At 42.0% G+C, this 46390-nt stretch carries 36 protein-coding genes; 15 read left to right on the top strand and 21 right to left on the bottom strand.

Annotation, left to right across the window (positions count from 1 at the left end):
- Positions 1–203: 203 nt before the first annotated feature.
- Genes MMU05_RS21615 through MMU05_RS21605 form a run of 3 tightly spaced genes read right to left on the bottom strand, consistent with a single transcriptional unit; the run spans position 204 to position 5573 of the window.
- Positions 204–1082, bottom strand: coding sequence for a YicC/YloC family endoribonuclease (locus tag MMU05_RS21615; protein WP_241143739.1), 879 nt, complete (start codon positions 1080–1082; stop codon positions 204–206).
- 14 nt (positions 1083–1096) lie between these two features.
- Entirely contained in the window at positions 1097–4480 is a 3384-nt protein-coding gene (locus tag MMU05_RS21610) for a biopolymer transporter Tol (protein WP_241143738.1), read from the bottom strand.
- 31 nt (positions 4481–4511) lie between these two features.
- Positions 4512–5573, bottom strand: coding sequence for an NAD(P)/FAD-dependent oxidoreductase (locus MMU05_RS21605; protein ID WP_241143737.1), 1062 nt, complete (start codon positions 5571–5573; stop codon positions 4512–4514).
- A gap of 55 nt (positions 5574–5628) precedes the next feature.
- On the opposite strand from MMU05_RS21605, the gene MMU05_RS21600 reads away from it, so the two are divergent.
- The 5 genes from MMU05_RS21600 to MMU05_RS21580 are packed head-to-tail and all read left to right on the top strand — an operon-like array spanning position 5629 to position 12716.
- Positions 5629–6282: an MBL fold metallo-hydrolase gene (locus MMU05_RS21600; RefSeq protein WP_241143736.1), complete on the top strand. Its 654-nt coding sequence runs from the start codon at positions 5629–5631 to the stop codon at positions 6280–6282.
- Complete coding sequence (pssA, locus tag MMU05_RS21595; protein ID WP_241143735.1) at positions 6283–6975, top strand: CDP-diacylglycerol--serine O-phosphatidyltransferase; 693 nt, start codon at positions 6283–6285, stop codon at positions 6973–6975.
- Between the two features lie 31 nt (positions 6976–7006).
- Positions 7007–10240 (top strand): type IX secretion system sortase PorU, encoded by a 3234-nt coding sequence (gene porU / locus MMU05_RS21590; RefSeq protein ID WP_241143734.1) that lies wholly within the window; start codon positions 7007–7009, stop codon positions 10238–10240.
- The gene (porV, locus tag MMU05_RS21585) at positions 10237–11454 is read left to right on the top strand and encodes a type IX secretion system outer membrane channel protein PorV (protein ID WP_241143733.1); all 1218 of its coding nucleotides are present in this window, start codon (positions 10237–10239) and stop codon (positions 11452–11454) included. The genes porU and porV overlap by 4 nt, the downstream gene beginning before the upstream one ends.
- On the top strand, positions 11454–12716 hold the full coding sequence (locus MMU05_RS21580) for a M16 family metallopeptidase (protein WP_262917726.1): 1263 nt from the start codon (positions 11454–11456) through the stop codon (positions 12714–12716). The genes porV and MMU05_RS21580 overlap by 1 nt, the downstream gene beginning before the upstream one ends.
- Here MMU05_RS21580 and MMU05_RS21575 read toward each other — a convergent pair.
- Both MMU05_RS21575 and MMU05_RS21570 read right to left on the bottom strand, forming a co-directional pair.
- On the bottom strand, positions 12703–13668 hold the full coding sequence (locus MMU05_RS21575) for a glycosyltransferase (RefSeq protein ID WP_241143732.1): 966 nt from the start codon (positions 13666–13668) through the stop codon (positions 12703–12705). The genes MMU05_RS21580 and MMU05_RS21575 overlap by 14 nt on opposite strands.
- A 92-nt stretch (positions 13669–13760) precedes the next feature.
- Positions 13761–14201 carry a sugar 3,4-ketoisomerase gene (locus MMU05_RS21570; protein ID WP_241143731.1) on the bottom strand — a complete coding sequence of 147 codons (441 nt, stop codon included), beginning with the start codon at positions 14199–14201 and terminating at the stop codon, positions 13761–13763.
- Between the two features lie 311 nt (positions 14202–14512).
- Here MMU05_RS21570 and MMU05_RS21565 point away from each other — a divergent pair, with 311 nt between their 5' ends.
- Positions 14513–15118 carry an IMPACT family protein gene (locus tag MMU05_RS21565; protein WP_241143730.1) on the top strand — a complete coding sequence of 202 codons (606 nt, stop codon included), beginning with the start codon at positions 14513–14515 and terminating at the stop codon, positions 15116–15118.
- Here MMU05_RS21565 and MMU05_RS21560 read toward each other — a convergent pair.
- Genes MMU05_RS21560 through MMU05_RS21550 form a run of 3 tightly spaced genes read right to left on the bottom strand, consistent with a single transcriptional unit; the run spans position 15102 to position 18366 of the window.
- Entirely contained in the window at positions 15102–15710 is a 609-nt protein-coding gene (locus MMU05_RS21560; protein ID WP_241143729.1) for a 3'-5' exonuclease, read from the bottom strand. The genes MMU05_RS21565 and MMU05_RS21560 overlap by 17 nt on opposite strands.
- Positions 15707–17188, bottom strand: coding sequence for a Na+/H+ antiporter NhaC (gene nhaC, locus MMU05_RS21555; RefSeq protein WP_241143728.1), 1482 nt, complete (start codon positions 17186–17188; stop codon positions 15707–15709). Before nhaC ends, MMU05_RS21560 begins: the two co-directional genes overlap by 4 nt.
- A gap of 50 nt (positions 17189–17238) precedes the next feature.
- A complete protein-coding gene (locus MMU05_RS21550; protein ID WP_241143727.1) occupies positions 17239–18366 on the bottom strand; it encodes an NAD(P)/FAD-dependent oxidoreductase in 1128 nt (375 codons plus the stop codon).
- A gap of 90 nt (positions 18367–18456) precedes the next feature.
- Between MMU05_RS21550 and MMU05_RS21545 the strand changes: the two genes are divergently transcribed.
- The gene (locus tag MMU05_RS21545) at positions 18457–18936 is read left to right on the top strand and encodes an Mpo1 family 2-hydroxy fatty acid dioxygenase (RefSeq protein WP_241143726.1); all 480 of its coding nucleotides are present in this window, start codon (positions 18457–18459) and stop codon (positions 18934–18936) included.
- 158 nt (positions 18937–19094) lie between these two features.
- Positions 19095–21113, top strand: coding sequence for a monovalent cation:proton antiporter family protein (locus MMU05_RS21540; protein WP_241143725.1), 2019 nt, complete (start codon positions 19095–19097; stop codon positions 21111–21113).
- A 91-nt stretch (positions 21114–21204) separates the two neighbouring features.
- On the opposite strand, the gene MMU05_RS21535 is transcribed toward MMU05_RS21540, so the two are convergent.
- Complete coding sequence (locus MMU05_RS21535) at positions 21205–23484, bottom strand: patatin-like phospholipase family protein (protein ID WP_241143724.1); 2280 nt, start codon at positions 23482–23484, stop codon at positions 21205–21207.
- A 118-nt stretch (positions 23485–23602) separates the two neighbouring features.
- On the opposite strand from MMU05_RS21535, the gene MMU05_RS21530 reads away from it, so the two are divergent.
- Positions 23603–24121, top strand: coding sequence for a DUF4494 domain-containing protein (locus MMU05_RS21530; protein WP_241125132.1), 519 nt, complete (start codon positions 23603–23605; stop codon positions 24119–24121).
- Between the two features lie 9 nt (positions 24122–24130).
- Here the strand turns inward: MMU05_RS21530 and MMU05_RS21525 are convergent, their stop codons facing one another.
- A complete protein-coding gene (locus MMU05_RS21525) occupies positions 24131–24730 on the bottom strand; it encodes a hydrolase (protein WP_241143723.1) in 600 nt (199 codons plus the stop codon).
- A gap of 119 nt (positions 24731–24849) precedes the next feature.
- Here MMU05_RS21525 and MMU05_RS21520 point away from each other — a divergent pair, with 119 nt between their 5' ends.
- Positions 24850–25887, top strand: a complete 1038-nt coding sequence (locus MMU05_RS21520; protein WP_241143722.1) for a PAS domain-containing protein — start codon at positions 24850–24852, stop codon at positions 25885–25887.
- 86 nt (positions 25888–25973) lie between these two features.
- Here MMU05_RS21520 and MMU05_RS21515 read toward each other — a convergent pair whose 3' ends face one another.
- From MMU05_RS21515 to MMU05_RS21480, 8 genes are all read right to left on the bottom strand, one after another.
- On the bottom strand, positions 25974–27146 hold the full coding sequence (locus MMU05_RS21515; protein ID WP_241143721.1) for a hypothetical protein: 1173 nt from the start codon (positions 27144–27146) through the stop codon (positions 25974–25976).
- A 118-nt stretch (positions 27147–27264) separates the two neighbouring features.
- Positions 27265–28455, bottom strand: coding sequence for a hypothetical protein (locus MMU05_RS21510; RefSeq protein ID WP_241143720.1), 1191 nt, complete (start codon positions 28453–28455; stop codon positions 27265–27267).
- Between the two features lie 68 nt (positions 28456–28523).
- Positions 28524–29663, bottom strand: a complete 1140-nt coding sequence (locus tag MMU05_RS21505) for a DUF4221 family protein (protein ID WP_241143719.1) — start codon at positions 29661–29663, stop codon at positions 28524–28526.
- A gap of 801 nt (positions 29664–30464) precedes the next feature.
- Positions 30465–32189 (bottom strand): efflux RND transporter periplasmic adaptor subunit, encoded by a 1725-nt coding sequence (locus MMU05_RS21500; RefSeq protein ID WP_241143718.1) that lies wholly within the window; start codon positions 32187–32189, stop codon positions 30465–30467.
- 278 nt (positions 32190–32467) lie between these two features.
- A complete protein-coding gene (locus MMU05_RS21495) occupies positions 32468–33979 on the bottom strand; it encodes a TolC family protein (protein WP_241143717.1) in 1512 nt (503 codons plus the stop codon).
- Positions 33976–34368 (bottom strand): four helix bundle protein, encoded by a 393-nt coding sequence (locus MMU05_RS21490; RefSeq protein WP_241143716.1) that lies wholly within the window; start codon positions 34366–34368, stop codon positions 33976–33978. The genes MMU05_RS21495 and MMU05_RS21490 overlap by 4 nt, the downstream gene beginning before the upstream one ends.
- Positions 34369–34669: 301 nt before the next feature.
- The gene (locus MMU05_RS21485; RefSeq protein WP_241143715.1) at positions 34670–38539 is read right to left on the bottom strand and encodes an efflux RND transporter permease subunit; all 3870 of its coding nucleotides are present in this window, start codon (positions 38537–38539) and stop codon (positions 34670–34672) included.
- A 259-nt stretch (positions 38540–38798) separates the two neighbouring features.
- On the bottom strand, positions 38799–39176 hold the full coding sequence (locus MMU05_RS21480; protein WP_241143714.1) for an HYC_CC_PP family protein: 378 nt from the start codon (positions 39174–39176) through the stop codon (positions 38799–38801).
- 223 nt (positions 39177–39399) lie between these two features.
- Here MMU05_RS21480 and MMU05_RS21475 point away from each other — a divergent pair, with 223 nt between their 5' ends.
- Positions 39400–40593 (top strand): ATP-binding protein, encoded by a 1194-nt coding sequence (locus MMU05_RS21475; RefSeq protein WP_241143713.1) that lies wholly within the window; start codon positions 39400–39402, stop codon positions 40591–40593.
- 139 nt (positions 40594–40732) lie between these two features.
- Here the strand turns inward: MMU05_RS21475 and MMU05_RS21470 are convergent, their stop codons facing one another.
- Positions 40733–41647, bottom strand: a complete 915-nt coding sequence (locus MMU05_RS21470) for a LysR family transcriptional regulator (protein ID WP_241143712.1) — start codon at positions 41645–41647, stop codon at positions 40733–40735.
- A 95-nt stretch (positions 41648–41742) separates the two neighbouring features.
- Between MMU05_RS21470 and MMU05_RS21465 the strand changes: the two genes are divergently transcribed.
- From MMU05_RS21465 to MMU05_RS21455, 3 genes are all read left to right on the top strand, one after another.
- Entirely contained in the window at positions 41743–42231 is a 489-nt protein-coding gene (locus MMU05_RS21465) for a hypothetical protein (protein WP_241143711.1), read from the top strand.
- Positions 42228–43181 carry a sodium-dependent bicarbonate transport family permease gene (locus MMU05_RS21460; RefSeq protein ID WP_241143710.1) on the top strand — a complete coding sequence of 318 codons (954 nt, stop codon included), beginning with the start codon at positions 42228–42230 and terminating at the stop codon, positions 43179–43181. The genes MMU05_RS21465 and MMU05_RS21460 overlap by 4 nt, the downstream gene beginning before the upstream one ends.
- 81 nt (positions 43182–43262) lie before the next feature.
- Positions 43263–43787, top strand: a complete 525-nt coding sequence (locus MMU05_RS21455; protein ID WP_241143709.1) for a hypothetical protein — start codon at positions 43263–43265, stop codon at positions 43785–43787.
- Between the two features lie 99 nt (positions 43788–43886).
- Here MMU05_RS21455 and MMU05_RS21450 read toward each other — a convergent pair whose 3' ends face one another.
- Positions 43887–44759, bottom strand: coding sequence for an SDR family oxidoreductase (locus tag MMU05_RS21450; RefSeq protein WP_241143708.1), 873 nt, complete (start codon positions 44757–44759; stop codon positions 43887–43889).
- Between the two features lie 127 nt (positions 44760–44886).
- Between MMU05_RS21450 and MMU05_RS21445 the strand changes: the two genes are divergently transcribed.
- Positions 44887–45705, top strand: coding sequence for a hypothetical protein (locus tag MMU05_RS21445; RefSeq protein ID WP_241143707.1), 819 nt, complete (start codon positions 44887–44889; stop codon positions 45703–45705).
- A 100-nt stretch (positions 45706–45805) separates the two neighbouring features.
- Here the strand turns inward: MMU05_RS21445 and MMU05_RS21440 are convergent.
- The coding region (locus MMU05_RS21440; RefSeq protein WP_241143706.1) for an adenosylhomocysteinase at positions 45806–46390 on the bottom strand (585 nt) is incomplete at its 5' end.

Raw genomic sequence — 46390 nt, 5'->3', positions numbered from 1 at the left:
CGCTTTGTCTGATACTAACCAATTTAAATAGAAAAGAAGAAATATTAACCGATTTGCTAGGAATTTAACATAGAAACTTGATAACGCGAAGCAAACAACAATTACAACCACTAGAACCACTACAACAATTAAAACTTTCCCTCCCCGACAACCTGACAACGCGAAGCAGACAGCGGATTAACAATTGCTAAAAAGAAAACGCTTCACAATATATTCAGACTTTGCTCTTTAATTTTTTCTAATTCATCCTTCATCACCACCACACTTCTTTGGATCATGGCATCGTTGGCTTTGGATCCGATGGTATTGATTTCCCGCCCGATTTCCTGACTGATAAAGCCCAATTTTTTTCCTTGGCTGTCTCCTGCTGTGAGATTTTTTTCAAAATAATCCAAATGGGATTCCAACCTGACGATTTCTTCGGTGATATCTATTTTTTCAAAATAGTAGATCAGTTCCTGCTCGAGCCGGTTTTGGTCAAAACTGTTTTCCTCCACCCAATCCCTGAAATTCCCCTTAATTCTTTCCCTGATCCTGGTTTTCCTTTCAGGGTCTTGGGTTTTGATCGTTTCCAAACCCTCCCTGATGACACCCAGATTCTCCAAAAACTTACCTTCCAAGGTATTGCCTTCATCTTTTCTGAATGCATCGCAATGCCTCAGCGCCTTTTCAATGGTCTTTTTAACAATTTCCCATTCATCTGTATCCGTCTTCTTTTCTACGTTGGAGTTGAGCACCTGTGGCGACTGTAGCGCCAACTTAAACAAATCCAAGGTATCGGTCTGGACCTTATGGGCAAGACTTTGATAGGTCTTGTAATAGGACAAAAACAAATCCTCATTGACCGCAACGGGCATTTCTTCAAAGGATTTATAGGAAAAATCAAGGTTCAGGTTCACTTTTCCTCTTTCCAGGACTGCGCTTACCAAATTTCTGATTTCATGGTCTTTATCAGAAAATTGCTTTGGTGACCGGATCGATAAATCTAAAAATTTGGAATTCAGTGTTTTTACCTCTACGCTGACAATATAATTGTCATCTTCAAAATCGGCCAAGCCATAGCCTGTCATGGACTTTATCATAATTTTGCTTGTGATTAGAAATTGTAGCCCAAGGTAACGTAAAATTTCAACTCATCGGTTTGGTAATTACGGATCGGTCTGGCCACGTCAAATTTGAAATAATAATTCAGCAGGACTGTTCTCAAGCCTGCACCGTAGCTTTGAAGCCAAGGATTGTTGAAGTTGTTGAGTGTGATTACAAAAGGCGAACCCGGCGTGGTGATGATCTCTGTGTTCTGGTCATTGACCCTCTCCCAAGGCGCCGCATCATTCCATGCCGATCCTACATCATAGAAGGCTACCATCTGAAAATTCTTGACAAAATTAGAGGTGATATTTCCCCTGGACAGGTAAGAAAACAATGGAATCCTAAGCTCTGTGGTAAAGGTGATCACATTGCGTCCCCTGATTTCATCAAACAGATAACCCCTCAGGTCAACAAAGTCCGCAAAAAGGATATTGGAATTTTCGACTCCCTGTGGATTTCTGACCGGAGAGTCAGAAGGTCGGTTGCTTGGTGGCTGGTAAAACTCATTGAACAGCCAATTGTCCATCCCTCCTACCAAATAATTTTGCGGATTTTTCCCGAAAAAGGAACCACCGAATAGCCTTGTCGCTAAAATCAGGTTTTTATGGATGACCTGATAATTTCTGAAATCCAAGTAAAAATTCGAGAAGGACCTAGAGGCATTGTTCAAGCCTTGATAATGGATAACACCCATTTTAGCCTTAGCACCTTTTTGGGTATATAATCCCAATTGTTGGGTTTTGTCAAATACAAATTCAAACCTTCCCCCCGCATATGTCACATCAAACCTGTTTTGATCCGGATCCTGACCTCGGACGATGGAGTCAGGATTGAGGTTGAAATATTGGGTTTTTGCCACCAATGGCGCAATACTTACTCTGGAATGCACATTGAAAGGATAAGAGAATCCCAATTCTATTTTGTTCAGAACATACTTTTGGAATGTAATATCGCCTTCTTCGATCTGGATAGTTTTTCTATCATACCGCAGTGCAAGGTCGACTCGTTGCTTGAGGTATTCGTATTCGAAGAAAACGTCACTTCCTGATCTAAAGTCCAGCGGAAACATCAATCCGCCTTTGAAGTTGTGGTTATCCAGAATGTCGGTCATCCGGCCGGACAGTGCCAATCCAAAACCCCTCAATGGATCCACTACCCAATCTGTACTCAGGTTAGAGGTGATAAATTGAGGTGTCATCCTTGAAGGGCCTGTGATTCTCTTTTGAAGACTTTGCCTTCTGAAATTTTCAAGCATATTTACCCTGCTACCGGATTGCCCTGTTTGGCCTGATTGGGCAACCGCTGCTGCAGGTCTTGGCACGGTATCAAAAGCGTAATTTTCGGTATCGATCCCCCCTTTTTTCTCAAATCTTAGCCTGTCTGTATTGATGCTTCCTGTCAGGCTTTTTGGCGCAGGGACAGAATCTTTGGCTGCTTGCTGCTGCGTTTGAGCATTTGCCGGAGGCGGGTTCAGCATCAGGTCCTCCAACCTGATATTCAAAACAGAATCTCTTTTTACGGTAGGTTGCTCAGCCCTACGGGTGAGTTCTACGGGTTGCTTTTTAGCTCCCCCATCGATTTCAGTTCTTCTGGAGGATATCCTTTCTGAAAGCGTTTTGGCTTGGGAAAGCTGGATTCGCGGCGTACTTGGGGTAAATTGGTCAATGTTGGAATAGCTTTCCACCACAAGCCTGCTTTGGTTTCCATCCCTGTAAGAATAAGCGATTTTGTTTATTCTGGATGAGTAATCAAATGCCTCAAGACTTTTGTTGAAGGCAGTCATCTGACTCGAAATGGTATTGGAGACAGTCAGACGCATCAGATTCATAATCCCGCTCTGATCACTTAAGAAAAGGATGTTGTTGCTGTTCAGAATCCTTGGCCTGGTGTTTTTGTTATTGAGATTGGTGAGTTTGGTCACTTTCAGGGAGTCCCAAAGGTCGACCTGGAACAGGTTGAAGTAATCAGGAAGTAGTTTTACATTAGGGGTCCTCGTCAGAACCGAATCAGGCAGAGCCGTAAAATTGGAACCGTAGATGATCGTAGAATCATTCAAAAATACCGGTGAAATATTATCAAAAACATCATTGGTGATTCTTTTTCCTACTCCACGGACATTGAGCGAATAGACATCGGTTTTACCATTGGCAATGGATGAAAGCACCATACTCTTTCCTGTGGAATTGAAATCCAGACTCAGTACCTGTGTGATATTCCTAAGGAATATTTTATCCTGACTGGACCCATCAATGGCCCTTGATCTCAATGTCGTCGTACCCCTTTTGAAAGTGGCTATGGCCAGGTTCAGGGTATCCTTCCAGGCAATAATCGGCACGGTAAGATTGGCAGGTTGGTCTGCAGAAACTGCCCCGCCTGACAAAATGGTCATTTCCCTGCCATCCAAAAGATTTCGCACCTGTACCTTATATTTTCCTCCACTGTTGATGACGTAGGCAAGGTGCTTGGCATCCGGACTGAACTTGATGTCATTGATAATCCCAAGGTATGATTCCGATGTTTCGGCGATTTCATTGGAAGCATTGATGTCTTTGAAAGTATTGAAAACCTGCTGATTGGTATTGACATAGAATTGTTTCCATTGGTCCTGAAAAACCCTATAATTAACTCCTATCGTATTGGCAATACTGTTTTCTTCATTCCTGTTGATTCTGGACAAGTTGAGGATACTGGAAATATACCGTCTGCCGTATTTTTCTACAATAAAATTCCAGATCGATTGCCCTACAAGTCCGGCTTCCCGGCTTTTAAGTTTATGGAGTTTGGTGCTTTTTTCTTCTTTAAAATAATGCCTTACAAAATCATCCATTTCCATGCTCCAACCATGGGCTAGGTACATGGCCACACCATCAATGTACCAATCAGGAAAGCTGTTGATCAGATTGGATTGGAATGCATCTGCTATCGTTGAACCGTAAAGCATCTCTTCGATGATTACCTTGGAAGTGGTATAGATGAGTTCCCTTTTGAAAGCCTCCCAAGTCCCCGGGTAGGCCACTTCTCCGATTAATTTGCTAAAAAAAGTCTGACCATCAATGGTAAATTCATCTTTGTTTAGGTCGACGTTACTTTGGAGGATTTCTTCAGGAGAGTTGTAAATAAAAATTTTGGGTTTGGTGTAAGCCACATATCCAATCAACTGGGTCAGCCTTTCAAATTCACTCTCAAGGTAATCAATGGCCATTTTGGCATTGTTCATGCCGCCATCGTAATAATATACCTCAAAATTATTAGAACTGTAGTAGTACCACTCAATGTTTTTGTGTTGGATCCGGTTTTTACCGAATTTATCCCCACTAAACTGCGCTAAAGACAGCAATGGGAGCTGCAAAAAGAAGATTGATAAGACTAAGAATACGATCTTATTTTTCATCTAACCTGATTCACTTGGGTTTTAAATATACTTAAAAATTTGAATTATGTTTTTTAATCCGTGCAATGTTTACTTCTTTTTCAGGTTGATGGCCATTTAAAAGCATTTCAACCATCGTATTGCTGTAATAAGGAATCAAAGATACGCCTTTCGCCCCGAAACCATTGAAAATATAAACGCCCGGAAAGTCAGGATGTTCACCTAAAAACGGTTTTCGGTCTTTTGTTGCAGGACGGATGCCAAAACGATGGCTTTGGATGGCAGAAACTTCTTCCGGAACCAGCTTCTCCAGTTTTTCCAACAATTCATTTTTGGCATTTTCGGTGGACCCTTGATCCATGTCATGCCATGTGTAAGTCGACCCCACCCTTTGGTTTCCATTGGGAAGTGTGATTCTGAAGACCCCTCGATTGATGATTTCACCAGGATAGAAACGCTGGATGATATCCAATATTTCCCCCTTCACAGGCGCAAAAGGCAAATTTGAAAAAAAGCGGCTTTTCATCGCCCCAAGACCATTGCAATAAACGATTCCTTTGGCTGAAATGCCTTTATAAGAAACTCCTGACTTTCCGATTTCAAGGCTTTCCTCCTCAAATGTGGCTTCAAGCAAAGCATTCTTTTTGGTCAAATATCCGGAATAGACAGTCAAAAGTGTGTTGATATCCACATACCCGGAATTTTTCAGAAGAATACCGCCAAAGGGGTTGGTGACTTCAGAGTATAACTCTTTGGAGAATATCTTTTCGAAATAAGGTTCAAATCCGGGATCGCCTGTTTTCCCCATCCATTCATTTTGCTCCTCAATATTTAAAAAAGGGCGGTAGATGTTCTTTTTGTAGAGAAATGTCGTGCCAAGAAGCTCCTCAAGTTCGGTATAAAGAGGTTCTATTTCAGGAAAAAGCAGGTCTGCATTCCAGGACTTTACCATTTTTTTGCCGGTGATGGGATTATACAATCCGGCAGCGATGCGGCTGCTTTGGTTGCCCCCGGGAAGGTCTATGACCATCACTTTCTGCCCAAGTGCCAATAATCTATGTGACAATACCGTACCGGCCAATCCCTGACCAACCAGTAAAAAATCAACTTCCATGGTCAAAATTAGTTTCTTTATTCGTTATTTTGAGTTGGTTTAAAAAAGATTTCTGATGCTACAGATCAAAACGTTCACATTCAATCCTTTTTCCGAAAACACCTACGTTCTTTTCGACGAAACCAAAGAGGCAACAATATTTGATCCGGGCTGTTTTGAGAAAAAAGAAAAGGAAACCCTGGCCAACTTCATCCAGGCAGAAGGACTAAGAGTCACCCAATTGGTCAATACGCATTGCCACATTGACCATGTTTTGGGAAATGCCTTCGTAAAGAACACCTACAAAGTGCCCCTGTGGATTCACCGAAATGAAATCCCTGTTCTCAAATCCGTGAAAGTCTATGCGCCCAACTATGGCTTTGCGGGCTATCAGGAAGCAGAACCCGATGCATTTATAGATGAAAAACAAAAACTGACGATCGGAAACCAGACTCTCGATATTCTTTTTGTTCCCGGACATGCACCCGGGCATTTGGTTTTTTACCACCAACCGACAGGAATTTGCATTGCCGGGGATACGCTATTTCAGGGAAGTATCGGGAGGACGGACCTTCCGGGCGGCGACCATCAGACACTTCTCAGTTCGATCAAAAGAGAAATGTTCAACTTGCCGGAGGAAACTACCGTATATCCCGGTCATGGCCCTGCAACAAGCATCGGAGAAGAAAAAGAAAACAACCCTTTTGTAGGCAAGCGCGCCAGATACTAGATGATCAAACAACATATTCCAAACACCCTGACATCCCTAAACCTTGCTGCTGGCATGGCGGGGATTCTTTTTGTGCTTGACGGCCAACTTGAGTATGGTGCGTATATGATATTTCTGGCGGCAGTATTTGATTTTTTGGATGGTTTTGTAGCTAGGATTTTAAATGTAAGCAGTGAAATCGGAAAGCAACTTGACTCCCTCGCAGATATGGTCACCTTCGGTGTATTGCCTGCTTTCATTTTGTTTTCGATGATCGAATACCAAACAGAAAATCAATATTTACCCTATGTGGCCTTTTTGGTAGGGATCTTTTCCGCCCTTCGACTTGCAAAATTCAACATAGATGTCCGCCAATCGGATCGGTTTATCGGAGTTCCCACTCCTGCAAATGCCCTTTTGATCAGCACACTTCCTTTTTTGGCAGAAGAATCCGAATTCTTTGGAGGCCTTTTGTCCAACCCATTTGTATTGGTAGGAATCGGAGTGGTGATGTCATTTTTGCTTGTGGCAGAACTCCCCCTTATCGCCCTGAAATTCAAAGATTTTTCCTTTGGCAAGAATTTGTTCAGGTATTTGGTGCTGGCATTTTCCCTTATCTCTCTCATTATCTTAGGGATAGCAGGTATTCCATTTGCAATTATTGTGTATATTGCGCTCTCATTTATTGAGGCATTAATCACCCGGAATGCTTAGCAGTCGATTTATATTTATTTATAAAGCAGGAATGGTAGTTTTACTGTTCCTTTTTTGCTTTGAATCCATTGCCCAAACCAACCCCGCCTATTACAAATTTCCAATTGTAGAATCCGGAGTCTATAAGGTCACCAACACCTTAATCAAAAGTCTTGGCTTTGAGGATAGCGAAGATGTGGCTGTGTTTGGCTTCCCGGGAATGTTGCCCCAAAAACTCGACGGCCTGCAACTCACTCTCCAGGAAATTCCTTCCAAAACCATTGGAAATGACATTTATTTCTTTGTCAATGGCCCTCATCAGATTCTTGCAACCGGAGAAAATCTGAATTATCAGCACCATATTTATTCGGATACGCTTTATTACCTGATAGGAAAAAAAAACAAAGGCAATAAAATCCTGACTGATGAAATCTCTTCCGGCAACCCGGCGAGCGGTGGAAGATTATTCCATATCCAAGCCAAAAAATGGGAGGATACTAACATCCTAAACTCCGGGAGAGATTGGTATTCCAACCCGCTTTTCGTTGGACAATCCTCCACCTTTTCATTTGACATTCCAACTGGACCGGAAGGTTCACCCATCTTGCAGATCAACTTGATGGCCCAATCGCTGAGTGAAAGTACTTTCAGAATCAACACCAACGGCCAAAACATCGGACAAAGCGTCATTCCACCTATTCCAAATACCACCTACGGGATCAAGGGCCGCGTAAAAACAGAAAAACTTTCCCTAGCCCGGCCCTCCACGTCTGCTGTTGACTTTCGGGTGATCTTTCAGACCGGAGATGTCAACGGGACGGGATATTTGGATTATGCCGTTTTGGCCACACCCTATTCCCTTTCCTCTCTTGGGACAGGTGTATATTATAACTTGGAGGAAGGGAAAACATTTGAGTTTCAACCATCCAAGACCGTATGGAAAATCAACGATGCCTATGACGTATCGGAAGTGGTTGGAAAGGTCTTTTTAGACAAGGGAGAAAAGGTTGCCGTTTTTGAACCAAGCCAAGTTAAATCGGTCACTGATTTCTCCTTGGCCAACACCGGTTTGAGAGTGGACAGCACAGAACCCCAATTACTCATTGTCACCCACAGGTCCTTGCTTTCGCAGGCACAGCGGCTTTCTTCCCACAAAAACCAAAGAGGAATCCAGAGTACCGTGGTCGTATTGGAGGATATCTATGACAGCTTCGGTTATGGAAACCCGGATGTGACAGCCATCCGAAACATGATCGCACACAATTTTCATCATTCCGGGAAATTGAAAAATGTATTATTCTTTGGCAAAGGCACTTACGATTACAAAGCCAAACAGGGAGGAAGGCCAAATTTGGTCCCCACTTACAGTTCACGAAGCAGCCTAAATCCATTGACTACCTACAGTTCCGATGATTTCTTTGGGTTATTGGATTGGGGGCAGGGGCAATGGGAAGAAACCAACGCCGGCGACGAGCAGTTACAAATCGGCGTAGGCAGGATTCCTGCCATTTCTGTACCCGAAGCACGGGAAATGGTGGACAAGATTATTGCCTACGAAAATGGAAATGACAACCGTGGTGAATGGAAAAGAAATCTTGCATTCTTTACCGATGATGCCGATAACAATATCCACCTGAGAGATGCTGAAGTCCATTCCAAATACTTGTCAGAAAATCATCCCGAATACCAGATCAAAAAAATCTACCTTGACCGCTACCAGCAACTCAGGTCAGGAAATGCCCAGAGCTCTCCTGCTGCCAAGTCAGCTTTAAAGTCGACTATAGAAGACGGCGTTTTGATCCTCAATTATATTGGCCATGGCAATGAAACCACCCTGACTGCGGAAAGGGTATTCACTGTTTCAGATATTTATGATTGGCCGGAAAACCCACTTCTTCCTTTGATTGTGACCGCTACCTGTGAATTTGGAAGGCACGATAGTCCTTTCATCCGATCCGGCGCAGAGGAATTTCTTTTTGCAGAAAAAAAAGGAGCAATCGGATTGTTGACTACAGGGCGGCCTGTTTTCAGCAGTGTCAATTTTGCATTGAATACGGCATTCGTGGAATCGGTATTTGAAAAAGACAACGGTGAAACAAGGGATTTGGGAGAAATCTTCAGGCTAACGAAAAACAATAGCCTCAATGGACCCTTCAACAGGAACTTTTCACTTCTCGGTGATCCTTCGCTAAAATTGTCCGTACCTGAGCTGACCACCCAAACTGACCCGATTTGGGATATTGTTTTGGAAGCAGAAACGGATACCTTGAGGGCCATGCAGCAGGTTCAGATCAAGGGGAAAATCATCGATCCGCTGACAGGGGCCATGTTACCGACAAGCAATGGGGTCTTTGACATCCAGATTACAGATAAAGCCCAAACCCTCAAGTCACTTGGCGATGAGAGCGCGCCGGCGGATTTTCTGGAGGAAGTGAACGTGCTCTTCAGAGGTAAAGGTGAAGTCAAAGAAGGGGCTTTTACCGCCAATGTATTTGTTCCAAAAAATATCGATACCAAAGTAGGATTGGGTAACATCAGGCTGTTTGCAAGCCTGAATGAAGGAGGAGATGAAGCCATCGGAGCCATCCAGATCCCGATTGGCGGTACAGCGACCTACACTTCTGCAGACAATCAGGGTCCAAGCATTGGTTTATTTTATGGGCAGGAAAAAACAAATGCAAGTCAATCATTCCCGTTTTCGAACCTTCCCATTTTCATCCAGTTACAGGACCAAAGCGGAATCAACATTTCTTCTCAAGTTGCAGGACAAGACATTGAGTTGGTCATCAATAACCAAGACCCAGTCATTCTCAATCAAAGTTTCAAGGCGACAAACAATGGCTTTGAACAGGGAGAAATAAACACATTATTGGCTGATCTCAAGGAAGGTAAAAACACCGTTACTGTATCTGCATGGGATAATGTGGGAAACCGTTCTGAAGTCACCCAAGAAATCGAAATCAAGGGGTCTTTGGAATTAAAGATCTTAGAGTATGGCACTTACCCAAATCCGGCGACGGAAAGCAGTAAATTTAGAGTGGCCCATAATAGACCAAATGAGACAATCAACCTTGAATTAAAAATTTATTCTATTTACGGCAGTGAAATATTTTCAATACAGCGCCGTTATGTAGAAGCCGATTTTTTACTGGATGGAATCGAATGGAATTTTTTCCGTTCAACAACCAAATATCCCGTAAAAGGAACTTATATTTACACCCTAATGCTCATTTCAGAAAAAGACAATTCATCTGAAACTAAGAGCGGAAAAATCATTATTCAATGAAAATACAGATAAAACCCCTTATCACCCTCTCGATTTTTTCAGGGATAATCCTGTTTGCATTACCAGTATTGGGACAGAATTCAACCATTGTGTCCGGACAGGACCCAAACAGACGGGTAATCACTACTGCAGTTCCATTTTTGAATTTTGCACCTGACAGCAGACATTCCGCTATGGGAGACGCCGGTGTGGCGACTAGCCCTGATGCTTTTTCGGCACATTGGAACGCCGGTAAGTTGGCATTCATCGACACAGAGATGGGTGTATCACTTTCTTACTCTCCTTGGTTGGGCAGATTGGTCAATGACATGTCATTGAGTTACCTGACCTTCTACCGCAAAATCGATGACAAATCCGCATGGGGATTTGACCTGAGGTATTTCAATATGGGTGATATCCAATTGACAGACGGTAGAGGAAATGAATTGGGTGAATTTACCCCTAGAGACATCGCAGTCGGAGGAACTTATTCCAGAAAATTATCAGAAAAACTTGGTTTAGGCTTGTCCGCCAGATTTATCCATTCCAACTTATCCGGCAATATCTCCTCTGCAGGTGGTGCTGAAAGTAGACCCGGTGTCACTATCGGTACTGACGTGGGATTATATTACAATACTGAAGTGCTTACAGGGAATAAATCCGGAGAATTTTCTTGGGGTGTTTCTATCAACAACATCGGGCCAAAAATCACTTATAACAGTGCCGATGATCTGGACTTCATCCCAACCAACTTCCGAATCGGTACTGCCTACCTGATGAATATCAATGACATGAATTCATTGACTTTCACTTTGGATTTCAACAAGCTGATGGTACCATCTCCACCAGTTTTGAAAAGAGATGAAAATGGGGTATTGGTCACTGATGACAATGGAGATTTTATCATTGAAAGAGGAAGGGACCCAAATAGACCTTTGATCAATGGAATGTTTACGTCATTTGTTGATGCGCCTGATGGATTCAGTGAAGAAATGCAGGAAGTCATGATTTCCTTCGGTATGGAATATATTTATAATAATGTATTTGCGTTGAGAACAGGATATTTCTACGAAAACCCGAACAAAGGTGGCAGAAGATATTTTACCATGGGTTTTGGAATTGATTACAACAAACTTGGCTTTGATTTCTCTTATCTAGTTCCTCAGGTACAAAACCATCCCTTGGCAGAAACTTTGAGATTATCGTTAACCTATACCATTGCCGGAAGAGAATAATGCTGGACAGATCCAAAGCACCTGAGTTTAAAATACCCTCATCAATAGAATTTCCCACACCAATACAAAGGACTCTTCCAAACGGAGTCCATTTGTATTTTATACCCACCCCTGAAATCGACGCTGTCAAGCTTGAAATCAGTTCGACGATCAACGAGACCTCCAACAGCAAATTATTGGTTCCTTATTTTGCCCTGGAAATGGTCACGGAAGGAACGCTGACCAAAGATGCCGCAACATTGGATGATTTTTTTGACACCTATGCTTCAGAAGTGGAAACAGAGTCGGGATTTGAAAATCATGGACTTTCCATTCTGACTACCAAGAAACACTTTGACAAAGTTTTGCCTGTCTATAGGGAATTACTTACCGAGGCCATTTTTCCTGAAAAAGAACTTACCAAGCGTAAAAAACAAAAGGCGCTGAGCATCCATATTAACAGAGAAAAAAACAGCCACAGGGCATCGCAATTATTCAGAAAAGCACTTTTTGGTGAAAACCACCCCTTCGGTCAGATTACAGAAGAAAAAGACGTGGATTTGGTTCACCGGGAGGACTTAATTGAATTTTATAAAAAAGACCTTTGGACAAATTCTGAAATATTCCTTACCGGAAATCTGGATGATTCACAACTTGAAAATATCATCCGGGAGATCGGAAATATTCCCGTGGCGTTTTTTCAAAATCCAACCACAGGATTCCCAGACCAAAAACACCAAAGGGTAGCCGAAGTAAAAGAAAAATCAGTCCAAAGCAGTATTAGAATCGGCTGTCACCTGATCCCAAAAAACCATCCCGATTATTTCAAATTGAACCTGATGAACACCATCCTGGGCGGGTACTTTGGAAGCAGGCTGATCAAAAACATCCGGGAAGACAAAGGCCATACCTATGGCATCTACAGCAGTATCGGCGGATTGAAAAATGCGGACTATTGGGTAGTGATGGCGGATGTGATCAAAGAACACGATGAAGCAGTGATCGATGAAGTATATAAGGAAATCGATAAGTTAAAAAACGAACCCGTGTCTACCAACGAACTGGAAGTCGTGAGGAATTACATGATTGGTAAGCTTTTGTCCCAATTCAGTTCCGGGTTTGAACTGATAGGAAGGTTCAAATCCATCCACCAAGCGGGATTGGATTTTGGCTTTTATCAACAAAACCTGGATTATATCCTCCATGCAAAACCCGACGATGTCATGGAAGTGGCCAACAAATACCTTCACCGGGAAAAAATGGTAGAAGTTATCGTGGGTTGATTTTCTTGAAAAGAAGGTATAAACCCGAAATATCCATTTTCATATTTGCCCAGGAATTGTACATAGAAAATTTCAATCCTTTGGCTCCAAGTTCACGTCCCAAAGAGATAAACCCCCGGGCTATTTCGAAGTTAGCCGACAAAAGTGCATGCTTGGTTTCGAAAAGTATCCGCCTGAGCAACGCTTTGTCCTCTTTGGGCCTCCTGTTCATCTTTTTGATCTTTTGGCAGACTTTCAAGGTTGAAGGCAACATCTCGGATTTTTTTGGAAGATATTGACCTGCGGAAAAAGACTTGGAATGGATCCTTTTTTTGATCCCGATATGGTTAGAATATACAAACTGATAATCCCTCGCCAATCTGACCATGATGTCAAAATCCTCATAGGAGAGGCTTTCATCATATCCCCCCGCTTTGGTGAAGATGGACGAATCAAAAACCAATGACACCGATGATACCGGATTTCTTTCTACTATGCTGCTGTAAATATCCCCGATTTTAACTTTCTGGTTGAGATGGCCATCTGCAGTCCTCTTATAGAAGGTTCTTTTTTTACCGTTTGGAAATTCCATCAATACGTCCGAAAAACAGCAGGCAGCGCCTATTGACTGCTGAAGTTTTTCAATAGAGTCGGATATATGGCCCGGCAAAATGACATCATCCCCTGACAGGTCGATGAGATACTTGCCTTTGCTTTTCAAAAAAATCTCGTTGAAAGATTGACAATAGGGCATGGTCTCGTCTCTAAAAAAAGTTGAAAATTTGAATGAAGGTTTGTTGGTCTCTAGCCAATCAAGGATTATTTGCTTGGTTTTGTCCTTACTTCCATTGTCAATGATAAAAACCTCAAGATTGGGATAACCCTGGCTTTGGAGGCTGTTCAAAGTCTCTACAATAAAGAGGCTTTGATTGAAAGCAGTCAGGATTACAGTGACTAAAGGTTTGGATTCCATGGCTAATCAGTTTTGGAAATTTCCGATACATTATTTACTCAGAATCTTCAAAGGATTGCAAAAAAGCAGGTTTTCAGGAAAAGATACTTTTTCTAATCAGCATTAGTTTGGGAATTTCCTGCGAAATTTTTCTGAAAGGAATCAAATTCCTCTCTTTGCCGGATGTAATCCTCTTCGGAAAACTGCCTGTCAGAAATCCCCAACAATACCGCATCTTTGCCAAATTTAAATTCCGTCCAAACCATCGCAGGCACAAAGAGGGCTTTGGAGGGAGAGTCCAATTCAAAAGAAAACTTTTCTCCGTTGAGATTTTCAAGCAACGCAGTGACACGACCCGACAAACAGACTAGTACCTGCAATTCCTCACGATGCGCATGTATTCCTCTCGTAACATCCTCGGTGATGCGGTCAAGCCAAAACAATCTCTTCACCGCAAATGGGATGCTTGTGGGCTCTTCCATGAAATGAAGCTGTCCATTTTCATTCTTATTTGGCTTTAAGAATATCAATTCCGGTTTTGACAAATCCTTCATATGGTATGCTAAAATACCACTTAAACTTGAATAGATTTTTATTTGTAGGTTAATTTGTCGGAAAGGTTTTGCATGAATATATCTTTGCCGGTAACCCTATATTGTTATTCAGCTGGACGGAAGACCGAAGTCGGAAGACCCCCGCCTGTCGTCGGGCAGGGATGTACCTGGTATTTCAGTCTGCAGACAAAAATTCAAATGGATATCCAATCTACTGGCATAATTGCGTACTTACATTAGGTTTTATTTTAAACTCCTTTTCAAAAAGGTGAATGGCGGTATCTGCCATATCTTCTCAAACCCTGATTATTTTGAATAAGAACGCATCTTACCTCACCTTGGCAACTGTATCTGAAGGTCTTTTCAAAGAAAAAGGCAGCAAATTTTTGGCATTTGCCTATCCGGTCAAAACCGAACAGGAAATAAAGGGGATTTTGGAAAGCCTTCACAAAAAGTATTTCGACGCAAGACACCATTGTTATGCTTACATGTTGGGTAAAAACAAAGATGTTTTTCGCACGAATGATGACGGCGAACCAAACCATTCCGCTGGCGACCCGATTCTCGGGCAGATCCGGTCTCATTCCCTGACCAATGTCCTGATCGTGGTAGTGCGGTATTTTGGGGGAACAAAGCTTGGGGTGGGAGGTTTGATCAATGCCTACAAAACTGCTGCTGCGGAGTCGATTCTAAACAATCAGGTCATCGAAACAGAGGACCGAATGGAGCTGACCCTGCACTTTGGCTATCAGGAAATGAATCATGTCATGAAATTGGTAAAAGAATATGATCTGGAAATTGCCGCTCAGAAATTTGACAACATCTGCGAAATCAACTTATCTGTACCCGATGGAATCTGGGAAATGGTGATTGCAAAAGCAAAGGATTTGGAGGGAGTGATTATGGTTGGGGATTGAGAAATGGGTCCAAGTAACCCTGATAATGCAATTTTTTGTAAATCTCCCGGCATATCCAGGCATCTGTAGCTGCATAGAGCAACTGCTTTTCGGTGAGGGTCTGCGCTTCCCAATTGGACACCTGTTCTGATTTGGAGATCCTCACATTCAAAACCATGGCGGCGAGGTTCCTGACTCCTACATTTTGGAAACCCACTTTTTTCAATTCTTCATTAAGGTCAAAGAAATTTTCCGGCAGGAAACCTTCCCTGATTTTTTTCAAAGCCTTCAGGTCGTCATGGACGGCAGCGCCCACTTTGACAATATGCTTTGCCTCAAGCAATTCTCTAAGGATTCCTGGCATCCCGATTTGATTTAACCTGATCAAAAACGCCACATCTTCGGTAGCCAATTGGAGCAAGGCCACCTGATGTTGGGTTCCTTTGGTAAATGAAGGACGTGTTTCAGTATCAAAACCCACCAATTCATGTCGGCTGATTTCATCGATTACTTCATTTATCTGTTCCTTCTTGTCCACCAATACGATATCCCCCTCAAACTGACCAAGAGGCAAATCGTTGATTTCAAGTTTTGAGATTTTCATTGGTATCATGCTGCCAACTCCTTTCTTATCTCCTTCATTTCTTCTTCACTATAATAGTTTATTCCCAATTTCAGGTAACCGAAAAGAACGGTCATGATCGGGCTGATGATGTTGAAAAAACAGTACGGGGCATAAGCCAAAGTTGCAACTCCGAGCACTGAAGCTTGGGTGGCGCCGCAGGTATTCCAAGGTATCAATACAGATGTAACAGTCGCACTGTCCTCTAAAGTTCTACTAAGATTTTCAGGTTTTAGACCGCGCTTTCTATAGACGTTGGCATACATCCTTCCGGGCACCAAAATCGCCAGGTATTGGTCCGAGGTGGTAACATTGAAAAACACACAGGTAGCCGCCGTGGAAGCGATCAGCGAACCTACGGAGTGGACTTTCCTGATGACGGCTTCTGCCAATACTTTGAGCATGCCGCTTTCTTCCATGATTCCGCCAAAAGCCATGGCGCAAACGATCAGCCAAATGGTGTTCAACATCCCCGACATTCCCCGGGTAATCAATAACTCATTCACAATGTCATTGGTAGTGACCACACTTATACTTCCATATAAGGCCATCATAACAGCTTTGAAAGACTGGTAAGCATATCCAAAATCAGAGCTACCTGCTATCAATTGAATGATTTGAGGCTGGAAAATGATGGCAAACAATCCCCCAAGAATGGCTCCGGCCAACAAGGCTGGAACTGCAGAAACTTTCTTCACAATCATGACAATGACTACTATGGGAACGATGAAAAGCCATCCCGAAATATTGAATTGTCCCAAAATAACTGCTGAAATGTCCTTCACCTGATCTACCGAACCTTGAGCACCTGAAAAAACCCCTATAACCCCAAATATAATCAGGGTAATGATCATAGTTGGAACTGTCGTCTTGGTCATGTGCCTGATGTGGGTAAACAAATCCGTGCCTGCCATGGCCGGAGCAAGGTTAGTCGTATCGGAAAGCGGTGACATTTTATCCCCAAAATATGCTCCTGAGATAATAGCCCCACCGATAATCCCTTCTTCAAAACCAAGTGCTTTGCCGATTCCCAACAATGCCACCCCCACCGTGGCCACTGTCGTCCAGCTACTTCCCGTTGCAATAGATACTACAGAGCAGACGATGCAGGCAGCAAGTAAAAATATGGTCGGATTGAGCACCTGCAATCCATAATAGATCATCGCCGGGACAATTCCGCTTATCATCCAAGTTCCGGCCAAAGCCCCGATCAGTAATAAGATCAATATGCTCGACATGGCAGAGGAGATACTTTTGACGATCCCATCCTGCAAAGTTTCCCATCTGAATTTCAAGCGGTAAACGGCCATCAAAGCGGCAACCGCCGCAGAAAAAATGAGTACCATTTGGTTGGAACCCGACAGGGCATCCGTTCCAAAAATCCAGATATTGATGACCAAGAAAACAATTAAGAAAGCAATAGGAAACAGGGCTTCTAGGACGGTGGGCTCTTTATGTTTTGTTATCATTAATGTTTTATAAAATTATAAAAAACTGAAATTAAGAATTTTTTGGAAAATTACACCTCCGAGAGGATGTTTACCAACTCTTCGGCGGTTTGCCAGCCAATGGCAACCCCCATTCCGCCCAATCTGACAGCGATACCAACATTTTTTCCCACCATTTCAACAATAGGTTTTTTGTTTTTTCCAAAAGCCATGATTCCCGTCCACCACAGGTCCATTTCAATATCGGTATCACGAAGAATGATTCCATGCAGGATATCCAGTAGGTATTCTTTGATTTTGGGATTGACTTCCATGGATAGGGTGTTTTCTCCCTCAAAGTCAATATTCCGTCCACCGCCCAATAGGATTCTATCCTCCACTTTTCTGAAATAAACGTACCCTTTGTCAAAATGGAATGTTCCCGAAAGCGGAATTTCCTTGAGAATCGGTTTGGTGACCATCACCAGTCCCCTACCCGGCTGAATGTCCAATCCTGGTAACAGAAGGTTTGTAAATGCATTGGTACAAACGGCTATTTTGTCGGCGTAGAAGTCTATATTCTCCTGTTCGGTTGGGTTTTGGACAAAAACCGTTTTCTTTTCCACGTCAATTTTCGAAACCTTTGACCCGGTCAGTATTTTAATATTCAGCTCCTGACATTTTTCCCAAAGGGACAAAAGGAATTTTCCCGAGTCCAACTCTCCCTCAAATTTATTCCTGATTACTGCCTGCACTTTGTTTGAAAATCCAAATGGTGTGATATCCACCACTTGTTCAAAAACCGGTTCATTGAAAATCGGATCAAGCAAATGGTTGATTTTATCAAGGGATTGCAAGGCATACATTTCCTTTTCGGTCAGAAGTTCCAATCCGCCCGTGGGCAAATAACCGAGTCGCTCATCTCCAAAAAATTCCCTGATGGACAATAGTCCACGATACCTTTTTTCGACCAATTGCAGGACTTCGGTTTCCGACATGTAGTTGAGGTCATCCAGGATTTCGGTCAAACTGCCAAAACAGGCAAAACCTGCATTTCTGGAACTTGCCCCACTTGGGAAAATTCCCCTTTCCAAAACAAGTACTTTGGATTCAGGAAACTTGATTTTGAATTGGATGGAGGTCGACAATCCGACAATTCCTCCTCCGACGACGATCAAATCATAGTTGACAAAATGTTTCTTTTCCCAATAGCTCAACATTATTTTTGAATCAAAGAAGATATTTAAAGGCTATTTATTAATTTAATGCAGATTATCCAAAAACCAAACCCCTCTATCTACCCAAATACCATGAGAAAAATCGATGACCTGCTATTGGAATATGGCCAAAGCCACCAGAATGAAACTAATAAAACCATCCATTGGATATGTGTGCCGGCAATTTTTTTCAGCATTGTGGGATTGATTTATAGTATTCCTTCCGGATCCCTTGAAGCGCTCTTGCCTTTTTTGGGTGATTTTGCCAATTGGGCTACGCTGGCGCTGGTGATTGTCTTGTTTTATTATGTTTCTCTGTCTCCTCCCTTGGCTTTGGGTATGTTTTTCTTCTCGGCATTGTGCCTCGCTGTCGCTAATTTAATCAATTTGGTTTCTCCTGTTCCCCTTTGGGCAGTCAGCATCGCCATCTTTATTTTGGCTTGGATATTCCAGTTTTATGGACATAAAATCGAAGGAAAAAAACCTTCTTTCTTCAAAGATGTTCAGTTCTTGATGATCGGGCCCGCTTGGCTGATGCATTTCATTTACAAAAAACTTGGGCTCGCCTATTGATGGGTGAAGCACTCATTCTCAGGATGGTGAAATAGTCATTCCAAACCAAATCCCTGCTTTTTATCATTTTCTTTCGGCCTTATAAATTTCTTTCGGGAATTTTCTAAGGTTTTAAGTTGTATTTTGTGAAACGGTAAAATCCATCAAAGCTTAAAAACATGCTTCATTTTATTTTTGCAGCAGTTGAACTTCCCATGCTATCTGACATTGTATGGATTTTTGGCTTGGCCACTTTGGTGATTTTGCTCTTTATGCGGTTCAAAATCCCGACCATTATCGGGTTTTTATTTACAGGTGCAATAGCGGGTCCCTATGGCATGTCCTTGGTCACCGCCTCCACAACTGTCGAGGCACTTTCCGAAATCGGCGTCATCCTGCTTTTGTTTGTGATCGGCATGGAATTTTCTCTAAAAAGCCTCTTATCCATCAAAAAAGCGGTATTTATCGGTGGGTCACTCCAGGTATTTATTACCATTTTGGTCACGACAATAATCACTCACTTTTTTGGGTTTGATTGGAATGTGTCCGTTTTTCTCGGGTTTCTCATTTCACTGAGTTCTACTGCCATCGTCCTCAAACTGCTTCAGGAAGGCGGGCAAGTCAATACTATTTCGGGACGTACCACTTTGGCGATCTTGATTTTCCAAGATGTGGTGATCGTTCCCTTGATGCTTTTCATTCCGATGCTAGCGGGTGAGACGGACAATATTGCCCTTTCATTGCTTCTCTTGGCCGGGAAAGGGATTGCGGTAATTATCCTGACATTCCTGAGCGCCAAATACCTGATCCCTTCGCTCCTGTTCCGAATTGCCAAAACTAGAAACGAAGAACTATTCCTTCTCAGCATCATTGTCATCTGTTTTGCTGTGGCTTACCTGACTTCTTTATTGGGACTTTCCTTGGGTTTGGGTGCGTTTTTGGCCGGACTGATCATCAGCGAATCCGACTACAGCCACCATGCTACCGGCAAAATCCTCCCGTTTAGAGAAGTGTTTTTGAGTTTTTTCTTTGTATCCGTGGGAATGCTCTTCGACATTGGGTTCCTGTTTTCCAATATCCTGCTCATTTTGGGTTTGACAGCTTTGACCTTTTTGGTCAAATTCATCATTGTGGCTTTTTCTGTGAGGGCCATCGGACAGGGCTTTAAAGAAGCTTTTATTGTGGGTTTTTCGATCTTTCAGATCGGTGAATTTTCTTTGCTTTTGGCGAAAGAAGGAATGAAGTATGAACTGATGGACCCGACCACTTACCAGTTTTTCCTTGCCATTTCCATTTTGACAATGGCGATCACTCCATTTTTTCTGAAGAAAAGGGAATCGTTTTCAAAATCTATCCTTGCCTTGTCCCTGCCAAACAAACTCAATGAAAAATTCGGGAATGAGGATGTTCCAAAAAACCCTCCCATGGAGGAAACCGGCCTCAAAGACCACCTTGTTATTATCGGATTTGGACTCAATGGACACAACCTTGCCAAAGCAGCAAGGTCGGCCAATATCCCTTATGTAATCATCGAAATGAATCCCGTCACGGTGCGAAAGGAAGCGGCCAATGGCGAACCTATCTTCTTTGGGGATGCCGCTAATGAATCCGTGCTTGAACATGTCAATATCCACAAAGCAAGGGTCGCCGTCATCGCCATATCAAGTGCGGCTGCGACCAAAAGGATAATATCCAACATCCGGTATATGACCACCAATCCCTACATCATCGTCAGGACAAGGTATGTCAACGAAATGGAGGAAAACCACAAACTCGGCGCAGATGAGGTGATCCCCGAGGAATTCGAAACCTCTATCGAAATATTCACCAGGGTATTGGGCAAATACCTTGTTTCAAGGCATGACATTGAAAGTTTTACGGAAGAAGTCCGCTCTTTCAATTATGAGATGTTCAGAAAACCCTCAGATGCTGCTAAAGGACGACTAAAGATAGCCCTTCCGGAGATCAACCTTGTAGGATTTAAAGTTGAGAAAGATTCAGGACCATTCATCAACAAACCCCTCAAAGAAGCCAAAATCAGGGAATTGTTGGGCATAAACATTGTTGCAGTCAAGCGCGGGGATACCACCACGTCCAACATCAGCGGTACCATGAAACTCAAACTCGGCGACTTGGTCTATGTCGTAGGGAATTCTGAAGCTTTGCTTGCCTTCGAAAAAGAAGTTGAAATTGATTGAGGATTTGGAGTGGATATCCGCAGAGAGGTCAGTTAGGTATCTGGCTTTAGATAACAGACAAAAGACCGATGACCGAAGTAACTCGCTGAGGTTATTGTAGAAAATCAATGGCTTTTAATTTCTCCATTGACTGTTGGTTTTTGTAGCTGTGGATATTGTCAATGATGGATTTTTTCTCCCTTGCCGTAAGCCTCCAATTCAAAGAAGCCCGGAGAATTTCTTGTTGCTTTGGATTAAACACCCCTTCCTGATCTGCCAATCCCATTTCTTTGAGGTACTGCAGGGTGGAATATTCAAACTCAATCCGTTCCAAAAGGAAGGGCATGGATTCCTTCATCCTGTTGTAGGTGACTTCATTGTTGAGGGTCTGCACATTGTCCCAATTGATATAAATGTTTTTGATCGGGGTAAAAAGCTTCTCAAATAATGATGGTGGCTGTTTTTGTTGGATTTCCGAAAATTTTTCTGAATCCCTGATGGTAATCAACACCACGCCTGAGGTATTTTCATTGATCCAATCCTGAAAAACATACATAAACCGAAGGGCATCCTGCACGCCAAAATTGTCTGACAATCCCGAATCCATCGTCTCCATCCTTGGACTAGACGGCAACTGTACGTTTGGAGTAATAAATGGAAAAGTCGCGCCCATCCTCAAAGCACTGATAAACCTCAATTGGTCCGCACCATGATGGGCAAAAAACCGCTGAAAATCTATTCCTTGGCTCTTCTCCTCCACTCCATCGGCCCTGTCCATTGATATCCCCATATAGGACATCGGATACGGTGCGATGTACAGCTTCCTACCATCATTGGTGATCAAGGGCGTGACGGGAAGCATGGGGATTTTACTTTCAAATTCAGGGATCCTGTACGCCGCTATGGGCTTTTCCATGATTCCTTTGGTATTGATGTTGAATTGGTTTTCGAAGGCATACCCCCGGTCTTTGAGGTATTTTCGGTTATTGTAATGGAAAGATTGGTTTCTGATCAGGAGGTCATTGACCAATAGGGTGAAAATGATCGGATTGAGGTTGTCAGCGGAGATCTGATCGAGGTACTTTGGATCAAACAAATCCAGTTTTTCATCCTTAGCCCTGAGATACAATTCCCTGAAAAAAGCAGCCCCCACAACCCCGCCTGATGCACCGGTAACCATTTGGGTATGCTTGAAAAACTGGTTTTCACTTGCTTTCTCCACTTCCTGCAATACGCGTACAGTCCACAAAGCGGCCCGCTGTCCTCCCCCACTCGTGGCGACAAAAACCATTTTTGGCTTTGATCCCAAGGGAAACTTGGCCTTCCAGTTTTCCAAAATCTTTAAAGCATATTGTTTGTCTTTTGCCACACTGTCCGCATGCAGCAGCTTATTGAGATGGTCAAGGTCATATACCGCAGGATCTGAGTCATAATCCATCCCAAAAGCAGTATGCGGTCTGTTGAGAATCTGACTGCCCGACAAAATATTGAACAGCAGGATGCCGCCGATCACGATCGGAGTCGACCAATCTCGCAGCCAAAACGCCAAGGCCCCTACCGCCATCGTCAGAATAGAAAAAAGCAAAATGCTACTTGCCGCAGCGGGAATCTGTAAGAATGGATTTTCCCTAAACAAACCCAAAATCAAAATCAGCCCGATCAACGCAATCTGAATCAGAACCATATTGAGGTGGTTTTGGTCAAAGACACGCAGCAGCTGATGGGTTTCAAACCTGGCCAAATCCTGTCTCACGGGCCTAAATCTCATATTGAGGTCCAAGTAATCCATTACCTTGTCTTTTGCTTTTTGACTTTCCTTGATCCGCCTGAGCATATTGGCCCGTGGGATTTTGGTTTTGCGAAGCCTCTTTTCTACGCTGTCAGCAAAAAGTTTGAAAAAGTCCTTATTGGTAAGTGCAAAATAAACGAACATCAAGGTGTAGGTAGTCAATGTACCGGCTGCAAATCCCAAAAAATAAACGAGAATGATCCAATTGTTCTCATGCTCATTGTCAAACTGAAAAGTAATGAATGCCACGAGGTACAGGATGTAAAATCCCAAGGGTATGATCGAATTGTTGACACAATAATGGATAAATGGTCTTTGGACGACCGCCAGAAATTTAAATTTGGAGCCGTCAAGAATGTAAGTCGTCATGTGGAATGACATGGTGAAGATAGCAAGCGTCACTCCCACCAGAAAAAACCCCTGCCAGGAAACCTGATTCAAATACTCCGGATCAAGAAAAAGAAAGGGAATTCCCAAAACCGTTCCCAACTTCTGCAAAATGATCAGCGCCAACATTACCCACAGTGCCACTAGAAAAAGATTCTTTTTCAGATGCAAAATCAACAGCTGGATCGGAAAACTATAGATGATTTTGTCCCACATCGGTGAATTGTTCTGTCAAAATATAAGGGAATTTTAATTGAATTCTAAATCGACATTTTTCATTGTGGCTTTTGCCAATATGACTTACCTTCGCTTCCTGAATTTGAAAAATTGATTTATGAGAACCTGGTTTTTGTGTAAAGTAAAATATGCCAAAGAAACTGAGCAAGGCCTGCTCAAAAATGTCTCCGAGCAATATCTGGTAGATGCCGTGTCATTTACGGAAGCTGAGGCGAGGATTTATGACATGCTTGGATCTGTCATCCGTGGAGACTTTCAGGTGACCAATATCAGCAAAAGCAATCTGGTAGATGTGTTTTTCTATGAGGATATCGACATTTGGCACAAATGCAAAATCACCTATATCGTAGCTGATGGCGACAGCGGCAAAGAAAAGAAAGTGACACAGTTCATGATTGTCACAGCGCATGATGTGAAAGAAGCCTACGAAAGGATCTTTGAAAGTCTGAACAACATGCTCGTTTCTTTCCGGGTAACCGAAGTGACCGAAAGTCCGATCATAGAAGTGTTCCCTTATGAAAAAGACGAGGAACTGAATCCACCGATTCCCGAAAATCTAAAACCACTTCGGGAGGTTCAGGCAGAACTGAGAGAATATGAAGAAAAGGACGAATAGTCCTTTTTTTTATGCCCTCAGCTGATTCGCTATCACAAAACTGATCAATTCCTCCACGGGTATTCCTGCCCTTTCTGAAGCATCGGCAATATCTTCTCTGCTGACCTGGGCAGCGAAGGTTTTGTCTTTCAGCCTTTTTTTGACACCGCTGACTTCCATTCCTTCATATCCCTGTGGCCGCATCAGGGAGTAGGCATGGACAAAACCTGACAATTCATCAAAGGCATAAAGCATCTTTTCCATCTCGGTCACGGGCTCTACACCAAAATACCTCGGTCCATGGCAGGCTATGGTCCGGATAATCCGTGGATCGATATTCCTTGACTCCAATTCTTCTATGATTTTACGGCAATGCTGATCAGGCCATTGGTCCCAATCGGCATCATGAAGCAATCCGGCCAAATGCCACATGTGCTGCATGGATTCGTCATATCCCTTTGCCGCAGCATAGGCTTTCATCAGATGTCCCACCTGCTTCATGTGAAAAAGCAGCTTGTCGTTTTTGACCCAAAGGCTCAACAGTTCCAAGGCTTCCTCCAAAGTCATTACTTGTCCAAGGTTCGATTCAGAACCAAATTCTGTGCGATTCAATAAATAAATAGATTCCATATTTTGGGTCAGTTTCCGGATAAAAACAATTTTTTTGCTTTTTATATTAGTTTATATGTAATTTGTATAATGAATATGCGTTTTCGTTATTCAACTCAACCTATAATCATTTCTATTTGATGAAAGATTTTTTTAAGCATTCAGATTACTTTTATTTTATCCACCTGGATAGGGATGCTAATATATTGGATAGCAATGAACATCTTAAAAAAGAAACCGGCTTTTTGAAAACCCAAGCCTCCGGATCTTCCTTTTCGGAATTGGTTTATTACAAGGACTTTTCAAATTTCCAGTTTCTGTTGGAAAAATGTCTGAAGGAAGGTGAAAGGAAATTTACACAGGAAATGAGAAAGATAAAACCGGATGGGTCGGCTTTTGGCTGGACCAAATGGGAGTTTACCATCACCTCAGATCCTGACGGAAAAATCGACATCACCGGTATAGGACACAATTCCGACAATGTCAACGAAAAATCAGTGCATTTCCCCGACAGCATCAATGATATTCATGCAAAAAATTCCCTGATGGAGGGATTGCTTGAAGAAAACCTGATCGGATTTTGGATTTGGGATATTGCACAGCAATCAGATCAGCTGAGCCTATCTCTGAATGAGATTTTTGGATACAGTGCTATCCAAAAAACCAAAGGCCAAAAGAATGTGAAATGGAAAAAACATGTTCACCCCTCCGATCGGTCCAAAGTGGAAGGAAATCTAAAGGAGCATTTTGCGAGCAAAGGCAAGCTTCCGTTCCACTGTGAGTTTAGAATCAAAAATCTCCATAAGAAAGATATCTGGGTCTTGGGATATGGCAAAGTCCTGCAGTGGAGTCCTGAGGGCGAACCCTTGGTCATGGCGGGCTGTTTCTTTGATATCTCCGAAAGGAAAAAAACAGAATCCCTTTTCCGGCAACAAAGCCAATACCTGACGACGGTGACTTTCAACCAAACACACCTGATGCGCGCCAAACTGGCCAATATCATCGGGATACTGGAAATTATCGATCCCAAAAAACCCTCTATGGAAACATTGCACTTTCTCAAAATGATCAAAACCGAAGCCAGAAAGCTGGATGAAGAACTGAGGAAAAGTATCTCGGCCTCCAGCAGCCTGCAGATTACCCCACCCCAATCCGAAAATCAGGCATTGATGATTTAAGGGTTTTTTTGGCTTGGAATGATTCGGCATTTTTTTTACTCCAGTAATTTAGGGTTCAAAATCCATAGAATTTCTTTTTTGAAATCCTACTTCAAGGTCACTTGATACCGATAGAAGACATTGTAATCCAATTCCGTTTTGGAAGTAGGCTTGATATATACTATATCGTTGGCATCCATAAAATGGACCACGCCGGGAATTGGTAGTTCTGAAATGGCTCCTTGGTTGCCATTTTTATCAGTCAGGATATATTTGGCTTTCCAATGCTTTTGTAATGTTTCCCAGTATTCAGGATCACTTTGGTAACCCTCTCCTTTTGCCCGAAATGAATCATAGATATCCTGAGGCACTTCAGTGTAAAATTCTACCAAAAAGTAATTCCCCCCACTAAATAGCTGTGTGAAAAGCGGATATAAAAAATATTCCTTTTTGACGTCGAAGATCAAATTCTCATTTCGATCAGGGTGGAAAAGTGAAATTTGGGATATCGGGGAAATACCAGTGTCATCTAAATCATAAAAAAACAACTCATTGCCAACACTTGGAAGCACGGCAACTTTTTGATCGGTTTTAGAAACCTGCACATAGGAACTTTTGAATCCCACCCACTTTTGCTCCAATCTTGGCTTCCATGTTTCAGGATATAAGTTGATCCTGGTTATATCTTTTGAATCCACATCATAGATATAACCTATTTCTGCCTTTTCATAAATCAGCGGATTTTCAGATTTTTCGGCTAAAAGCTGTTCGTCAAGCATATTCAGCTCCTGACCTAAAATCAAGGATTTGCCATCTTTTTCAAAAATTGAAAAACTTCTATTGGAATTATACATGGAAATAAAACTTAAACCTTTTGAAAGAGGTGGACTTTGGGCTATTTTTCTAAAGTCCCGATCAAAAAAGTTAAACTTGTTCTCAGAAGACATTTCCTTTAATACGATTCCCTCCTTCCAAAATGCTACTTCCAAGGGCGTTTCCACTTGATTCGGACCTTCCCCTTTTGGTTCAAAACGTGAAATTATTTTCCCTTCCAGATCTGTAATGATTAACTCATTCATCTGTCTCTCATTGAAAAGGAGTTGCCCTGTATTCTCATTTTTGTCAGCAAGGTAAAGTTCAGATAGAGATTCTACCACGAGCGAATCCAAAAATTCAAATTCAACTTTTCCTTCAGTTGAAGTCAGTTGATTATTATTTTGTCCGGTTCCGCAGGAAACAAGTGTAAATATTAAAAATAGGGGTAAGAGATTTTTGAACATGGTAAATATCTTTTTTTAGTATTCTTTTAATGTCAAGAAAATTTCGATTAATGAATCATAAAATCTCAAAACTGGATAAGCGCAGTTTTAAAAGCGTTTTTATCAACCAGAAATCAACTCATTTTTTTTTAAGACTATATACTCCTCCTAGGTAAAAATCCCTTTCAATATTATTTTCAAAGACAAACAAAAACTTATCTCCCCCTAAGTATGAGACCTTGTTCCAAAATGATGAATGCTCACCATTCTTTGGCAATGGTATGCTATATCCTTTCGATTGCGTCCTATCAAAATAGTATCCATAAGATTCTTTTTCTGGAAGATTTCCATCTTCAATTAATCTATCGTATTCATACTCAGGTACACCGGTTCCATAAATAGCAAAAAAATTTCCATCATCCATTGGAACCACATAACCGATTGAACTATTCATTGCTGAAGTCTTATTAAACGATTTAAAATTATCTATCTCCGGAGACTCAATGTTAAGATTAATCGGGTCTTTGAAATTGGGAATTCCCAAACTAATTTTATCTAATGGATACACGGAGCTACCAATTCTGTATTGATATAATGTTGCGGATATTTGAGGAATTTGCCATAAAAATCCATCTTGCAGCCAAATCATGGATTGATAATTCGGGTATTTCAGTTTAGAATACAAAATTCCTGTAGTATCCATTAATCCCAAATTAGATTTTTCATATTGCCCGGTAGCATCAGAAAAATTATATTCAATCCAAAGCGGAATTGTGTCAAGCAAAGCAAGGGACACCGGAGACATCCCTAAATAACCAATGTTTTGATTAGGGACTACAAACCTACTGCTATCAAAAAAATATAGATCTGAGCCAGGAATCCCAGCTTGTACTCCCACCTCTGAATTTTGGTAAGGGATTGATTTGATCCAATCCCCATTAAAACTATAAAAATGCAAATTGCTGATGTCCATAAACACAAAATTCCCATCAAATATTGTCGCAAATGATAAGTTGGGGGAATAATCCCCTGGGCCTTCCCCTCTTCGATCAATGGAATATTCTACTTCCCCTGACATATTTATCAAATGGAAAACGCCTTCTTGGTGAGTGTATGCCAACGAAAATCCGTCCACTGCTCTGTTGGTGACAAAACCGAAATCATTCATCAAATCTATTTTGACAGAATCCACAAATTCAAAAAAGTAAACTTGTTGTGTTTCGGATATCCTATCGGTTTTTTTGCGTGATATAAATCCTAAGCTTATAATAAAAGCTAGAATCAATTTTTGCGAAATCTGATGAAATTTGGCACTACTTCGGTTTTTCATATTGTATCAAAGGAATTTTTCTAGAAGAGAACAGCAACTCAAAGGATTTTCTAAGTTCATTATGGGAATCAATCGAGCTCAATATCAATGACAATAAATCCCAGGTCATCCGAAAAATTCTGAGCTACCCAAAGCTTTCCCTCTTTGGCAAAATACTTGAATCGGTTATCGGTCAACTCCTTAATTTCTTTCTCTGATACCAAATTGAAATCCCCATCAAAAACCGACAGAAATAAGATAGTCTGTTTCGTTTCGGGAACCAAGGACCACTCATTTTGATAAGTATCTGAGAAGATTCTTTTGGAAGACAGGCGGAAATAGCGATCGTTTACACTATCCCATACAAGGGATTCAAACTTGACCTGCTCCAACATTTGCTGATAATCTTTTTTTATTTGTTCCGTAGATTTGGCTTCGGCGCCTTCGGGAACATTGGCCCGTTTGGGAGTTAATTTTGGCTCGTAATGGACTATTTTCACCAATTCCCCCTCGTGATTGAATACCATTATTTCATTTGAAAATTCATGGCTGATAATAAAATTATCTTTTCCCGAGCTGAGATGGACTGCAGGATTTAAAAAGGAACCATCCTCAAATCGAAAGAAAAAATCTTGAAACGAGTTCTCGGTATCTATATCAACTCTTTTGATGGTGTTATCACTGACTGAAAGTACATCCAAATAAGCCTCCACTTTTTGGAAGTCAAAATGTACCCCAAATGCTTTCGCATCATCTATACCTGACACCAACTCCAGATATCTTGGGAGTTGTTCTAATTGAGCACCGCTCGAATCTTTGGCATCTTCCCAACCTATTCTTTGTACCACTTGGCCTTTATTGTCAATAACGGTGGAGAGGATGTTTGATTTAGTGAAAAACAGGCTGTCATTCAAAGATTGTATCCCAAAAATATACTCACCTACGCCATTTGCGCCTTCCTTCTCAAGGGGATAGCTTTTGACAAACTCTTTTGCTTCAAGATTGATTTCATCGATTGCATGATCAAAACCATTGTACAAGAAAAAAGAGGTTTCTTTTGCATCCAAATCTGAGGTGATCATCCCGCTATTTAGATCCAGATTCCGGCCCTTGGAATCAATGATAACGGTATCTATTTCATAAAATAAATCATCGCTGATCCTGTCAACATCGTTACTTTGGCAAGAAAGGGCAATACAAACAATTATTATAAAAGTTAGGTACCTCATATTTTTTAGGGTTAGGAATTAATATTTGGAAATAAGCTTTGCGAAATAAATGGATATATGCTTCGCGAAATATTTTGAAATAAGCTTCGCGATATAAATGGAAATATACCCTTGGTGAAATATATAGAAATATGCTTCGCGAAATGGGAAGAAATAGGCTTCGTGAAATAGGTTGAAATAGGCTTCATGAATTGTTTTGAGGATTGCCAGAGCAGTTTTTGTTGGCCTTTCGGAAATATGCAGGATAGAAACCCATTTCCTTTCAGGTTTTTATCCGCACAACTAACTCTTATTAAATGTATAATTTAATCTTCTTCCCTACAAATACGGTTAAATGACCAACTCCACATTTATCAAAAAATTGAATTGTTGTACTACCTGAAAACCAAACAATCTTCTAAACTCCCCGTTATACTCTCCCCTAACAAACTAATATGTCCGTAAAAAATGGATCTACGGAATTAAAAACTTTTTTAAAAAAAAATATTCAAGACAATATTTATTGAAAGCTTCCTTCAAAACCAATAAACATTAAATGTGATACAGATATTCATTGATATTGGATATTGGTTGATATTACCTCAAAACCAACCCAACTTTCCTATCGAATTCAGGTATCCATTAATTTCCAAAATCCACTATTACCCATTTCCCCCTATTTCCACCAAACCTCAACTTATTCCTAAAACCCAATATCCATTAATATCCAATATCAACAAATATCAATTTCCCCCTATTTCCACCAAACCTCTACCTATCCCCAAAACCCAATATCCATTAATATCCAATATCCACTAATATCTAATTCAAATCAATTGGTTGAAAAATTTCCTTCACCTCCCCACAACTTAACATCGCCTCCCCGAAATATGGGTTTTTGATTTCCTTTTCTCCACTCAGCCAAAACGCCCCTTTGTCTTTGAAGGCCATCGGGCAGTATTGCTTGTAGACGGTGTTTTGCTCCACACCAAAATAAGCCACTGCCGAAATCAGGTTGTCCGAGAGTGTTTCGAAATGGGAACGCTGCACTTCCACGTCTTTGGTGCTTTGGATTTTGTCCAGACTTCCTTGGATCGGTTTCAATAATCCCATCCAAACATCGTGTGATTTTTCATCCAAAAGCCCCATTTCTACCTTGGTCAAAGAGGCCTTAGATTTGGATACCGCCGATTGGGCGGAAGCAACATCGGAAGCAGTAAGGGCATTTTTGATGGTAAAATAACTCTTTACAAATGCGGTAAGCTGTTTACGGAATTGCTCGGGAACGTCCTGATTCTGGGAAACAGCTTTGGCCTCAGGTCTCAGCATCATGCTGTATTTTCCCGAGAGTTGGGCTGCGGCATCTATCGCGAAAACCCCGTTGCTGACTACCTCATCTCCATCGCTGATACCGGAGGTCACCATATAATCGTCACCAGAGCGCGCACCCAAAGTCACTTCCCGCATTTCAAAAGCCGGGGATTCGCTGTTGCCCACCTGCACATATACCACAGACCGCGGCCCTGTCCATAGGATGGCAGATTTAGGAACCATCAGGCCCGACTTGGCTGTGGCGGACGTTTTGATCGTGGCACTGACAAACATCTCGGGCTTCAGTTGCATGCCTGTATTGACAGCTTCCGCACGGATTCCGACTGTCCTTGTTTCGGGATTCAAAGTCGGATCAATAAAAGTTACCTTTCCTGTGAATTCCTTTCCAGGGAAAGCGGCTGCCTGAAAAGTGATATTATCGCCCTTTTTGATTCCGGCCAAGTCAGATTCATACGCATCCATGATTACCCAAACCTGACTCAAATCCATGAGTTCAAACAGGACAGAACCCCTGCTGACAAATTCACCCAAGGAAACATTCCTTGCGCTCACAATACCCGATGCATCGGTATAGACGTCAAACTGAGTCTGAACGGCGCCGCTCTTTTCGATCTCCGCAATCTGCCCTTCCGAGATTTTCCAAAGGCGCAGTTTTTCCTTGGCGGCTTGGTACAATGCCGGCTGACGGTCTTTGATCTTGGCCACTTCCAACAGTTCTTTTTGGGCATTGACCAAATCCGGTGAGTAGATGGTGGCCAATTTTTGTCCTTTGGTCACTTCTTGACCGGTAAAATTGACAAAAAGCTTGTCTATCCTTCCTGCAAAATTGGAGGTAAGGCTTTTGATCCTTTGCTCATCGGGTTGGATTTTGCCGGACAGTTGCAGCCTCGAGGCAGAAGCACCTGAGGTGACTTTGGTCGTCATGACGTTGGAAAGCGCCATGGCTTCAGGCGTCATTTCCAATTGGTATTCGTTGGTAGAACCGCTGAATTGTGACAGCGGAACGAGGTCCATGCCGCAGATCGGGCATTTGCCGGGTTCGTTTTGGCGGATATGGGGATGCATGGGAGATACCCAAATTGTTTCCCCGTCGGAGGCAAGCTCTTCCTGATTTTCTGTTTCAGGCTCTCCTCCGCCTCTGATAATCCACCCGAAAACCCCTCCAAAAAGGAGGCAACCTAAGATGATGATGACGATATTTTTTCTTGTATTCATGGTTTCGTGTTTTAATGGTTGTGTATTCTATTGCCAGTAACCCTTTTATCTTTTACAAACTGGACGGAAGACGGAAGTCCGAAGTCGGATGACCGATGACCGATGTCGGATGTCGGATGACCGATGACCGATGTCGGATGACCGATGACCGATGTCGGATGACCGATGTGGTCATGTTTTAACAAATAAGCCTCGTGTTTTAGAGTTAATATCAATTAATATCCAGTATCCATTAATATCATTCATTTTCAATATCATTTAATATCCAATAATATCCGTCAATACCCCGAAAGGACTTCAAGCCTTGCATAATTCAATTGTTGCTCGATCTGGGTATTGAGCAAATCAAGCCTAAAGTCCAATAGTTCCCTTTGGATACTCAGAATCTCTTCAAACGAACTTCCGTCAGTCGCATAAGAAGTCACGGAAAGTTCCATGGTCTGTTCGGTCAGTTCAATCTGCTCTTCCAGCAAATCAAGTTTTCTCTGCGAATCTTTGAGCAGGGCTATAGCACTTTCAAATTCTGTGACCAAGCTGTTTTGAAGATCTTCTTTTTGCTTGATGGCGGATTCTCTCCAATAAATCGCCTCCGTTTCCATCGACTTGTATTTTTTTCTGTAAATGGGTAGAGTCACCGTTCCCATGACCATAAACATGTTATTGCCCATTCCGGAAGGCATATATTCCATTCCATCCATTCCTCCGATCATTCCTGATTCAGGTCTTGGAGAAAAAACCATGTAATTCAAACCCGCACCCAACATCGGTCGTCCTTCCAGTTTGGCCATTTGGGCTTGTTTCCAATAGGCTTCACTTTCTTTTTCCAGCATCAGCACCATGGGATTGTTTGTCAGAATTCCTTCCAACATCAGTTCTTCCAATCCGGCAATGTTGATCGGATCGAACTTCTCGGAAAGGTTGATTTTTTCAGTTTGTTCGACTCCCAAGAGTTGGTTGAATTTGGCGATCAAAGGTTTTTTGTTGACCTCCATCTGGATCAGTTCGCTTTGGAGGGCTTTGATCTGAACCTGAAGTCTGAGTACATCGGTCAATTTGCCTGAACTGCCCGAAGCCCCCATGGTGTTCATTCCTGAGGAAGGACTGGATGGGGTTGTACCTGTAGCCGAACTGCCTCCTCCCATTCCCATGCCATCGGAAGAACTTCCGGAAGATTGGATCTGAATAGGTTTCCTGACCGCCGAACTTACCGATGACACCGCTTCGGAGGTATTTCCGCCTTGGTAGCGGATGATGGCCAACCGTTCGAGACTTTTCAGGATTTCGAGATTCGATTGGGTGATGGCAATGGTATTTTCAAGTTGTTGCAGTTGGAAATACGTCTCCTTCACCTGCAAGACCATCCTGTTCCGCTCCTCTTTGAAAGCCTCGTACCTTGCCTCTGCCATCAAAGTGGCTTCATCCTTTTGGGTTTTGAGCATGCCAAACCATGGAAACATCTGCATGACAGAAGCTTCCGCCCTTTGGTTACCCATGAGCAATTCCATCGGTCTGAGAAAATACCCGACATTCAGTTCCGGATCCGGCAATGAATTGGCCTGATTTACCTTCTCCAAAGATGCCTCGTAGCCTTTGAAGGAAGCCCTTATCCCAGGGTTGTTTTCAACTGCTATTTCGAGGTAGTTATCTAAGGTTTGGGAATTTACTTTTCCACTGAGCATCAATGCAGCAAACATCAGATATTTATAGATAGTGGATATTGATGGATATTGGCCGGAAAGACCGACATCAAACCTTCCAATAATGGATTTTATGTATTTGAATAGGTTCATTTCAATTCCTTTTTTGAATTGTAAATTGATTGAATATAATTGTTCAGTTTAAGTGATAGTTTATCAGAAATCATTTTAACATTAGTAAACTCTTCCTTTGAAATAATTTCCCTTTCTTCCATTAGGCTTAACCAATGGTTGATCGACTCTAATAATGAACCTCTGCTATTATATAAAAAACGGATCCGGTCCAAATAGTGGTACCGACCATAAGACTCCGCAATATTTGCCCCTATCGAATCAATTGATTCTATAAATTGGTCACCTATAATCTTTCTTGTTTGCCAAGTCATTTTGGAATAAATGGCCCATCCCATTTTTGATAGTTCTCTTGCCAATTTATATACCTCCAAATCCTCAAGTTTTATATAATCTTTTTTCTCTTCCATATAAATTCTTCATTTCAAACCAAACAAACACCTTGATTCCTAAATCAATATCCACCAATATCCAGTATCAACTAATATCAATTCTTTTCTTAATATCCAGTATCAATTAATATCCAATCTTCCTTTCAAACCATAATAAACACCTTGATTATCAGATTAATATCCATTAAAATCCAGTATCAACTAATATCAATTCTTTTTTTAATATCCAATATCAATTAATATCCAATCTTCCTTTTAAACCAAAATAAACGCCTTGAATCCCAGGTCAATATCCACCAATATCCAGTATCAATAAATATCAAATATTCCTTACCATAATCTCCCTATATTTTCCATATAAAACAGGTACAATAAACAACGAAATAAGAGCAACCGCCATCCCTCCAAATGCCGGAATGGCCATCGGGATCATGATATCGGAACCTCGGCCGGAGCTGGTCAGTACGGGTAACAAGGCCAATAATGTCGTCGCCGTGGTCATCAGGCATGGCCTCACTCTTTTCAAGCCGGCCTCCAATACAGCCTTTCGGATTTCAGGAACAGTTGTTGGATTGACTTTGTCAAAACTCTGCGTCAGGTAGGTTCCCATCACTACCCCATCATCCGTCGCAATACCAAAGAGTGCTATGAATCCAACCCAAACTGCCACGCTGAGATTGACGGTACGCATCTGGAACAAGTCCCGCATATTGGTTCCGAGGAAATTGAAGTCAAAAAACCAATTCTGACCATATAACCACAGCATCATGAATCCTCCGGAAAAAGCCATTGCGATCGCTGTAAAGACCATCATGGTGAGTACAGTGGACTTAAACTGGAAATAAAGGATCAGGAATATCACCGCCAAACACAGCGGAATGACTAATGCAAGGCGCTTTTCGGCTCTGATCTGATTTTCATAACTCCCCGAAAAAACATAAGAAACCCCGGCAGGAACCACAAGTTCACCGGTTCTTACTTTTTCATCCAGCAGGTTTTTGGCACTTTCTACCACATTGACTTCTGCATAGCCATCCCTTTTGTCAAACATCACATAGCCTACCAAAAAGGTATTTTCTCCCCTGATCATCATCGGACCGGGGCGGTAGGTGATTTCGGCAATTTGACCTAAAGGAATCTGAGCTCCGGTTGGGCTATTGACCAGGATTTTCTTTAAAACATCGGGGTCATCTCGGTACTCCCTTGCATATCTCGCACGGATGGCATAGCGCTCCCGTCCTTCGACCGTCGTACTTAGAGCCATCCCGCCGATAGCGACTTCAATAAACTCTTGCACATCTGCGACATTCAGTCCATATCTGCCCAAAGCCACTCGGTCCAAATCCACTTCCAAGTAGGGTTTGCCCAATGACCTGTCAGCAAAAACCGCTTCCGCTTTGACTGAAGGAACTTCCTGAAGCAGGTCTTCAAGTTGTAAACTGAAATTCTCAATCGTCTCCAAGTCCGGCCCATATACTTTCATGCCCATCGGTGCCCGCATACCTGTTTGCAACATCACCAACCTGGTTTCGATAGGCTGGAGTTTTGGAGCGGAGGTAACGCCGGGGATACCGGAGGTCCTGAGTTGGATTTCATCCCAAATATCATCTGGAGATTTGATCTGATCCCGCCACTGACGGAAGTATTGGCCTTTATTCTCGTCCAGGATCAGGTGCTTTTGGATTTCTTTGACAATGGATTTGGTTATATTTTCTTCCAAATAATTGAAATCCTTATCCCAGATAGTACCCGAGACACGGTCATACAAATAGTCTTTCCCTTCTATATTTAATTGGAAAAAACCATCCTCATCGGTCTTGAATCTTAATTTTTGGGCATCTTGATCCTGGAGGTATTCGGTTTTGTAATTGATGATATTCTCATACATCGACATCGGTGCAGGGTCAAGCGGACTTTCGGCCCTCCCTGCTTTGCCGACAACCATCTCCACTTCAGGAATCGCCTGAACCAACATATCCAACTGCTTTACGATCTGCATGTTGGCCTCCACCCCGGAATGCGGCATGGACGTTGGCATGAGCAAAAATGATCCTTCATTCAAAGCCGGCATAAATTCCTTTCCCATCCCCGGAAAAGTATGCGTCAACCCGGACCATAGCGAGGTGGTCCGGACATTCCATCCGATTTTATCAAAAGCAATGGCGGAAAATTCAAAAATCTTCCCAAATCCCAACCAGATATTAACCCCAAGGAAAATAACGAAGGCAGGTATCACAAGAAATGTCTTCGTATTTTCTTGGCACCATTTCAAAATCGGGGCATAAAAACGGATGAAAAGTGAAAACCCGCCAAGGTTCAGCCCAATCACCAACCCGATGAAAATAAAATTGACAAAAACGGACTGACTCAGTCCCAATGGCCGCCACATTTCCGCCAACAAAACAGAAACTGCCACCACTGCAATGGCCATCGAAGCCCATTCTTTGTATTTTCCGTGCTGTGTTTTTTCTGGAAAATAGGCATGAACAAGGTTATTGATGGCAAAGGCGGTCAATACCAATCCTGCCCAGGCAAAGAAAAAGAGCAAGACGAAGCCCAACAGAAGCAAGGCAAAATTGAGTATGTTTTTGTAGGACTTGGATTTGACATTGGTGCCAAAAACCCAATGCGCAAAAGCCGGCATAAATACCAAAGTAAAAATCAAAGCAGCCACCAAAGCAAAAGTCTTGGTGTAGGCCAATGGCCCAAAGAGCTTTCCTTCCGCAGCCTGTAAGGTAAATACCGGCAAAAAGCTCACAATGGTAGTCATCACCGCTGTGACTATCGCCGAGGCCACTTCCGTAGTCGCTTCATAGATAACCTGAAGTTTGGTCTTTTGACCGCCGGATTCTTCGATGTGTCTGAGAATATTTTCATTGAGGATAATCCCGAGATCGACCATGGTCCCGATCGCGATGGCGATTCCTGAAAGCGCCACGATATTGGCATCCACCTCAAAATACTTCATCATGATAAAGCACATCAACACCGCCAAAGGCAACAAAGCGGAAATCAGAAGGGAAGCTCTCAGGTTAAAAACCATCACCATGATCACAATGATCGTGATGAGTATCTGAAGGATAATGGCTTCATTAAGAGTGTTGAGGGTTTCTTTGATCAGGCCCGAACGGTCATAAAAAGGAACAATTGTGACTTTGGAAACCGTTCCGTCTGCCAGTGTTTTGCTTGGAAGGCCTGGTGTAATTTCTTCAATTTTGGATTTGACCGCATCGATCACCTGAAGTGGATTGTCTCCATAGCGGGCCACGACAACACCACCGACTGCTTCAGCGCCGCCTTTATCCAAGATCGCCCTTTCTGCCCTACTCGCCGGACCGATGTTTACTTTGGCAATGTCCTTGATCCTAAGGGGGACGTTGTTACTTACTTTCACTACTGCCAATTCGATGTCTTCCAAGGATTTGACATATCCCAAACCACGGACGATGTATTCCACTTGGTTGATTTCCATGGTATTGGCCCCGATATCCAGGTTGGATTGCTTGATGGCATTCATCACTTCCATCATGGTGACATTGTGGGCTTTCAAAGCCACCGGATCCAGGTCAACCTGATATTCTTTAACATGTCCACCAATGGTGGCCACCTCCGCCACACCTGCTGTCCCGGCAAGTCCATACTTCACATAAAAATCCTGAATACTTCTCAGTTCATTCAAATCCCATCCTCCGACAGGATTCCCTTTTTCATCCCTGCCTTCCAAAGTGTAAAAATAAACTTGTCCCAAACCTGTGGCATCAGGCCCTAACTTGGGCTGCACACTTTCTGGCAACAAGCCTGAAGGCAGGGAATTGAGCTTTTCCAGTATCCTCGAACGGCTCCAATAGAATTCAATGTCTTCTTCAAAAATGATGTAGATCGAAGAAAATCCAAACATGGAAGTGCTTCGGATGGTCTTCACACCTGGCATACCCAAAAGGGAGGTGGTCAGAGGATAAGTAATCTGATCCTCCACATCTTGGGGTGAGCGTCCCATCCATTCGGTAAAAACAATCTGTTGGTTTTCTCCGATATCAGGAATCGCATCCACAGGAACAGGGTCATTGGGAAGGAAACCGGTATTCCAGTTGAACGGAGCGACGACAATTCCCCAAAGGACTACGAGTACCAAAAGGATCACCGTGACCAGTTTGTTTTCAAGAAAGAATTTTATTGTTTTATTAAGCATAGTTCCTAAAACTAACTTCGATTTATATAATCTGCTTTATTTCAGTAGATTAAGATATAAATAGATATTTGATATTGGTAGATATTAAGCTCCTACAATTGACCCTTGATTTGGAACTTAAAGACAAATGATTGGTGAAATGCAATTAGGCCCGACCGGACTTTTATCTTACAATTTTTGTAAACTAAATGGATGCAAAATAGAAATGCAGTTCACTATTTCCCATTGTGGGATTCACTTCTCTTGAGAGAGAAAAAAATCATATCAGGAATACCTGACAAAAAATATAAATTGGAGTATCCTGTAATATTGGTGGTGAGGAATCAGAAAAGGCTGTTTTCTCGGAAATGCCAAATACGATTGCGGGTGATTCAACATAAAAAATAGAGATATAATCAATTCCTAAAGGCTGAAAGTCTAGAATGTCTATTTGCTGCTCGTCGGTATTTGGCAATTCCAAATTAGAGACGTCATCACAACAACCGGGCATTGGTGCCTTTGATTCGCAACAGGTTTTGGATTCTCCGTAGAGATTGATCAACTGAAAATCATCTCCACAATAATGCATTGAATAGCTCAACCCTGCGTTGAAAAACACATAGAAAACAAGGAGTGCTATTTTGATAAATTGCTTCACAAGAGAGATTTACGATTCAAAGGTAATCAGGTTTTGCATTTTAAAGTTATAAAATTTTTGATAGGATTTATATGCTGGACTACGTGAAGTACTTTTATCGGCTCTCTTTTAGAAAATCGAGATTTGAATATGGTTATTTTGCTTATTGTAGTAAGCAATAATTTATATTTTTGCTTGTTATAGTAATCAATAAATATTATTTTTGCTTATCAAAGACAGCATTATGGACACCTTATTAGAAAAATCAATCAAAAAAATCGAATCAACCTCTTTGGAATTTGTCAGGAGCAAGATAAATAGAATCCGTTGGGAGGCGCGATTGATAGGAATCAAAGGCCCAAGAGGTGTGGGAAAAACGACCCTAATTTTGCAATACATCAAAAAAAATCTACCGCTGGACCATACGGTGCTTTACGTCAGTCTTGACAACATTTGGTTTGCACAAAACAGGCTTGTGAGTTTGGTAGATGATTTTGTAAAAAGAGGAGGAAAACACCTGTTTTTGGATGAGGTACACAAATACCCGGATTGGTCCATTGAGCTAAAAAACATTTACGATGACTTCCCCGAATTGAAAATAGTATTTACAGGGTCATCCATGCTCGAAATCCTCAATGCCAGGGCGGATTTGAGCAGAAGGGCGATCATCTACCACATGCAGGGGCTTTCATTTAGGGAATTTCTGAACTTCCAGACAGGGCAGAATTTTGCTTCGACAACTTTACCAGACTTGATCGAAAATCACATTGAAATTGCCAGAGAAGTAAATTCAAAGCTCAAACCATTGGAGCATTTCCATCAATACCTGAGTTCGGGTTACTTTCCCTTTTTCAGGGAAGTACCGGAACTTTACCATCAGCGCTTGGAGGAAGTGGTCAATATGACTTTGGAAATTGAATTGCCATTGCTGAGAAAATTGGATGTATCATACATTCCAAAAATCAAGCAATTGCTACAGATCATTTCTGAATCGGTGCCCTTTATCCCCAATGTGAGTAAGCTGAGTGAGAGAATAGGTATCAATAGAAATACATTTATTGCCTACCTGTTTTTCTTGCAGGAAGCCCATATCATCAAAAACCTATACAAAGACATCAAGGGAATCACTCAACTTCAAAAACCTGACAAGGTTTACCTAGAAAACACAAATTTCCAGTTTGCCTTTTCTCCGAAAAATGCTGATTTGGGAAATCTTCGGGAAACCTTCTTTGTCAATCAATTAGGACATGAACATACCGTGGAGTATATCGACAAGGGTGATTTTAGAATCAACAGGGAATATTCTTTTGAAGTGGGTGGCAAAAATAAAACAGCAGAGCAGATTCAGGGAGTCAAAAACAGGTTTATCGCTGCCGATGACATCGAATATGGTACTGACAAAAAAATCCCGCTGTGGCTGTTTGGGTTTTTATATTGAAACGATAGTTATATAGTAAATAGATTCCAAGCACTAATTATGGGATGTCGATTTGAGGTTATTGGGTTATTGGGTTATTGGAAATTGACCAGCATCTAATGGTATGTTAGGCTATCCAGTCTTTTGATTTCAGGAAAAATCAGACCCAGTGAAAATTCTCCTTTATGATCCTGTTTTTCTCTTCTTTGATATATTCAAGATAGGACTCAGCGACCGGGGAGAATTTTTTATTTTTGAGATAAATGAGATTCCAGTTTGTAACGATCGGAAGCCCATCCACCGGTATGATCTTTAAATCACCGTTTTTGAGTTCATTTTTGATCCCGATGAGTGGCATGATCGAGCAACCCAAACCTGCAATGACTGCCTGTTTGACCGCTTCATTGGAAGTAAGTTCGAGTTTTTTGGTTACAGGGACGTTGTTACTTCGGAGATACCGCTCCATCGTCAGCCGTGTACCTGATCCTACTTCTCTGTAAATCAATGTTATATGTTCGAAAATCTGTTTTCCTGAAACAGAACCCGGAATTTCAAAATCCTTTCCAGCAACCAAAAGCAGTTTATTTTCCATCAATTCGACGGTTTCAACCTGAAGGGCTTCAGGCAAAATGGAAACAAGCGCAAAATCAATTTCATTTTCGTCCAAACTGTTGACCACCATGGCTTTGTTGGTCACGTCTAGTTTGAGTTCAATACCCGGATTTTTTCGGATAAAGTCGCCAAGAAAATACGGCATCACATATTTTCCGGTTGATACCACAGAGATTTTCAATCTCCCGGTAAGTTGGCCTTTAAAAGCCATCGTCTTGTAATTTATGGCATTGACCTGATCGACTATCCGCTCGGCGGCAATGGCTATTTCTTTGCCAAAATCCGTCACGTAGAGCTTTCTGCCCACTACCTCTGTCAAGGGGATTTCAAATTGGTCTTGAAAATTCTTGAGCTGAATGGAAACAGCCGGCTGCGTGAGGTGGAGTTCCTCAGCAGCTTTTGTGATGCTTTCAGTCTGAGAAACCTTAAGAAAAACCTGTAATTGGTGGAGTGTATAATGCATAAATTATTTTAATGTATTTTATTATAAATATAAATAAAAATATATGATATATACTCGGGATTTTTGCAAAAGGTTTCAAAAATTTAAAAAGAAATATGTCAAAAAAACTCTTTTTGCTCTGCCCGTTGATTCACGGGGAGATGTATTTAAAGGAAAGGTTTGGGGATGATTCCTATTTTTTGACTGCATTGGGTTCTGTTTTTGACCTTGACATCCATGTCTATACCGAATCTCTGATCCATCTCCTCCTCCAAGAGGATATTTCAGAAATCTTTCATGTCCATGACATTGAATCTCCCTTACTCAGATCGATTGTGCATCAAGAAGAAAATTATGATTCTGTCCAAAATCGGTTCTTGGCAAATTTATACGCTGAAAATTATCCTGAAATCGTTCAGGAACCGAATAAAATAGCCTCCCTTGCGCTGATCCACATGAAGCATCAGGCCAATCTCATCATGCAGCATCCCCGGATATCCTCTATTATCATTGAAAACAAAATTGCCTTGCAGGGCCTTCTTTCCCAAATATCGAAAAGAAAATCAATTCAATTTGATCTAAAAATGGCTTTTCAGAAGTTATGAACCTCCAACTATTGATTGACAATTTTACCAATCCGGCATTGTTGTTTTTTGTTTTGGGGATCTTCGCAGTCAGGGTTAAAAGTGATCTTGAAATTCCCCCAAACTCCTCCAAGTTTATCTCTCTATACCTATTATTTGCGATTGGATTCAAAGGTGGGCAAGAACTTGCCCACTCAGAGTTCAATATGGGTATAGTTTGGGCCGTAATTTTTGGAATTACTGCTGCAAGTCTGATCCCGCTTTATACTTTTTTTATTTTGAAAAGGAAACTGAGTATCGAAAACTCAGGTGCAATTGCAGCGGCTTACGGGTCGGTTTCGGCTGTGACATTCGTGACCGCGGTATCATTTCTTGAAATCCAGCAACAGCCATTTAGTGGACACATGGTCGCCATTATGGCATTGATGGAAGCTCCCGCCATCATTATTGGTGTACTTTTGGTAAAATCCTTCGGGGAAACCAATGGCATGAAAATTAGGAAAGTAGTGAGTCATTCCTTTACCAATGGCTCAGTCCTACTTATTTTGGGAAGTCTTGTGATCGGCTTTTTGGCAAGTGAAAAAGAAGCGGAAGGGATCAAACCTTTCACTACCGATATTTTCAAAGGCTTCTTGTCAATTTTCCTATTGGACATGGGGATTACCAGCGGAAAAAAATTAAAGGACTTCTTTGACTCCGGAAAATTCACCGCCGTATTTGCAGTATTGGTACCACTGATCAACGGTTGTTTGGTAGCTTACCTTAGTGGGTTCATCACATCCAATATAGGAGACAGGTTCATGTTTGCCATTTTGGCTGCATCTGCCTCTTACATCGCCGTTCCCGCAGCCATGAAAATCGCCGTACCAAAAGCCAATCCCGGAATTTTCCTCCCGATGGCCTTGGCCATCACCTTCCCGTTCAACATTACTTTGGGATTTCCATTGTACTATATGGTGGCTTGTCTGTAATTCTAAAAAAAAATCATTACAGATGTTTGGGCTATTCTTAGTTTTAGATAACTTCGCCTATCACCCAAGTTTATCTATCTCATGAGAAAGTCAGTCCAAAAAAGCAGCATGCTATTACTATGCGTTTTTTTCAGTTTCCAAACCCTCGCACAGGTCGAATTTGACATTCAAGAAGCTGCAAAAGCCTACTACAGTGCCAAAATGTGCGATGATTACCAGACCCTTTTGGGGTTCACCTATCCTGATGTTGTCGAAAAAGCAGGAGGATCGGAAAATGTCATCAAAGCCTTGGAACTGATCCATGAAACCCAACGGAAAAAGGGGTTTGTGTTGCAGGAATTCAAAAGTAAACCACATATCCAATTGACAGAAACAGGTGAGGAAACCCATGCCATCGTGCCTGTAACTACGGTTTCGAAAGTTCCCGGAGGCAAGGTCATTACTGAAGGCCACATCATTGTCGTCGGAACAGAAAAAAACACCCGATGGTATATCATCGAAACCACTTCCCTTGATGACGGAAATGTCAGTAAGGTTTTGGCAAGTTGGGACAATACTATGCTGATTCCTTTTAAGAAAGCCCCGGTCTTCAGAGAGGATAAGTGATTGTATAAAACAAAAAACACCCTGATTTGGGTGTTTTTTGTTTTCACATGTTCCTGATTTTCCACTTTGCTTTCAGATAGCCCCAAATCACTTTGGGGCTCATCCTTTTTTTCCTCTTGAGGCTTCCATCATGTCCCACAATTCTTGGGGGATGGCGTCTAAGTTATTGAATTCACCTGCTCCCATCAGCCATTCTCCTCCATCGATAGTGATGACTTCGCCATTGACATAGGATGAAAAATCCGAAACGAGATAAGCGGCAATGTTGGCAAGCTCCTGATGGTCTCCTACCCTTCCGACAGGTACTTTTTTGGCAGGGTCAAATTTCTTCACCAAATCCCCAGGCAATAATCTGGACCAAGCTCCTTCTGTAGGAAATGGCCCTGGTGCAATGGCATTGGATCTGATTTTATATTTCGCCCACTCTACGGCAAGAGATCGGGTCATCGCCAAAACACCTGCTTTTGCAGCGGCACTAGGCACAACATATCCAGATCCTGTCCAAGCATAGGTAGTTACTATATTCAAGAATGTTCCTGCCTGCTTTTCTTTGATCCAATATTTTCCGGCTGTCAAAGTCACATTGGAAGTTCCTTTGAGTACAATGTCAAGGACGGTGTTGAAAGCATTGGAAGATAGTCTTTCGGTGGGACTGATGAAATTGCCGGCGGCATTATTGAGCACAACGTCCACTTTTCCGAAATGGGCGACAGCGTCAGCCCACATTTTTTCGACCTGATCGATTTCCCTTACATCACAGGCTAGTGGCAGGACTTTTCCGCCTGTGGCAGCTTCCATTTCTTTGGCCGTGTTTTGGAGAACATCCAATTTTCTGCTTGTAATTATAAGGTTGGCTCCGAGTTTCAAAAAATAAAGGCCCATGGATTTTCCAAGGCCTGTACCGCCTCCGGTCACGAGGATGGTTTTTCCTTTCAAAGCGCCATCTTTAAGCATTCCTTCTGTATAAGACATATTATTTTGGGATTAATGACCGTTGAAGATAGGGAATTGTACCTCTATAAAAAAGAGATGCACCCTTCTTCCTCCCATCATTTTGTAAACAAAACAATGGGGTTAGATTTGCATAAAAACCTGTCCAATGAAAAATGCCGGCTTTTTTCTAGTCCTTTTGATTCTAATGTCTTCCTGCTTTGGGGATATTGATAAGGACATCCGCACAGATCTCCAATTTGAGGGAAATGAGATTTTCAACATCTCTCTTTCTCTCGAAGAATCCCTTTTTTTCCCTTTTCAGTCCATCGACTATTTCCGTCTTTCGGAGAGCCTTGCGATTCCGGGTTGTCCGGATGTCATCATTGACGAAAACAATAAGAAAGTGACCTTGGCCTTTTCGGTGAAGAAAGAATGTGTCAACAGTCTTTATGTGCCAAGATCAGGAAAAATCCACCTTCAGTATATTTCCAAAACTGTATTGGAATCTATCGTCAAAGTTGAATATGAGGATTATACTATCAGGGGAATGAAAATTGAAGGAACGAGGGATTTTAAGAAGGTAAACAGTCTGCTCAATCCAAACAGGAGAACAGAATCTTTCCAAGATCTTTTTATCATAGATGGCAATAACTCTTCTTCCAGAATAAACGGGGATTTTACCCACGAATTGGGAATACAAAATGGAATATTGACAGGTTTCTCAAGTACTGGTGGATTGGAAGGGAGAAATATTGCAGGAAGACCACTCAAAATGACCCAATCAACGCCCAAAAATTATTTTGTAGACTGCATCAAGGATGGCTTCTTGCTACCCACCCAAGGTGCTGAAAACTGGCAAATATTCAGAAACGAAACCCAAGCTACCAACCACAGAATGGTCTATACTTTAGAAAATCAATGTAATTCTATTGCCACCATTACTTTGGAAGATGGCCGTTTGATGGTTTTCAGACTCACCGAATGAGTTTCTTTTTCTGACTTGTAGCCCATGATTACCCCGATAGCAAAATAAAAAAGCCTTCAGAATCTCTCCTGAAGGCTTTTTTATAAAATTTCGAAATAAATCAATACCTATAATACTCCGGCTTGAACGGTCCGTTTTCGGTAACACCTATGTACGCTGCCTGATCTGGCGTCAAGGTATCCAATTCCACCCCCAATTTGGCTAGGTGCAAAGCTGCTACTTTTTCATCAAGATGCTTTGGCAAAACATAAACACCCGGCTCATACTGATCTGTATTCATCCAAAGTTCGAGTTGAGCCAAAGTCTGATTACTGAATGAATTGGACATCACAAAAGACGGATGACCTGTGGCACAGCCAAGGTTGACCAATCTTCCTTCCGCAAGGACGATGATCTCTTTTCCTTCCAAAGTGTAAAGATCCACCTGTGGCTTAATGACATCTTTGGTATGGCCATAGGTTTTGTTCAGCCAAGCCATATTGATTTCATTGTCAAAGTGGCCGATGTTGCACACAATGGCTTTGTCTTTCATGGAAAGAAAATGCTCTTGGTTGATGATGTCTTTGTTACCGGTGGCAGTGACTATTATGTCTGCCTCCTTCACTGCATCCACCATTTTCTTGACAGCAAAACCGTCCATTGCAGCCTGCAAAGCACAGATCGGGTCGATTTCCGTGACGATAAC

The sequence above is a fragment of the Cognataquiflexum rubidum genome (assembly GCF_022538115.1).
In the GTDB taxonomy this organism is placed as follows: Bacteria; Bacteroidota; Bacteroidia; order Cytophagales; family Cyclobacteriaceae; genus Cognataquiflexum; species Cognataquiflexum rubidum.
This window is presented reverse-complemented; position numbering and strand designations above follow the sequence as displayed.

Excerpts from the sequence above, each read along its gene's own strand:
- MMU05_RS21615 (WP_241143739.1), bottom strand. The coding sequence starts at position 1,082 with ATGATAAAGTCCATGACAGGCTATGGCTTGGCCGATTTTGAAGATGAC.
- MMU05_RS21610 (WP_241143738.1), bottom strand. The coding sequence starts at position 4,480 with ATGAAAAATAAGATCGTATTCTTAGTCTTATCAATCTTCTTTTTGCAG.
- MMU05_RS21605 (WP_241143737.1), bottom strand. The coding sequence starts at position 5,573 with ATGGAAGTTGATTTTTTACTGGTTGGTCAGGGATTGGCCGGTACGGTA.
- MMU05_RS21600 (WP_241143736.1), top strand. The coding sequence starts at position 5,629 with ATGCTACAGATCAAAACGTTCACATTCAATCCTTTTTCCGAAAACACC.
- pssA (WP_241143735.1), top strand. The coding sequence starts at position 6,283 with ATGATCAAACAACATATTCCAAACACCCTGACATCCCTAAACCTTGCT.
- porU (WP_241143734.1), top strand. The coding sequence starts at position 7,007 with ATGGTAGTTTTACTGTTCCTTTTTTGCTTTGAATCCATTGCCCAAACC.
- porV (WP_241143733.1), top strand. The coding sequence starts at position 10,237 with ATGAAAATACAGATAAAACCCCTTATCACCCTCTCGATTTTTTCAGGG.
- MMU05_RS21580 (WP_262917726.1), top strand. The coding sequence starts at position 11,454 with ATGCTGGACAGATCCAAAGCACCTGAGTTTAAAATACCCTCATCAATA.
- MMU05_RS21575 (WP_241143732.1), bottom strand. The coding sequence starts at position 13,668 with ATGGAATCCAAACCTTTAGTCACTGTAATCCTGACTGCTTTCAATCAA.
- MMU05_RS21570 (WP_241143731.1), bottom strand. The coding sequence starts at position 14,201 with ATGAAGGATTTGTCAAAACCGGAATTGATATTCTTAAAGCCAAATAAG.
- MMU05_RS21560 (WP_241143729.1), bottom strand. The coding sequence starts at position 15,710 with ATGATACCAATGAAAATCTCAAAACTTGAAATCAACGATTTGCCTCTT.
- nhaC (WP_241143728.1), bottom strand. The coding sequence starts at position 17,188 with ATGATAACAAAACATAAAGAGCCCACCGTCCTAGAAGCCCTGTTTCCT.
- MMU05_RS21550 (WP_241143727.1), bottom strand. The coding sequence starts at position 18,366 with ATGTTGAGCTATTGGGAAAAGAAACATTTTGTCAACTATGATTTGATC.
- MMU05_RS21545 (WP_241143726.1), top strand. The coding sequence starts at position 18,457 with ATGAGAAAAATCGATGACCTGCTATTGGAATATGGCCAAAGCCACCAG.
- MMU05_RS21540 (WP_241143725.1), top strand. The coding sequence starts at position 19,095 with ATGCTTCATTTTATTTTTGCAGCAGTTGAACTTCCCATGCTATCTGAC.
- MMU05_RS21535 (WP_241143724.1), bottom strand. The coding sequence starts at position 23,484 with ATGTGGGACAAAATCATCTATAGTTTTCCGATCCAGCTGTTGATTTTG.
- MMU05_RS21530 (WP_241125132.1), top strand. The coding sequence starts at position 23,603 with ATGAGAACCTGGTTTTTGTGTAAAGTAAAATATGCCAAAGAAACTGAG.
- MMU05_RS21525 (WP_241143723.1), bottom strand. The coding sequence starts at position 24,730 with ATGGAATCTATTTATTTATTGAATCGCACAGAATTTGGTTCTGAATCG.
- MMU05_RS21520 (WP_241143722.1), top strand. The coding sequence starts at position 24,850 with ATGAAAGATTTTTTTAAGCATTCAGATTACTTTTATTTTATCCACCTG.
- MMU05_RS21515 (WP_241143721.1), bottom strand. The coding sequence starts at position 27,146 with ATGTTCAAAAATCTCTTACCCCTATTTTTAATATTTACACTTGTTTCC.
- MMU05_RS21510 (WP_241143720.1), bottom strand. The coding sequence starts at position 28,455 with ATGAAAAACCGAAGTAGTGCCAAATTTCATCAGATTTCGCAAAAATTG.
- MMU05_RS21505 (WP_241143719.1), bottom strand. The coding sequence starts at position 29,663 with ATGAGGTACCTAACTTTTATAATAATTGTTTGTATTGCCCTTTCTTGC.
- MMU05_RS21500 (WP_241143718.1), bottom strand. The coding sequence starts at position 32,189 with ATGAATACAAGAAAAAATATCGTCATCATCATCTTAGGTTGCCTCCTT.
- MMU05_RS21495 (WP_241143717.1), bottom strand. The coding sequence starts at position 33,979 with ATGAACCTATTCAAATACATAAAATCCATTATTGGAAGGTTTGATGTC.
- MMU05_RS21490 (WP_241143716.1), bottom strand. The coding sequence starts at position 34,368 with ATGGAAGAGAAAAAAGATTATATAAAACTTGAGGATTTGGAGGTATAT.
- MMU05_RS21485 (WP_241143715.1), bottom strand. The coding sequence starts at position 38,539 with ATGCTTAATAAAACAATAAAATTCTTTCTTGAAAACAAACTGGTCACG.
- MMU05_RS21475 (WP_241143713.1), top strand. The coding sequence starts at position 39,400 with ATGGACACCTTATTAGAAAAATCAATCAAAAAAATCGAATCAACCTCT.
- MMU05_RS21470 (WP_241143712.1), bottom strand. The coding sequence starts at position 41,647 with ATGCATTATACACTCCACCAATTACAGGTTTTTCTTAAGGTTTCTCAG.
- MMU05_RS21465 (WP_241143711.1), top strand. The coding sequence starts at position 41,743 with ATGTCAAAAAAACTCTTTTTGCTCTGCCCGTTGATTCACGGGGAGATG.
- MMU05_RS21460 (WP_241143710.1), top strand. The coding sequence starts at position 42,228 with ATGAACCTCCAACTATTGATTGACAATTTTACCAATCCGGCATTGTTG.
- MMU05_RS21455 (WP_241143709.1), top strand. The coding sequence starts at position 43,263 with ATGAGAAAGTCAGTCCAAAAAAGCAGCATGCTATTACTATGCGTTTTT.
- MMU05_RS21450 (WP_241143708.1), bottom strand. The coding sequence starts at position 44,759 with ATGTCTTATACAGAAGGAATGCTTAAAGATGGCGCTTTGAAAGGAAAA.
- MMU05_RS21445 (WP_241143707.1), top strand. The coding sequence starts at position 44,887 with ATGAAAAATGCCGGCTTTTTTCTAGTCCTTTTGATTCTAATGTCTTCC.